Raw genomic sequence first — 48,554 nt, forward strand, 5'->3', positions numbered from 1 at the left:
GGGTGGGTCAATTTTAAATGCAATTGGTGGGTCAGTTATTAATGCAATTCAACACTATTAGCAATCAATTTCTCTTAAATGTTGTGGATGCCACCTTCAATTTTCCAGAATAGTGTTCATGGAACACAATTTACTATTTCATTTTACTGAATAATTAACTGTTATTTAGTCTTTCAAAACCATACTCTAGGTAATAATTTTGTTACCTGTAGATCAGGTAAGTAAAAGCTGTGATGGCTTAGATAATGCATTTTCAGATGAAGTGGCAAGCTAATTTATAAGTGCCAAACATATAGAAAACTGATATTGGATCGTTACGTTATTAAGCATGAGTCTACGCATTTCCTAAACATATTTTTGATTGATGTGTAAGAAATGAATGACTGGCACGACTAACGATTGCTTAGTGCAATTTCCCAATTTTGGGATTTAACTTTTAAATAATCAAATCAGGAGATTTTCATGACTTTTCAACACACAAAATTAGCTTTAATTGTCGGAGCACTTCTTTCAACAGTAGTTTTTTCTAATTTTGCATCTGCGGATGCGATGGTAGGCACAGGTGGTTACAACCGTGAGATGCACACGATGGGCATGATGAAAATGATTGATGCCAATGGTGACCATATGGTTTCACAAGACGAGTTCACTGAATTCTACGGCTCTCTTTTTGACATGTTAGATGCCAATAAAGACGGTGCTCTTGACGCTAAAGAATGGGTCGGTGTTAAAGGGCATACTGCGTTAAGCATCACTACTGGGGGTTATGCAAATCAACTACGCACCATGAAAATGATGGGTAAGATGGATACTGATGGCGACCATAATGTTACCAAAGAGGAGTTCCTAAGTTTCCATGAAGCCGCCTTCAAAACCATGGACAAAAAAGGTAATGGCATCATTGATGCACAGAATTGGTTAAGTAAACATGCTGGTTAAGTTATGACCAACACCACATACAAGGTCGGCTTTTAATGGACCTGTATGTGGCTTTAAGAAAACTAAGCATTATTTTTTAATAAATAATTAAAATTAGTTGTAAGTAAATGATTCACAGCACGACCAACGATACAGAAACCTAAATTAGATTTTCTAACTTTTGAGAAGAATTAGTTTATAACTTAAGAGAGGCTAATATTTTATGCAAATATCTCTTCATCCGCGCTATGTAAGAATATGCCATTGGGTCAATGCATTAGCTATATTTTTGATGGTCACAAGTGGCTGGCGAATTTACAACGCTTCACCTATTTTTAACTTTCTATTTCCTAAATCCATAACAATCGGTGGTTGGCTTGGAGGTGGAATACTATGGCATTTTGCAGCGATGTGGATGTTAGTAATAAATGCATTGATTTATTTGATGGTAAATATTTTATCTGGTCGAATGCAATCCAAATTCCTTCCGCTTTACCCCAAACAGTTGTTCACTGATTTACGTAATGCACTTTTATTAAAACTTCAACATTCTGATATTACCCATTACAACGCTGTTCAAAAAGCAGCTTACTTATCTGTAATGCTTGGGATTTTCATAGCTATTATTTCTGGTTTAGCCGTATGGAAGTCTGTGCAATTTCCACTTTTAAGAGAGTTAATGGGTGGATATGACAATGCTCGAGTGGTGCATTTTTTTGCAATGACATTCATTGTTTCTTTTGTAATGATTCATTTACTAATGGTGGCATTAGTACCAGCAACACTTAAAACCATGTTGTTCAGCCGTAAACAGGTCATTCAACAAGGAGCGGACAAATGAGCAAACGTTCACCTAATGATTTAATAGATACAAAATATCTTATCAAGCAAGTCGAGAAAGAACTAGAGAGCTCTAGCCGAAGATTGTTTGGTAAACAAATACTCAGCCTTGGTAGTTTATCTCTCCTTAGCGGTTGTGCGCTAACTGATGGAGATTCAGCCGAGAAAATGCTTGTGTCTGTATCGCGCTGGAATGACAGAGTACAAGCTTTTCTTTTTGATCCAAATAAATTGGCCCCAACTTATCCAGAAAGCATGATTACAAAGCCATTTCCATTCAATGCTTATTACGGTGAAGATGAAATACGGGATGTTGATGGCACTAGATATAAATTGGAACTTGGTGGCTTAATTCGAGAGCGTAAGCCTTGGACCCTGAGTCAGCTTGCCATGTTGCCGCAAACGAGCCAGGTTACTCGCCATATATGTGTTGAAGGATGGAGTGCTATTGGCAAATGGGGTGGAGTTCGATTTTCCGACTTCCTTAAAATGGTGGGGGCAGATACTACTGCAAAGTATGTCGGTTTTAAGTGTGCTGATGACTACTACACAAGCATCGATATGCCAACAGCGCTCCATCAACAAACCTTACTTACGCTGACCTTTGCTGACCGGATTTTACCTCGTGAATATGGCTTTCCAATGAAATTACGAATCCCTACAAAACTAGGTTTTAAGAACCCAAAACATATTACAGAGATATACGTAACAAATGATTATCCCGGTGGTTACTGGGAAGATCAAGGATATAACTGGTTCGGCGGTGCCTGAGCTTGTTTTTTGGCAATTTTGCCTATTTTAAAAGTGGAGTAATAAATCATGTCTAAATTATTAAGTGTTTTACTAGCAGCAACTTTAACATTCTGTATTTCAAGCTCATTCGCAGACGAAATGAAAAAAGATGAAATGGCAAAAGAATCTATGTCAAAAGATAATATGGCTAAAGACGGTATGAAGAAAGATGAAATGAAAAAAGACAAAATGATGAAAAAAGATCACATGTCTAAAGATTCAATGAAAAAAGATGGTATGAAGAAAGATGAAATGGCTGGTGACGACATGAAAAAAGAGGAAATGAAACACGAGTAATTCTAAGTAACTTAAAACAGGCTCATTTATTCATTTGTGAGTCTGTTTTCTGGCTATAAGTATGACACCTAGTTCAATGCTGGGTCAGCACGAAGTCGTTCAATTGCCATATCTAGAAAAGTTCGTGCTTTTCTAGTTGCATGTCTACCTTCGTGATGCACTACATGTACAGGTAGTGCTGGCGGTTCAAATTCACTCAATACAACTTTAAGTTTCCCATCACGCAATTGATCCGATACCTGATAAGACATAAGTCGAACAAGGCCGAAACCACTTTCTACAGCCGCTACAGCTGAATCGTTAGTAGATGTTGTTAGTCGTGGTTGAAGTTTTATGATACTTGGAACTCCATTTACCATTAGTCGCCATTCCTGTGTTGGTGTCACTGCACTTGCCGATATAATCACATGTGATTGAAGTTCATCAGGAGCTTTTGGAATGCCGTGTTTTTCAAGATACTTAGGAGAGGCACAAATTATTCGACGCACATGACCTACAAGTACAGCCTGCAATGATGAGTCTGGCAACTCACCAATTCGCACAGCCACATCCATTCCCTCATCTATCATGTTAACCACTCGATCCAAGAATAAACAAGAAGCGCTCATTTCTGGGTAACGTTGTAGATAATCAGTAATAATGGGGGTAATAAATTTAGCTCCAAAAAGTACGGGGGCTGTCAGCGATAGTCGGCCGCGGGGACTGCTATTTATACCGCCAACCGACTCATCAGCTTCGGTGACTTCAGCTAAAATTCGGCGGCAATCTGTGACATAACGCAGTCCTGCATCAGTTACGCGAACGACCCTTGTAGTTCGAGTTAATAAGCGGACACCAAGGTGGGATTCCAGCTCGTTAATTGCTCGAGTTACTGCTGGGGGGGATATGCTGAGTTTGCGTGCAGCACCAGCAAATCCATTGGTATCTACCACAGCTACAAAGATGTTAATTAAATGTAGTTTATCCAAGACTTTTTTCCGGCCTTAATTTTGTGTCATTTCGCAATGACGGTTTAAATGTAGTATGCGTATACTGATCTGAATCAAGCTGATATAAACATTCCAAACTATCCATCGTATTTCACTTTAAGTCGGACAAATGCTTTTATAGCATTAAGTCGATCTTGCATAATTGTTTGAACATGTGGACGTGATTCCATAAGTTGCATGTAGCTGCTTATATCTGGTAAAACTTGTTCAAGTATATTTTCATTGTAGATTTTCTTGGTTGCTAATTGGATCATTGTAAAGTGTACAAAAGCTACACAATCGGCGGCTGTGAACGTAGCCCCCAAAATATAGGGTGAAAACTTTGATATTTTAGTTACTGCTTCAAGCCCCTTAGTGAGTCTATATTTAACGTCCAGTTTAGTTTCATTCGAAACACTACCCCCAAAAAAAGACTCTTTATACAAACGGCGAGCTACCCATTCACAATTTAATTCTAAATGTTGAATAAGCTCTCTACATTTAGCTCTCTGGAATAGATCAAGAGGAAACATAGGTAATTCTGGATAAAGGTCTTCTAAATAATCCAAAATAACTTGGGACTCAGACAAACTACCGTTTCCTGTCTCGATATACGGTATCTTTCCTAGCGGTGAGGATTGACCTAATAGCTCTTGTTGCCAGGGATAAACCAACTTCTCTTCAAACGATATGTCTTTCTCGAGCATTATCAATTTGAGTTTATTGTAGTAATTGCTAACCCCGAAACCGCACAAAGTAATCATCCGAATATCCCTGCTACTTTAGAAAAATGCTGTGTTTATCTAGTATCTGAAAGTGTCTCATACTTTATAGGATTACGATAAATTGTGACAATAATGTCCCCCATTTAGCTGTGATTAAATATTTGGATAGAACAGTCTATTTGGACTAAGACTGTTTCTGGAGATGTCTAAATCTGTTGCAGTACAAATAACTCAATCTTTTCTCATTCGAAAAATATAACTTCATTATTCCACCTCACGCAACTATGAATTACATATAACGTATATTCCGAATTTTAGTGGGTTCAATGATACTGCTGTTAGCCCGGCGCAAATTGCAATGGTCAAATCCTCAGGCTCCATGAGAAACCAACATGAACCGTATTAGTATTATTGATCATAAAAATGCCAATGCCGAACAAAGGAAAATGCTTAACAGCATTCAATCAAGTCAGGGAATCGTGCCAAACCTTCTCAAGGTATTTGTTAACTCTCCAGTTGCATTAAAAGCATTCCTTGGCCTGCAAGGAGTATCAAATGCGGGATCACTTTCTCCCCAGACTAGGGTACGTATTGCATTAGCTATAGCAGAACAGTACTCAAGTGAATACTGTTTATCTTTATATACAGTTTCAGGACGAAGAGTCGGTCTTACAGGAAATGAGATGACCTCGAATCGTAGTGGATCAAGTGAGGATGCACGGGCTTCAATAGCCATTCGATTAGCATTGAGTATCTCAAAAAATATGGGGGATATTTCAACTTTTGAGCTAATCGAGGCTCGCGAAGCTGGATATAGGGATGCTGATATTGTCGAAATTATTACTCATGTTGGCATGCATCTACTAGCAAGCATGTTGAGCAAGGCTAGCAATATCGATATTGACTCACAAGATGTGCAGCCGATCTACACAAGTCCAACTATAACAAAATCGGAACCTTCACCATGAATCTTGCTTATTCTAAGACAAGTTTAACTCCAGTTACACACTCCTTACATGCAATATTGGCTAGCAAGTTAAGCTCTAATGATTATGTGCGTGATATTCAACTACAGGATTTATCGAGTAGTCTAAATTTTAATATCATTAACGATGCAACAATTACACATATACACCAAATTGAACCAAATAAAGTCAATCATGAATTTGTCGAACTAATAGTCGCAATGCGGCCTATGCTGGAAAGAGTGGCTAGACTCAAGCTTCGCAATAGTGCATGGGCGGAAGATGCTGTTTCGGACACCATAGTTGCTGCGTTGGAAAGGCCAAGTGCATATTCAGGTCGTTCGATGATGCGTACTTGGTTAGTGGGAATCCTAAAAAACAAAATTGTTGATCAAATTCGTCGCCACACACGTGAATGCCAGAGCATTTCTTTCGAAGATGATGTGGATATTAGTGACTTTATGCCTACTAATGAAAGTATTGAGGACGACTTGCAAGCCAAATGGAGCAATCCAGAAGAAAGTTTAAGTAAACTACAATTCATTGCTAAACTGAATCTATGTCTTAAAGAAATACCCGTGCAGCAAGCAAATGCGTTCATTTTGAAATATGCACTAGATAAAGACACAGATGAAATATGCGATGAACTTAGTATTACTACAAACAACTTAAATGTAATGCTACATCGAACTAAAGTTCAGCTACGCATATCGATGCAAGTTCAGTACTTATGAGCTAAAGCTATATTAATAATTATTCCATTTAAAGGAATTATATATTGCAATAAAAGGATATTCTTCTAATTTATGTAATTGGCTATAGTAGATCCATTCGCTAGAACTAACGTGAATAAACTAAACTTTAAACATATAAATGGAGAATTATCATGGCTAGACTTGTTATACCATCTGTAGAGAAATCACCAGAAGCTTCTAAACCTTTGTTAGATGCTGTAAATAAACAATTAGGAATTGTGCCAAATCTGATGAAACTTGTCAGCAACAGCCCCGCTGCCCTTGAGGGGTATTTATCATTGAATGCTGCTTTAGGTAAAGGCGTATTGCCAGTAACTTTACGCGAAAGAATTGCACTTACAGTTGCAGAGTTTAATGAATGTGAGTACTGCTTAGCTGCGCATACATATATTGCCCAAAATATTGCTAAAATTGATGTAAATGAAATTGAAGCAGCCCGCAGCGGAACATCTAGTGATCCAAAAACTGAGGCCGCTTTGCATTTTGCATATCGTGTTGCATCACAACGCGGTAAAGTTATTGATCAAGATTTAAGAACATTACGTGATGCTGGTTTTGATGACGCAGGCATTGTTGAAATTGTGTTGAACGTAGCCCTAAATGTACTAACTAACTACATAAATAATGTGGCTCTAACGGATGTAGATTTCCCTAAAGTCCAACTTAAAAAAGTAGCTTAATTAGAAGTATACGCTTGCTAGTGCACATAGATTACCAGCAAGCGTTGAACGCAACTCATGAAAATATTGGCTATTTCAGGTAGTCTTAGATCTAAATCACATAATACTGCCTTATTGCAAACTGCGATGCGCGTTGCGCCAGTAGATATTACTATAGAGGTTTATACTGACCTCGGTCACCTGCCACTAATTAATCCTGATTTAGAAACTATACTCCCTCCAATAGTAGCTATATTACGTAGTAAATTAATGGAATCGGATGCTGTGTTAATAGCGACTCCAGAATACGCTCATGGTATTACGGGATCTTTAAAAAATCTTCTGGACTGGATGGTTAGCTGCGAGGCTTTTGTAAACAAACCAGTTGGACTGTTTAATACATCGCCTCGGGCAGTTCATGCTCAAGCATCACTAAGAGAAGTTATTTCAGTAATGTCAGCTTTAATTGTCACAGAAGCATCTGTAACTTTGCCAATACTAGGCTCAAAATTGAATGAAAAAGAGATGATTTACGACCCAACCATTACGACAATGCTAATTAAGGCACTTAGTGCATTACAGTTATTTACTATTCAGCAAAATTTAGAAATAAAAATCTAACTAAAGTCGTTTAAAACTTAATATGGCAATTATAGGCTGACTTTATGTCAGCCTATAATTCGATCCACTGAGGAAAACCGTTATTTACAAACCTAGATCACTCAACCCAGGGTGATCATCTGGACGACGCCCAAGAGGCCAGTGAAACTTACGCTCTGACTCATTGATTGGTAAGTCATTGATACTTGCAAAACGCTTTTGCATTAATCCGTTTTCATCAAACTCCCAGTTCTCATTTCCGTATGATCGGAACCAATTGCCATTTTGATCGCACCATTCATACGCGAAACGAACTGCAATTCTGTTGTTTTCGAATGCCCATAATTCCTTGATTAAGCGATACTCGACTTCATTTGCCCATTTACGAGTTAAAAATGCTTCAATTTCCTCTCTTCCGTGTGGAAATTCAGAACGGTTGCGCCAAACACTATTTAATGTGTAGGCAAGAGCAACACGTTTGGGGTCACGACTATTCCATCCATCCTCAGCCATTCTTGCTTTCTGAATAGCTGTTTCACGAGTAAAAGGGGGTAGAGGTGGGCGAGTTTCATTAATAGTATTCATAGCATTTCTCCTATTCAATAAATTATGTTGATTAACATTATTATTTCTGTTGCATGAGCTCTCGAAGCCGTTTGTTTTCATCTATTAAAGGTTTTAAAACGTGTTCTAACTCAGCTTCGGTATAACGTCTAGTGATATGCTGTGGGCAGTTCCATTCGAAGGCTTCAACTTTAATTAAAATCCCTCTTTCTACACGCGCTCGATAGCCTGGAACTTCAAGGCGAGCAATTAATTCAGGCTCATTCTCCTTATGGATAATATGTGTTTTACCCCATACCTTAAGACGCCTTCGATTGGGATAATCCATTAAAATAAGTGAAATACAGTTGTTAAAATTTAAGTTTCCAACACTAATGTACTGCCTATTCCCCGTGAAGTCAGCATAACCAATCGTGCTGGAATCTAACACTCGTAAAAATCCTAAGGGGCCGCCTCGATGCTGCACATATGGCCACCCAGACTCGGAAACAGTAGCTTGATAGAAGCTATCGCGTGACTCGATAAACGTAAGCTCACGTTCATCCAACTCACTGCTTAGTTCTTCCATTTGTTCATAGCCTCTATTACGCTCTCGACTGCCGTATCGACTCTGAGCAGCTTTAACGCTATCAGTAAAGCAAATATTGGAAAATGCATTGGACATTGTAAAACCTTATCTTTTTCCACGGAAAACTGAAGCTACCTCGGGAATTTTCATTTATTCTTTCAACTTAAATATATATCAAAGTAGAAACGTCTACGACAATTCTGACAGATAATACTAATGATAAGAATATCTATAAATTGCAATATACAATTCCAAATAATGGAATTGTATAAATGGATATTTTCGCTTTAATTATTAAATAAAATGAAATGGTATAAGGTAGTTTATATTTTATTGGTCGAGCAAATTGCTATTGAACTTCAACAGATCGGATTTGAGTGGATAATGCAGACTGACGATTTAGGAAAAAATCGTGAAGTAATTCAGAATAGTTTGAAACCACAGCGCTCTTGACTGAAGGACGATCAGCTAATCTTCGCCTCCAAGCAGATACCTTGGGAAGGTTATTAAAAAAGCCAAAATCTTTGATTACTTCAAGCGTATCAAAGTATCGAAAAACTGGACCAAAGACGGCATCTACGATAGAAAATTGGATTCCATTAAAGTAAGGCTGATCGTTAAGGACTGCCTCAATATGCTCAAACTTTGCTCTAATTTCAACGACTTTAGCTTCTAGCAACAAATTATCAGTTGCATTATAAAAGCCACCAATGGAGTTTAATATTGATGATCCAAATTCCATCCATGCACGATTTTCCGCACGTTTTAGCGCATCTTCTGGGTGCATAAAAGGATAATGCGAGTCTTCAAGATATTCACATATAACGGATGATTCAAATATTGGACTTTCATTTACAAGCAAGACTGGAGTCTTGCCAAGAGGTGAAATCTTTAAAAACCAATCAGGCTTATTTGCAAGATCAATATCTTTTCTCTCAAATGAAATGCCTTTTTCATTAAGTACAATTGCCACACGTTGAACATATGGACAAAGTTTGTGACTAATTAGTGTTAGATGTTGTGACATAACTTTCTCATAACTTTAAAAATACCTTAACCATCCAAGATATTAATTTAATATCATTTAACTTTCGTTTTTACGCAATTCTTACAAGACTACGTTACTTAGTTTTACGGGATGATCAAGATAATATTTCGGAAATAGATGCTTTAAGTTTTCTACTTTAGGTAAGTCATTTATTACAATGTAGGAATAGTTTGGATTGTTAATTAAAAAGTCCTGATGATAATCCTCAGCCGCATAAAAACCTTTAAAAGGATCAACTCGAGTAGCAATAGCATGTGGATATACTTTAGATTTGTTTAACTGTGCAATATAAGACTCAGCAATATTCTTCTGAGACTCATTACTGTAGAAAATTTCCGATCGATACTGAGTACCTGAATCTGGGCCTTGCCTGTTCAGTAAGGTTGGATCATGAGCTACTGAAAAGAAAATGTGCAGTAGCTGACCATATGTCACTTCGGCAGGATCAAAGGTAATCCGAACTGACTCGGCATGCCCAGTTGCTCCTGTACTTACTCTATTATAATCAGCACTACTCTTGTCTCCTCCAGCGTATCCTGCCACCACCTTACGTACACCTTTAACATGCTCAAAAACACCTTGAACGCCCCAAAAGCAGCCACCAGCTAAAACTGTAGTTTGAAGAGTTCCTGTGGCCTTTTGATTATCAATTGTAGGAGGAGCAATAATCGTTGGTGCCTCACCTGCCTTTAAATGCGGTTGCCATAAAGTGTAAATTGCGCCGATTACTATTATAGAAATTAGTTTTTTATTCCAACCATTTTTAGTGAATAACATTGATTACTCCTTAAATCATATAAGTGTTAAATTGACGTCAGCCGTTAAGTTCTTGGAATGAAATTCAACGCCACAGAATTCATGCAATAACGCAAGCCTGTGGGTTGCGGCCCATCGTTAAATACATGTCCAAGATGAGCGTCGCATCGGTGGCACGATATTGCATCGCGTTGCATACCAAGGCTATTATCTAAGCTCTGTATTACATTAATTGATGATATGGGCTTCCAGAAACTAGGCCAGCCTGTACCAGATTCGAATTTCGTTTTTGAGTCAAAAAGAGCAGTATTACAACAAATACAGCGGTAAACTCCATCAGCGTGATTGTTCCAATACTTACCAGTGTATGGTGCTTCTGTACCGGCACGACGAGTTACTTGATAAGTTAATAGCGGCAATTGAACACGCCAATCAGCATCACTTTTAACCACTTGCGGCAAACGAACGACACCTTCACTTTTCCCATTTGTCGAGAAATTCTCTATTGATAGCTCTTGTCCAGGTTTAAGGTTAGAACTACTATCTGCAAAAGCATTAGCTATCAATGTGTTGGCCACTGTTGAAACCAAAACATACTTGAGTAAATTTCGACGGGTAATAAATTTCTTTTCAAGCGACTGATCTATGGTTTTGCTAATTGGTTTCGACATCATTTTTCATCCTAAGGTAACAATAGGTAATTCTTGATTACCTTCCTTTGTCGGCGGATGCGGTTAAAACTTACAGATGCTTAGGAATATTTTTTATAGATAAGATTGTGAGTAGTTAATTGAATGTAATTTTCTTTTACGCAATTGCATTCAAAAAGTATCAGAAAATGTCCCTAAATAGCCATAGCACTGATTTTGAATGTCAGCTATTCTACGTTTGCCTGCTTCGGCATACGACGAAATCCACCAGCCATGCGGTTCCAAAAATTGGCCAATGATATGGATATACTTAATTCAACAATTTCTAAATCTGAAAAGAATTGTTTCATCGTACTGTATTCAGTTTCTCCCGCGTGGGTTTGCGCAATGTTCGTCAGTGATTCAGCCCATGCTAACGCTGCTTTTTCACGCTCATCAAAGAAAGGTGACTCTTTCCAGACAGGCAAACTGTCAAGGCGTTGTTGTAATTCACCAAGTTTTCTAGACTCTCTAAGATGTAAATCTACACAATAAACGCATCCGTTGACTTGCGAGACACGCGTTTCAACTAAGGCCCGTAGCTTTCCATCAATAGTGAACTGCTCAAGCCCTTGAGTAATATTGCGCATTTTTGTAATAAGTTCTGGCGAATGTAAAAAGTAATCAATACGTGACATATATGTTTAGATTTAGTAATTTTATGAAATGAGTTTAACTAAAGAATTTGCTGCTCAATTTCATCTAAGTAAATAAAGTTAGGCGCTTTGACGCCAGCTTTCTGTCTTATTTGAATTAACTCAGGTGATTCAAAAAATCGCCGAGCGTTTTCTAACGTAGACCACTTGGAAAAATGCACAATATTATTTGCATCACTTTCATAACGTAGTAATTGGTAGCTTATTTCACCAGCTTGTTTTCTCATTACTGCAGCTTGATCAAAAATGGCCTTCCAAGCAGGGTATGACTCCACCTCATGAATAATTAGTACGTGATGCACATTAGCCTCTACTGTTCATTTTTAATTTACTAGATGCCAATCTAGCTAGGACTCCTTCGGTAGCACCCTGGCCTGGCTGAACGGTGACGTTTTCATAAGTAATGGCTAACAAACTCTGCTTGTCAGTGAGTATAGGTTCTAGCAATTTGCCAGTTAGGCGATCGGCTAATTGAACATAAGCACCATTAGGCGCCAAATGCTGATTCCCCCATTTGGTTAGCGTAACCAGTACTGGAAAAAAATCACGACCCTTCTCAGTCAAGATGTATTCATATCTTTTTGGCCGCTCTATGTAGATGCGTCTTTCCAGCAAGCCATTTTCTGTTAAGTGCTTAAGTCGCCGTGTCAGACTGTTAGTTGCAATTCCCAAACTGTTCTGGAATTCATCAAACCTTGAAAGTCCGAGAAATGCATCGCGCAAAATTAAAATACTCCACCATTCTCCTACACATTCTAGGGCTTGCGCTGCCGAACAATCCATTCCTTTGAAGCTGGTATGTTTCATATTGAAAATAACTTTATCTTATTAACTTTCATTATGCAAGTTACAAATTAAATGTCTTCCTAGAAACAAGTGAAACTCATCAACAGGAATGTCTCTAATGGGCTCTGATCGAATTTTATGACCGTCTACTGTCGGGCTTTATAATCGCATTTCTTCAAAGCCGCCACTGAAAATCTTCACTGCCGACCCAAACCGGAAGTTCATTTATCAAGCTTAACCGGCAGGAGGATGGGACTAAGGTTTCAGTAATTTTGATTAAGAAAGAGAGTTTGCTAATGTGTAGAATTAAGGCTTGAAGGTCTGGGAATTTGAACTCAAGGCCGAAGATACGTGCTCGACAAACGCCCTTACCTTGGCAGAATGTTTGCGTTCGGGTGGACTTACGAGATGTATTGGAGATTGGGGTGACTCCCAGTCTGGCATAAGTCGCACAACTTCCCCACTTGCCAACTCAGCGTCGAATAACCAAGTGGGCGCAAAGCCAATGCCCATTCCTGATAACACGGCTGAGCGTTGCACCTCGCTGCTGTTGGTTTGAATGTGCCCCTCAACACGAATACTCTTGTTGGTTCCCTTCGCCACCGACGCACCTATTCCAGCTGTGAATGTCCATAAATTGCTACTAGAGGACCCTATGTAAACTATACATTCGTGCTTATATAGGTCTTCCGGATTAACGGGGAGTCGAACACCTTCGGGAAGAGATAGTAGGTAGTCGTGGTGGGCGAGTAGCATGCGATGCGAGGTGCCAATTCGCCTTGCGATGAGCCCACTGTCGGGCAAATCCCCAATTCGAACTGAAACATCAACCCCCTGTTCAACCAAGTCGATAAATCCATCATGCAGGCGCAGGTCGATTTTTACATCGGGGTGCGCCAATAGAAATGACTTCACCAAAGGCATTAACTTCAAACGGCCAAAACCGACCGAGGCAGCAATACGTATCCAGCCCCGTAGTTGCTCTTCTCCTTTAATTAGAGCAGATTCGGCCTCCGCAATTTCAGCGACCAATCTTCGGGCCTGCTCGAAATAGCGCTTACCCTCTTCGGTCAAGGCAAGAGACCTAGTCGTTCTGACAAGCAGTTTTGTCCCCAACTCTCTCTCCAATGCGGCCACCTGCTTGCTTATTGCGCTTTGTGTGGCACGCAATTCGTCTGCCACGGCGGAAAAACTACCCGACTCGACCACTCTCACAAAAGTTTGCATAGCAGAAAGTTTATCCATAACCGCCCTATATATTCTTTTTACTACTAATTGATAGTATAAAAACTAGTATATATCAACCAAATGGAATCTGTCAAAGTAGCGTCTTCGATCAACTAGGAGGTGAGATTAATTTCTTCTGGTATCGGAGGTGTAATTATATACATTTAAATTTTATTAATACCAACTATTAAAGATAGGAAATAAAAATGGCAAAGTTCGCGTTTTTTGTTGATTTGAAGGCTATACCTGGAAAGGAATCTGAAGTTGAAACGTTTCTAGAGAAGGAGGCTTCGCTGGTGAGAAAGGAGTCTGGAACGCTGAGTTGGCATGCAGCTAAAGTGGAAGGTGAGCCTGGAGTATATAGAGTCTTTGACACTTTCGATACTGAAGCTGCACGTGAGGCTCATATGAATGGTGAGGCTGGGCAGGAGTTCGTGGCGAATGCGGAGAAATACTTCGTGGAAGCAAAGATTCAAAAGCTTACGATCGTAGCTCAGAAGTAAGATATTTGGGCAGCGCTTCGAAGTGAGACAAGTGCTATTGGATCGCGAATCTCGATAGATTTTTGCCCTCAGCGATGGCCTCATGCAGGCGTTGCCCAAGTTTTTTGATAAGTACAATTAACACAGAAAATCCACGACATCACAGTGATGGTCATTCAACTTGGTTATTGGACGAATGCTTTCGCAGTCCTATCAGCGAATTGCCCATCAAAACAAAGTCACAAAGGAGATATTTTATGCAACTCGAACAAACGCTTGCCGAACTAAAAGATAAGTTCGCGAGAATCCTTCCGGAGAGCGCTTCCGCTACAATGGAGGGTCATATGGAATTCCTGCGCGAAAGCGGAGCGGTTGACAGGATCCTCAAGCCTGATGCGAAGGCACCCGAATTCATTTTGAGAAACCAACACGGCGAGGACATCTCGTCTATTAACCTAATCAAGAAGGGTCCGCTTGTAGTAAGCTTCACCCGCGGAAGCTGGTGCCCATTTTGCTCAGCAGAAGTTCGCGCGCTTAATGAAGTGTATGACCAGTTTCAGCAGGCTGGCATCGAGCTCGTCGTACTTTCTCCACAAAGCTTTGATAGAACTCAAAAGCAGGCGACGACCGAGAAGCTGAAATTCAATTTGCTCGTGGATAAGGATAATGTGATCGGCAAGGCCTTTGGATTAGTTTACACGTTCCCTGAGGACCTGAAAAATGTATACCTCAACGTATTGAAGTTGGACATTCAGGCTGCGAATGAATCGAGTGGCTGGCAACTCCCTATCCCAGCCCGCTTTGTCATCGACCACAGCGGCGTTATTCGCGATTCGAAAGCGAACCCAGATTATCGTTATCGTCCTGAGCCTTCGGAAGTGTTAGACATCGCAAAGCAAGTCATTAAATGTTCTGCATTTTCAAACTTACTTTAATTGGAACTTACTATGACCACACTTTTTGATTCAATTTCTATTGGTGATTTGACCCTTTCTAATCGGGTGTTTATGGCGCCACTTACACGTAATCGGGCAGGACCCGATGGTGTTTCTGGAAATTTAGCGGCGACGTATTACGCCCAACGCGCCACGGCTGGGTTAATTATCACTGAAGCAACTCAGATTTCTCCTATGGGTAAAGGTTATAAAGATACTCCAGGCATATATACAGAAGAGCAAGTGTTAGCTTGGTCGCGGGTGGTTGAATCGGTCCATGCTGTTGGTGGAAAGATATTTCTCCAGTTGTGGCATGTCGGTCGAATATCTCACTCAAGCCTCTTACCGGATGGTACACAACCGGTTGCGCCTTCAGCGATTCGAGCACGTAGTCAAACTATAACAAATGAAGGTTTCGTCGATGTATCTGAACCGAGGGCACTGACTCTTTTAGAGATAAAACAAACAATTGACGATTATGCCGTTGCAGCCTCAAATGCAAAGAAGGCAGGGTTTGACGGCGTAGAGATTCATGCTGCGAATGGTTATTTGATAGATCAGTTTCTTGAATCGACAACCAATCACCGCCTTGATCTCTACGGTGGCAATGCCGAGAATCGTACACGATTTCTTTGCGAAGTGGTGGAAGCTGTCCTTAGCGTTTGGGATGCATCTAGAGTGGGTGTTCGCCTCTCACCATTCGGCACATTCAATGACATGTCAGATGCGAAACCTGAAGAAACTTACCTCCGCGCAGTAGATGACCTCAATCAGCTTGGATTGGGTTATTTGCATATCGTTGAACCCGACCCTAAGTATGTCACAACGACGGACACACAGAAATTTCTTTTTCAGAAGTTACGCAAACACTGGAAATCCGTGTATGTCGTAAATGGGGGGTATGACTTGGCTCGTGCAGAGAGCGCCTTGTCCAGCGGCTACGCAGACGCGGTATCGTTTGGCCGGCTTTTCATCGCGAATCCCGATCTGCCTGTGCGCCTAAGTCTCCATGGACCCTTGAACGTCCCAGATACTGAGACCTTTTATGGCGGTGGAAATCGTGGCTATATCGACTATCCGAATTGGGTTAACGATAATCCATCTAATCTCTAATAACGCGAAGAGTATAACTTGATTATTAAGTGTTTAATTTCAATTCAAATGATTAGCTATCATTAAATAGTTCATGAAATTTGTACTTTTTAAGTAAGTTAATAGCCTGCAGTATAATGGTACCTATGATTCAGTTTGTTCACCCGAATTTAGAAGATATAAGCCTTGCTAGCGTGCTTGGCGCGCTAGCCGACCCTTTGCGCCTGCGTATTGTGGGCAATTTACTTAATAAAAATGACTGTATGTCTTGCTCTGAAGCATTGCCTTGCCCAAATATGGAAAAATCTACACTAATGCACCATTTTCGTATTATGCGTGAGACGGGTCTAATTCCCACTGAAAAAGTTGGTTTAGAAAATCGCATTGTTTTGCGCACTTTTGATATTAAGATGCGCTTTCCGGGCTTGCTGAATGAAATGATGAAGTATGCCATATCCTAGCGCTCCTTCTTTAATTGCCTTCTGTGGCAGCCTCTTAGTCAAAATGGTACAAAAATGATCTCAGACCACACTAATGCCATCGCTATCGCGGGGCTAAATAAAACATACGAAACCGGCTTTCATGCACTCGATAACATTAATTTGGAAATCAAACGCGGCGAGATTTTTGCACTGCTCGGCCCTAACGGTGCTGGGAAAACGACTCTGATCAATGCGGTATGCGGTATTGTGCGACCAACCAGTGGCACAATCACAGTGGCGGGCTACGATATCATTACACAGTATCGTCAAGCGCGCTCGACATTAGGCTTGGTACCACAGGAACTGACGACCGATGCGTTTGAATCGGTTTGGAACACGGTTACGTTTAGTCGGGGTCTATTTGGAAAGCCACGCAGTCCGGCTTACGTTGAAGATGTTTTGAAACGCATGTCACTATGGGATAAAAAAGACGAGCAGATTCGCCGGCTTTCCGGCGGCATGAAACGGCGCGTGATGATTGCCAAGGCGCTATCACACGAGCCAGAGATTTTATTTCTAGATGAGCCATCAGCCGGGGTAGATGTTGAGCTGCGTAAATCAATGTGGGCGCAGGTGCGCTCTTTAAGCGAAACAGGCGTAACCATCATTCTTACCACGCATTACATCGAGGAAGCACAGGAAATGGCGAATCGTGTCGGCGTCATTAACAAAGGCAAGTTGATACTCACCGAAGATAAAAACACGCTCTTGCGAAAAATGGGTAAACGCCATATGGTGTTCGCACTGCGCGATCCGGTTTCGGTCATTCCTATGGAATTGTCAGCCTATCCGCTAACACTTGAAGATGACGGTAGCAAACTGGTACTTGCCTATAATGATCAAGATGACAACGACATTTCGGAAGTGCTGGATCACCTGAAATCCAGCGGCATTCGACCACGAGATATCTATAGCCGTCAGAGCAGCCTCGAAGATATTTTTATTCAATTGGTGGAGGCTTAAATGAATTATCGTGGCATCCTCGCGATCTACAAATTCGAAATGGGGCGCACCCTGCGCACCGTAGGCCAAAGCATAGCTTCGCCGGTGATTTCTACCGTGCTTTATTTCATCGTGTTTGGCTCGGCGATTGGCTCACGAATGCAAGCAATAGATGGCGTGCCATATGGCGCATTCATCGTGCCGGGATTGGTAATGCTTACAGTATTGGGGCAAAGTGTATCTAACGCATCGTTTGGTATTTACTTCCCGCGTTTCACCGGCACTATTTACGAAATCCTCTCAGCGCCACTTTCCTTTATCGAAATCGTGCTGGGCTATGTGGGCGCTGCGGCCACGAAGTCAGTGATTATCGGCACCATTGTCTTGGCTACTGCAGGATTTTTCGTGCCATTGCATATCACTCATCCATTATGGATGGTGTTTTTCTTGGTGATGACTTGCATCACATTTAGTATGCTCGGTTTTATCATCGGAATTTGGGCGGATGGATTCGAGAAACTACAGCTCATCCCGCTACTGGTAATCACGCCGCTGACCTTCCTTGGTGGTAGTTTTTATTCGATCAATATGCTGCCTCCTTTCTGGCATCAGGTATCACTGGCCAACCCTGTCGTTTATTTAGTGAGTGGGTTCCGCTGGAGCTTTTTTGAGAAGGGCGATGTGAGTTTAGAAACTAGTGTCATCATGCTTCTTACATTCAACGCACTCGCGCTGGCTATCATAGGCTGGATATTTAAAACCGGCTACCGCTTAAGAAAATAACGCGTGTTTAACTGTCAAAGCCCTAACGCAAAAAATGCTGATAAGATTCTAGACGAGTCTTTATGGCTTATTTTCGACGTCAATAGTTAGCAATCATCAGCAAAGCCTTTCCTATGACGTAAACGTTGGCTAGGGGCCCAAAGGCTCTCAAATCTAAAGTCCGTTATTTGGAAGCTTGAAAGCTGACTGAACTAACTTATGAAATCGACCAATGCAATCAGTGATGTTTGAATTATTAAAAACTACTACTTTTCAGGCCTAATTTATGAAACGGTGAATTGCCTCGTTGGCGTTATCTTGAAATAAAGTATTTTTCAAATCAGTAAAAAAAGTGCTTTGGTCAACCACGTCACCTGATAACTTACCCTGTTTGCTGGCATAAAAAACGCCACTTTTATAGCGTTCATCCGAAATGGCATCTACAAAGCGTTTTGCTCCTACTTCCAGCGTATGCACCATTCCGCCCATCAAAGGAAATACAATAGGCATCATCAAATACTTCAACATAAACCGCATTGGCGGGGGAAGACTATTTGGCGCCTGAGTTCCTTTTGTATTGCCTGGGCTCACAACAATAAACTTGAGCTTAGGATATTTTCTTGCCATTGATAACGCCCACATGGTTGCTGCATATTTGACATATGCGTATGCCTGCAATGCATCGAACTTCTTACCAAAATATGATCCATCAAGAACAGAAGCAAACTCATCTACAGAAGAAGTCCTCATCGAAACTGGTTTTATTCCAAGCATCTTTACTCCTGGAACAGCTTCCGCACTAACTATTAGAACTGCTTTTCTTAACTTATCACGTTTAATTAATTCCTCCACTAAAATTACATTACCTAAAATATTCGTAGCAGCTAATTCATTCATACCGGAAGACGTAAAATTCGCAGCCGTTTTCCCAATTACTCCACCAGCATTTAAAATTATTGCATCGATAGGTTCCTTTATTTCTTCTACTGCTTTCCTTACAGAATTTGCATCAGTAACATCCCCAATAATAATTTCAAAAATCTTTTTCCCAGTTTTCTCCTCAAGGTCTTTTTTTGCTAACTCTGCTCTCGCTTGATTTCTACAAAAAAGAAATACCTTTTTTGTTTCCTTTTTCAATGCCAACTGTCGGGCAGTCTCTTTCCCAAGCCCAATATTTGCTCCAGTTATTAATATACTTTCGTTCATGTTTTCTATCCTTTTTAGGTTATTAATGAGCGGTCGTTTCCTTTAACCGAGCCAAACTGCGCCCGGTGACGATGGACTGGCAGTAGACCTTAGCGGCGAGCAGGCTGGCTGCCGCATAACCGACTACGGAGGTGGCGCCAGTGACGAGAGCGATAGAATGGTTCATAATTTGTTCCGTGGTTAGGGTTAAGCTCGAACCAAGCCCGCCTGTGAAGTCAGGGCCGCCTTGCTAATTTCGAACTATTTAGTTAGAATATATTGGTGCACCGAGCGCTGTCAAGGAGTTTCTAACTAAATGTTTCAAAATACTGTTAAACCTTGTGGGAGACCACGTAGCTTCGACGAGGGGCGTGCGCTAGAAATGGCGACTCAGGTGTTCTGGTTGAAAGGCTACGACGGAGCGACGATCGACGATCTCGTTGCTGGGATGGGTGTGGGTCGGCCAAGCCTGTATGCCATCTTTGGGAATAAACAGACATTATTCTTGCGCGTTCTTCAGGCGTATACGGAAAAAAAGGGCGCGCGCGTTACGCAAGCACTCCTCTCGCCGCAGACCCTTCGCGACTCCCTCGCCAGTTTCCTGAGATCCGCCGTCGAAAGTGCGACCGAAGAAGGCTCCGCCCAGGGATGTCTCGCATTATGCGTTGCCCCGCTCGTGAACGATGTTAAGGTCCAAGAGATCCTACAGAACGCAATGGCTGGCGTCACGGCGCTAGTAGAACATCGCTTCCGGGACGGGGTCAGCACGGGAGAAATCCCGCCTGACTTTCCTGTGGCCGTTCGCGCAAGCCAGCTCATTGATTTTGTTCGTGGCCTGACCATGCGTGCATTGCTAGGCATCCCGCGCAAGACTCTTCTCAAAGATGCCGAGGAAGCGGTCGACTTAGTGCTCCTGCCACGGGGTGGAAATGCGGCTCCTAAAGGGATGTTTAACGAAAGATGTTAAATTGCATCGATTATTGACCCACGTAACGATACTAGTCTACTCACAACCTGTGCAGGAGACAAGGAGTAATACTTTACAGAGCGTCCGCAAATGCCTAACTGCCGATGCTGATAGCGGGAAGAGAATCACAAACAAAAAAATATCGACCGCATAAATCCTTCTAAGCTATGGGTGATTGTGAACATAACGAATGAATTAAGGAATCTGTACAAAAAGAATATTCATATGCGCATTATTCCGTTTTTTGATGTGAACGGCAAGTCGAAGGTCTCTTATGGGCCCAAAGCTGACACCCAATGGTTGTCAGCTTTTATAATATTCAAATACATTTGAAATATTTAAATTGTGTTCTTTCAGCCAGGAAACATTATGAATAGTTTGAGCAGGGTAATTTCTTTAGTATCAAATATATGCTCTTGTAGTTGTTTAACGATCTTCATTAAACTAGAGCCAACTAACTCGTCCCGAACGTTATTGAAAGCACTTCAAGATCATGGTATCAATCCAACAAATCTATAAGTCTCGATGGCGGTATCGTATATAGATATATCATTGCGTCCACGGGATACTAGCTGAGCACCCTGTACCGCAGCGAATATTGCCAAGGCCTGTTGGTTTATTAGTGCTTTAGTCGTTGTAGCGTTTTTACCCAACGTCAATAACAACACCTGACGAATCCAGTCCACATTCATTTCCGTAAACCTAATAACCTCTGTCCTGACTTCTACTGGCAATTCCTGATGCTCCGCAGACATGATTCCCCCAAGGCACATCCGGTTCTCATTTAGTAAAGTATCTCGAAATACATTGGTATAGCGTTGAAGGCATTCTACCGGAGTTAAATCTTCTTCTAGGACGCCATCGAGATAATCCTTGAAGTCGGACGTGTACTGGGCAGCAAGTGCCCCTCCCAAATCCCCTTTTGTTGGGAAATAATAATGGATGCTTGAGCTTTTGACGCCCACATCCTTAGCCAACTCTTTAAAACTTAAACCACTGTAACCCTTGGCTTGCACGGTCGTGCGGCCATGTGCCATGATCTTTTGCTTCACATTTTGCTCGGTCATATTGCCCTCTTTCACCTCTCTACCTACAAATAGATAGACACATTTATAAAATCTAGTATATCATGGACTTTCTTGTCTACCTACTGGTAGGTAGACAAACTAACTAAACATGATTGGAAGAACTAAAATGACTACAGAAAACAGCAATCTAGGCAATCCGATTCACTATATGGATGCCACCACCCTGGCTCGTCTAATTAAGACTAAAGAGATTACCTCACGCGAAGTTGTACAAGCGCATCTGGATCGCATCGCTGCAGTGAATCCTAAGGTCAATGCCATTGTTACATTACTGGGCGAGCAAGCATTGGATGCTGCAGATGAAGCCCAAAAAGCAGTGATGAGCGGTGCAAAGCTTGGGCCACTTCATGGAGTACCATTCACAGCAAAGGACGCCCTAGACACCGTCGGCGTCCCGACTAAACGGGGCTCCAAGCTGTTTGAGAATTATGTACCGGAAAAAGATGCGACATCGGTAGCTAGGTTTAAGGCGGCCGGAGGCATCCTGCTAGCAAAAACCAATTTACCTGAATTCTCAGCCTGGACAGAGACAGATAATCTGGTGACAGGGCGTACCAATAATCCCTGGAACCTTGACAGGACACCCGGCGGATCATCTGGCGGTGAATCAGCTGCCATTGCTGCAGGCATGTCACCCATCGGCATTGGCAGTGATGTAGCCATCTCCGTACGCGGTCCTGCGGCATTCACAGGTATTGCTGCTCTGAAAGCAACCCATGGACGTGTTCCTTACACAGGTCATTATCCTGCTAATATTCAACGTTGGTGGCATGTTGGCGCAATGGCTAGAACAATTGGGGATGTGGCTCTTGGTTACTCCATCATCAAAGGAACCGATGGCGTCGATGGGTATGCTGTGCATGCCAGGGAAGCCAGCCCGGGATTAACGAGGATTTCAGGACAACCACTTCGCGTGGGCTGGGCAACAGAATTGGCATTTGGACCAGTCGATCCAGAAATCACCGTGGCCGTAAAGAATGCCGCCGCGCAACTGGCTAATCTAGGTTGTATTGTTGAGGAAGTTACCCTTCCTTTCCTGAATGACCCATTATCCGCTCTAGCGACAATGATTTATGCTGAGTTGGTACCCTCCATAAAGGCACTTGCCGCAGGTCGCGAATCAGAATTACATTTTATTGGCAAAGGTATCGTGGATATGGCAGACCCTTCTTTTTCGGATTACCTAGCGGCAGAAGCCAATGGTGAAGCTCTTAAATCAGCATTTGCAAAATATTTCGAAAAATATGATGTGCTACTTTGCCCAGTGAATCCAATGACTGCTACGCCTCATGGAGCACAAGAACTGATCGTAAATGGCCAAAAAGTTTCTTGGATGCATGTTATGAGTTCAACATCTGCTTTTAACTTAACTGGGTTACCGGCCCTGTCAGTTCCGTTTGCAATAAGTTCTGAAAATCTGCCAATTGGTATACAGCTGGTTTCCAAATGGCTTGATGAAGACACAATCCTCCGTATAGGTTCATTGTTAGAACGTAAAGGGGGCTTGGGCGATTTAAGGCCACCTTTGTAAGATTTGGAGACTCTTATACAGTTGTGTAAGAGTCTATTTGGACTTCACCCGTTTCAATAGATATATCATAATGTCCAAGTTCACATTTGAGCGAATAGAGCATAACAAACTGCCCTAAACTAAGAAATTGAAAAGCGAATTGCCTATATTTGACGATTGGCTTGAAGTCCCTGTCGAACTTCCCTGTGTATTTTGCTGTGAATATAGCTTAACCAATGCATTAGCTTGGGTGGTCAGTGCTTTCTCAAGACTGGTTTTTTTCGTATTAAGTGTCGTAATGTCTTGGTTTACAGTCGCTACTTTCTTGCTAAGCTCACTAACTGGACTTAACATTCCTTGAATTTGACTGACCAGATGATCAGCAATACCTGAACCACTATTGGTGAATAGCTTTGCTACACTGGCAGGATCCGAACTAATAGCCTCTTGTAACTTACTAGCATCGATTGTCAAGCTACCATTTTTCTCTGAAGTAACTCCTATCTTTGTCAGTGCCTGTGCAGTTGTGCTATTTGAGCCAAGGGCACTGGAAGCTAAAATACCTTTGAGCTGACTTTGCGTGCGCAAAGCCGATCCGTCAGCTTTCAGTTCACCTTGCTGCAAACTGCTCAGTTTTGTATTCAATGTATTGTAAGCATTGACTAGATCCGTCACGTTTTTAGCAACTTGCGTAGAACCTTGAGCAACAACCAGTTCGCTTGTCCCTTTTGAAGTGAGGTTCAAAGTTGTACCGGGTAAAGCTTTAGTTAGTGTATTGCTTGGGCTGCTTATCGCCGTGCCATTGATAGTTAATGTGGCATCTTGCGATGCTGCTGTTTGGTTTAAGTTTTTAACGCCTGCAGGATTGTATGTTAATAAATTCTGCAATGCTGAATCACCGCTGACATTGATACGCATACTACTGGAGGCGCCTGTAGGTGAATTTAATTCAAGGGCATAACCAGTGCCACTAGAGATCACTTTGGCAGACACGCCGATATTGGCTTCATTAATGGCGGAAGCGATGCCTTGCAAGGTATTACTGCCGCTTGGAATAACAACTGTTTTTGCGGGAGTTATAGCTGCATTTTTTGTAAAAGTATTGCCTGAGGTAGTGCCAAACTCGAAGACAATCTTGCTTGATACCGCAGAGCCAATTGCCAAATCTGGGCTTGCGATTTTATTGGACTGCAACACATGTCCTTGTGCGAGTTGATTCACTTGGATTGCATAAGTACCTGTAACAGAGCTATTTGAGGTGGCTGCGGATAACACATTTGCTGCAGAAGATGATGCCGATAGATTGAGGCCATTACCAGAAAGTGATTGTGCAACCCCCTGAAATGATGCCAATGCACTTTGTAGTTGCCCTAGTCCAGAAAGCACTGTTTTATCGGCGGTCAATGCTGCATTTAACTTTGGGGCTATTGTATTTTGCGATTGCATAATTTTACTAACTTTTGCATATACATCGACAGAAGCATTGCCAGTGGTGTTGGTACTAAATTTAGTAAAATATGCCGACAGATTGATAGTGCTCATATTGTGACTCCTTGTTTAGAACATGTCATCTCAAACATGTATTTAGGAGCGAATTGGAAATAAGCACGATCCATAAGACATGATTAGAACACTATTTTTTGAGGGGTCATTTTCTAATATGACGACATAAGTTCCACCAATTCCTCATATTGCTTTTTAGAGCCCGTAGATTAGCCACGCCACTGCAAGTAGGCAAAATAATGTGTGATGTGTCTTTTTATGACACATCCTTAACGTTTATTTGTTTAATCCTGCCCACTCGGCTGGAGGTATGCCAATTTCACGTGCAAAAGCTCGCGTAAAGGCCGCCTGAGAGCTGTATCCAGTCGAAGATGCAATCACCTTTAATTGAATACCCTCTAAGAGCATATCTTTTGCAACCTTGATTCTCCAAGCAGTTAAATATCCAATTGGTGATATGCCTACCGTTTTTAAGAAATAAGTTGCAAATTTAGTTCTGGACATATAGACAATATCTGCAAGTTGCTCAAGCTTCCAATTCTCCTCTGGATGTTCATGGATGGCTCGTAATGCCGCACCTAAATGAGTGTCTAGCATGGCATACAGCACACCTTTAGTGATTTGTTGTTTGCTCACTGCCATTCTAACCAATAAGACTAGAATGTATTCAAACAGGGTGTTGAGTGCTTTAAATCTGCCAATTTCATCACCATTAAACTCCTCGATTAGAGCGGAAATCGCAGGCATCCCTTTTTTAATTTCACTAAATGGGAAAATGATGGTTTCGGTAATGCCAAGTGGAAATGTCTGCCCCATATGTACACCAAAATCAAAGGATGCGCAGATGATGTTGCTACCCGATAGACTTCTTGATCTTAATTTATATTGGCAGGTCGTCGGACAGAGTAACAAACTAGGCTCATGGACCGGAATAGTAGTGCATCCTGGCCTGATAAGATCTATACCTCCCTGATCCAATATGTGAATAAAAGCAGTGCCAGGTGGCTTATCCAATTCGAGTGTGCCGATGACCTTCCCTCCAAAAAATAATCTTCCACTTAAATGGATTTGGTCAAAGAATTCGGATAAAACATCCATTTAGGTATCCCCAGTTAAAAATTCCGTACGTTGAGTAAAAGGTCTTTGTAACTAAAAAAATATAATCTGTTCACTCATCTAGTTAGCCATTTGCACCTGGTGAGTACATTTTAATAATTAGGAGCTTGTAAATGAGTAGTCATCAGGAAATTAAACATGTAAATCCATTATACGCAGATCCGAAAAATCCAGTCTTGCCCAAACCTGGCATGGAGTTAGATTTATCTAGAACAGCCTTAGTAGTTATAGATCCGCAAATCGACTTTCTAAGTCCAGCGGGTGTTACATGGCCCTTTTTTGGGGAAAGTATTACCGAGAATAATACAGTTGAAAATATTGGTAATCTCTTTGCAGGCGCAAAGAAAGCTGGCATCACGGTAGCTGTTTCTCCTCATTACTATTATCCAACTGACCATGATTGGGACTTTGGTGGTGCGTTGGAAAAGTTAATGCATAGTATTGGAATGTTTGATCGCAAAGGACCATTAACACTTGAAGGTTTTGAAAACTCAGGTGCTGATTTCTTACCCGAATATAAGCAGTACATATTGGATGGTAAAACTATTATTGCATCTCCCCATAAGATTTATGGCCCTGAAACTAACGATTTAGCATTACAGCTTAGAAAGAAAGGTGTATCTCAAATTATTCTTGCTGGGATGGCGGCAAATCTATGCGTGGAATCTCATTTGCGAGAACTATTAGAACAAGGATTTGAAGTTGCTGTAGTTAGAGATGCAACAGCAGGTCCACGGGCACCTGAGGGAGATGGTTATTTAGCCGCTATAATCAATTATCGTTTTATTGCAAATGCGTTATGGACAACTCAAGAGACTTTGGCTAAATTAGGTTGAGTATAGTAGTTTCAATTATAGAAAATCTTGATGGATTAATGACATAAGACTTTGCCCAACTAACGTAATCGTCTTATGTCATTATTATTTAATAGCATCTAGCTTTAGATGTTAAATAAATTTACTAATTCATTAGCTATATCGGTAATACTATCCCCTGATTTGAACACCGCAGCGACACCATGACTATGTAGCGTTTTAATATGCTCTTCTGGGATTACGCCTCCTATAACGATATGAAATTTCTTTTGATATTTTTTGAGGACTGATGTTAATACTGGCAATAACTCTAGGTGAGTTCCGACTAAACTTGAAACACCAATAACATCAACATTACGTTGAACTGCTTCGCTTACAGTTTGTTCTATAGACTGAAACATAGGTAGTTGGTGGACTTCGAACCCCACATCAGTTAACGCAGCAGCGATTACATTTGCGCCTCTATCGTGTCCATCCTGCCCCAATTTTGCAATAAGTATTGCAGGCTTTCTTTTGAGTTTGATTGCTAAATCGTTTACTCTGATACAGCAACTTTCCCAGCCTTCGTTACTCTTCATGCAATCTTTATATATGCCGGAAACATAAGACGGTGCTTTAGAATGTCTTTGCCACACCTTTTCTAATGCCTCAATACATTCGCCAATCGTTGCACGCGCTTTAATTGCATGAATAGTTGCGTCGAGCAAGTTCCCGCTTGAGGTTTTAGCAATATTAGTTAAGCTGTTTAGTGCCCTTTTAACGGCAAGTTGGTCGCGATTTGATTTTAATTGAATCAGGTTGTCAATTTGTTGACTACGTATTCTCGAGCTATCTATATTTAAATACTCGGTGGATTGATGGCTCGCAACGCTGTTATGCTGATTTAACCCAACTATTACATGCTTACCATTATCTACATTTGCTTGGGTCGTGGCAGCAGTGGTTTGAATATGTCTGTTTATCCAACCTGACTCCAAAGCTTTAACAACACCGCCTTCTTCATCGATTTCAGTAATAATAGATTTAACTTTTTCTACAACATTTGCGGTTAATGATTCCATCATGTAAGAACCAGCCCAAGGGTCGATTACATCGCATATGCCAGTTTCATGTTGAATAATTAGTTGGGTATTGCGGGCTATCCTAGACGAACCCTCTGAAGGCAATGAAATGGCTTCATCGTAAGAGTTAGTATGCAAAGACTGTGTACCACCAAAAATAGCAGCTAGAGATTGTAGCGTCGTTCTCGCAATATTGTTCATGGGCTCTTGAGCAGTCAATGACCAACCAGAAGTTTGGCAATGCATACGTAAAGCTTTGGCTTTAGCTGATGTGCCTCCAACACTCTCAACTATTTCACACCATAAAACTCTTGCAGCTCTGAGTTTTGCTACTTCTAGATAAAAATCGGAACCAACTCCAAAAAAGAAACTTAGTTTTTCACAAAACTGATCTACATTTAGTCCGCGCTGTACGGCGTGTTTTACATATTCACGGCCATTTGCAAGAGTTAGTGCAAGCTCTAGTATTGGATCTGCACCTGCCTCTTGAAAGTGATAGCCAGAAATCGACATTGCATTGAAGCGCGGCATATTTTTCGCTACATACTCCACCACATCTGCCGCGACTCTCATTGATGGCTGAGGTGCGAATATATAGGTATTTCTTACCATAAACTCTTTGAGAATATCATTTTGAATAGTGCCAGAAAGCCTTTCAGCTGAAACTCCCGACTCTTCCGCAGCCACTATAAATGCTGCTAAAATTGGTAACACAGCACCACTCATTGTCATTGAGACGGAGATTTTATCAAGTGGAATGTTAGCCAAAAGTCGCTTCATATCCTCAACACTATCAATTGCAACTCCCGACATACCAACATCTGCACCTGCTAATGTATGGTCAGAATCGTAACCCCGATGGGTTGGCAAATCAAACGCGATGGATAGCCCCTGACTGCCTTCTGCCAATGCTTGTTGAAACAAGCGGTTGGTGTCGTTTGCATCCGCAAAACCTGCATATTGTCTAATCGTCCAAGGCTTTTCTGTATACATGGATTTATAGGGACCACGTAGAAAAGGGACCTCGCCAGGCTGGCTATTTAAATGAGGTAAATCGCTAGTATCCTCAGCCGTGTATAGCGATTTAATTTCGATTTTGCTTGAAAGTGATTTAGATTGATTAATCTCAAGGTACACAGAGTGGTCGTTTGCGGATGCGACTAAGTTGTTTTGATTTTTCATTTGGTTTAAATTCTTTGTTTTCTGGTGAATACATCTGCTATTTTTAAACCATTTCCGTATATTTCGCACCAGTGTGTAATAAATTTGGCATTATTATTTATTGCACATAGTCTTATCTTTAACTTGTCGCCGACGTTTATATTTCCATAGAAAAACATATGTCGGTCTGAAATTGATGGTAAATCCTTAGCGTTAAACCACGCCCATTCGGCCCTATCAATAAATGCTTGGAAACTAGCAAAGTACAAGAAATTAGCGCCATTAAAATCATTGTTCGGGCATGGTGAGAATTCAATTTCTTTGAGTGTGCTTTTTGAGCTACGTAGAACTCCTAAATACTTATCCCATACCTCAGTACGAATTATCTTTACTTGCTGCATTAATTCGCTTGCTTCTGATTCTGGTTCGCTAATATTGGGGTTTATGAAATTAGCACGGCTTACGGTTTGATTATTGCCAGCCTCACGTCTGAAAACAAAGGTTGATAGCATTTCAATGTGGGATACATCACTGCCAGATATGAGTTGATGCGAGCTGTAATATCTGGCCTGACCTGCTTTAGATACTTGGCTAGAAATACTAAATCTTTGATTTTCTACAACCTCATGAAGCTTTGCTGATGTGATTCGAACTGCTGTAAAAGCAGCGTAAGACTTGTTGCCATTCAAATCACAGAAGTCTGGCTGGCGCTTTCCACTCAAGCTTGCCAGCCCCATCCAATGCCTGTGCCCACACTCTTTTAGCAACCAGTTCTCGGATAGGCCCTGATAAGCAAGCTGAGGCATTCCAGCGAAATAAACCCCAGTCTGACTATCAACAGACAAATTTTTTACGTTCATCAAGGTTGCGTTATACATTAGACGGCAACCATTGTTTTTGGAGTTGCGGATTGCATTTGACGTGCTTTAATGTGTTCAGCTAGATAATGCGCATCTCGGCTAATCCCTGAAAATCTCCCCGAACCCCATGTATGTAACCATGGAAGACCAATAAAATACAGTCCTGAATGCGGAGTGACTCCACGCGTATGCTCAGGATTTCCTCTACCATTGAACACTGGGGCATCCACCCAGCTAAAATCTGGCTTAAAGCCTATGCACCAAATTATAGTTGTAATACCTTCAGCAACAACATCTAGGTTTGTACGCTCTGCTGATGGCTTCCAAACGGCCTCATAGGCACTGCTTGGCGGTGCATCTATATTATTTTCCAATATAAACTTATCGATACCCGCGTTGATTCGGTTATACACATGGTCCGCCTCGTCTAACTTTTCAACTAAGTCAGGTGCGAATTTAAGTACTCCAGCCTCTAAGCCATCCAAACGGCCGTATAACTCCATACCTTCATTAGCAAACTTTCTAAGGTCTATGTCACGACCTCCATCTCGACCAGTTAAGTAATGATTTGAATTATCTCGCACACCTTCACGGAGTGGATGTTCATTCACAGGCATGTCGTAGTAATTCATATCGCACAGCCAGTCAACGACATCTTTACCACGATAGAAACGTGCGCAACGAGGTGAGTCACCAACAGCTAAAAAGACTTTTCTACCAGTCAAATGCAAGTCTTCAGCTATTTGCGCACCAGACTGGCCTGAACCAACAACCAACACATTACCTTCTGGCAATGCTTGTGGATTTTTATATTGCTCAGAATGAATTTGTTTAATTCCATTGGGTAAACGCTCAGCAAGTCTAGGAATGATAGGGGTATGGTAACCACCAGATGCAACTACGACTTGATCTGCGGTGTAAGATCCAGTTGAAGTAACCACATCGAATCCATTATTAACGCCACTATATTTTTTTGGTTTAATCGACTTAACCTCAACACCTTCAAGTACTGGCGCATTAACCATCTTTATAAAACCATCTAAATATTCAATGATTTCATCTTTAACCATGAATCCATTCGGGTCATCCCCTTGGTATGGATAACCAGGCAGGTCGCATTGCCAGTTTGGCGTTACTAAACAGAAAGTGTCCCATCGCTGGGTACGCCAAGTGTGCGTAACTGTGTTTTTTTCTACAACTAAATGGTCAATATTATTTTGCTGTAAATAATAGCTCATTGATAAACCTGCTTGCCCACCACCAACGATAATCACACTGAAGTGTTGGGGTTTTGATTGATGTGCTGCATTGATTTGGGTAATTTCTGACATATTAAATTCCTTATAATCTTAAGTATTGATGTCTATAGATATATTTCAACTAAACTTGATGACTTGAACTTTGGCATCAGTCATATCTTTAAATTTAATCGAATCGTGTTCGAGAATCTCCAACTGATCCTGAGCGGAAGAGCAGGCATAGCCATAAACGGCCCGTACACGTTCAGATGCAGCATTTAAACCATCTCTAGCTAGATTCATAAACTCCTCTAAGGGGTAGGTTTTGCCTTCCGAGAGGTACTCTTTAATAGTAGAAGATGGGGAGTAACATTTCGCTTCGGTTTGGTCTGGCCAAACAATATGAAAATTAACAACTGGCATAATTGGATCCTTAATATTCTTAATTTAAAAATGACTTCGCAACTGTTTTTGTTTTTAACTTTAACTCAGGCGGCAAAATGAATGCTGAGTCGAGAAAGTTCCAAAGCACTGCGTCATCTTCACCGTCGCTGGTAAGTGTTACGTTATTAGTGTTGTTTACATCGCCTATGCTTACGCATGTGAGGTTTCGTTCGTGAAATTTTTCACAAACTTTAGCTTCATTTTCTGGCCTGACGGAGAGTAAAAAACCGTAACTAGGAAATGCAGATAGCCAACGAAGAATAGGTACACTTGGTGGTGTAGGCAGACTGTTCATATTGATGACTGCACCTACTTTTGAGCATTCAAGCAACATGAGTGCAGTTCCTAATACACCTGCCATGCTAATGTCCTTGGCTGCATCACATAGCCCAGACTCAGCCAACTGCGGCAATATTTCCAAGTCCGCTCTCAGTCGCTCAGGCGCGGCCCTAGCAGAGGCATTCCAATACGGATAGATGCCTTCAAACTTTCCACGCATATCAACAGCCATTAGCAGTCTATCGCCAGGTTTTGCATTGAAACTGGAAAGTAATTTATTTGCTCGACCTAATATCGATACAGCTAACTGCCCTTGATTTGCACGTGTATTGGTATGCCCACCTACAATTGGAACACCATATATTTTCGAGGCAGTCGCCATGCCTTTTAATACTTGTTCGGCATTAACTGTGCCATCACTCCATAAAGCATTGACCACTGCGGTTGGTCGACCGCCCATTGCATAAATGTCGCTGATATTGACCATGACGCCGCTATAACCAGCAAACCAAGGCATTTCACGAACAAACTCACTGACTAAGCCTTCAATGGCTAGCAATAGATAACCGTCTCCATCTTTGATGGCAGCAGTATCATCCCCAACAGCGATTGCCTGCGACATATCATCCATACCACCTGGTAGCGTGTTGCCTAAGGTTGCGAGTACTCCAGCTATATCTGTTTTATGCTGAAAATAGCGGCTAGTTCTCAGGGCTCTAACTATATCTACGAGTGCCATAACTAGTGCTTAGACTGAATAACAAAACCACTTTGCGGCGTAAGGCAAGGCGGATATTTATCAAGGTTTGCCTGCATTAAATGATGAGAGCGGCCGAGTATGGTTTCCTCTTTTAAAATACTCCAATGCAAACGTCTAAAAAGCGGTACATTTTGACTTTGTACGTGCGCTAAAAACGTATGGCAACCTATTGCATTAGCGCTAGTAACCGCAAGCTTAATTAATGTTGCTCCTAGCTTTCCTTGATTCCTAAAATCTTCATGTACTGCTAATCTTGAGCCATACCAAAGACCAGGCGCATCTTCATGTATTCTCACTGTACCAACCACCTGATCTGGCATGCCTGCAATGCAGGCTAAAGCAATAATCAATTGCGCTCTATCATCTGTAGCATCCCTGTCATCTTCAGCAAAAATTCCCTGCTCTTCACAAAACACATCACGCCGCAATTGATACGCTTCAGACTCCTCCCAAGGCAAAGTGGCCCACTTAACTAAATACTCGACTGGAGTGTAAGTAGCGAAAGGAACTTCTTGCTTAAAGGTTAAATATTCGCTTAATGAAGATGCAAAACCATTATCTAAAATGGCAGTACATAAGTTTGATTCCATCAGCATTTTCATGACTCCTAAACGGTAACTTCGTAGGAAGAGAGCGTTGAACACGCTCCGCATTTGCCACAACCAGCTTTAATATCAACTGATCGCATGTCGTTTTTAATGAGCATTTCACCGAGTGGCTTAAGTATCGATGCCATAAACTCTTTGCTTGGTGCAGGGTGGTCTTCTAAAGGTGTGCCGCTAATTGGCACAAAGGGCACAACAAATGGATAAACTCCAATTTCTATGAGCTTGCTAGACATGTTAAGAATATCTTCAGCACTATCACCCAGACCAGCTAAGATATAGGTGTTTACTTGAGCACGACCAAACACTTTAACAGCGTGCTGGAATGACTCCATGTAATACTCAAGGGATACGCTGGCCTTGCCTGGCATAATCTTTTCGCGCACTGCTGGAGTCACGGCCTCCAAATGCATGCCTAATGAGTCCACTCCAACAGCTTTCATTTTTTCAAACCATTCATGAGAGTCTGGTGGCTCACACTGCACTTGGATTGGTATATCTACGGCTGCTTTAATCGCAGCAACGCTGTCGCATAAAATTTGAGCACCACGATCTTTTGTAGCAGGCGTGCCTGTTGTAAGTATCATGTGTTTGATACCATCGAGCTTAACGGCTGCAAATGCAACTTCTGCTAGCTGTTGTGGTGTTTTGTGAGCAATTGTTCTGCCTGCCGCAAGTGATTGTCCAATTGAACAGAACTGACAAGCTTTTTTGCGATTTTCATAACGTATGCAAGTTTGTAAAACAGTGGTTGCTAGTACATCATCACTATGCAACGTAGCAATATGAGAGTAAGGGATACCGTCTGTGGTTGCTAAAGCATAAAATTTAGGTGTTTTTGGGAAACTGATACTAGTAATCGGTATCGCACCGCGTTTAAGCGTGCTTTTTCCATCAGTTGTTTCAACCAAAAACGGCGAGTTCCAAGCGGTATTGGTATGTACTGGCACCATGATGGTCACGCCATCAATCGTCACGGCTTTATGATCTGACGGTCCAGCGCCTCCGCGACGGCTTTTTACGCCAACATCAGTTTGAATTAATCGTAAACCGACTGACTGTAATTCAGTACGAAGTTGCTGACTATTTGATACTGCATTATTTAGCGCTAGTTGAGCATTACTCGACATCATTCACTCCTTCTTTGGTTGAGAATGGGCTACTTGTAGCTTGAGCATTAAAGGGCGGCATTTGTGCATGCATTTCGTTGGTATAAGTTGCTGGCCTGTCGTTAATCGCTAAGCTAAGCAACTCAGGTCTAGCGTAATGACCTACGGAGTCCATCATTCTCTTACGTTTGGTAATCAGTGCCATGTCCAAGTCGGCAATGACCATGCCCTCACCTTCAGTTAATGGTGGTGCCAAATGAACCCCTTCAGGCGAAATGATTGCAGTATTACAGCCGCCACGTAATGACTTCTGTAATTTTGGGTCGGTGGTGATCGCATTAATTTGATCCTCAGTTAGCCAGCCAGTGGCGTTCACCACAAAACAACCAGACTCCAAGGCGTGGTGACGAATGCTGACATCCATCTGGTCAGCAAAAATTTGACCTACTAAAGAACCTGGAAATTGACTACAGTGGATTTCTTCATGCTGTGTCATTAATGCGTAGCGTGCTAAAGGGTTGTAATGCTCCCAACAAGCAAGTGCTCCAACACGAGCAATTTTAGTTTGAGCAACTTTAAGACCAGACGCATCACCTTGCCCCCAAATCATCCGTTCATGATAGGTCGGTGTGATTTTTCTTCGCTTGAGTATTAGCTCTCCATCAGTATCAAAAATGAGTTGAGTATTGTATAAGCTACCAAAGTCACGTTCATTCACACCCAGTACCACTACCATTTTGTGCATACGCGCGCGCTCAGAAACAGCATAAGTCACGGGGCCAGGCACAACTACAGCTTGCTCATATAGCTTTAAATGATCAGCGCCTTGCGCCATCGGTGGCTGTATGAAAGAAAAGTAAGGATAGTAAGGTACAAAGGTTTCAGGAAACACAATCAGTTGAACACCTTTGCTTGCTGCCTCATCAATTGCATCACAAACTTTTTTGAGAGTGCCATCTGCACGTTCAAAATCAGGTGAAATTTGTACAGCAGCAGCGCGAATTACTCTTTTTTCTGGCATATCAATACCCAACCCTTTAAATCAAAAATACAAATTAAAAAATTAAACAGTCCACGTGTCGATAATTACGGCATTGTCTTGAATCATCAGTAATTTCAAATCCAAAACATCTTGTGGAGCAATTGGGCGGATACCTGGGATTAATGAAGGTTCGCCATGGCCGTAAAGCGCCTGTAATGCAAATCGACATGCGTACACTTTGCCCCCTTCGCTCATGAACTTTGTTAATTGGTTGTTGAAGTTTAGGTGACCTGGGAATGCTTCATCACCAAGAGTAGGGAAACCACGCTGAAGGCCAAGCGTCACGCCTGGGCCGTACAAAAGAATTGATGTTTCAAAGCCTTTACGCAGCAGTCGGGTGGCTTGCAACATGTTGACGAAGCCGATTGAACCTTCGAATGCAACTGTATGGAATGTAACGAGTGCTTTTTGTCCTGGCTGAGCCTTAACATCCTCGAATACTTTTTCTTCGTAATCTACAAAAAAATCACCTTTTTGATGAGCTGGTTTAGTGACTGCTGGCATAGTATTTCTCCGTTTAAATTGACTGAAAATATAGAATTAGGTATTTTATGAAAGCTCAAATTCAAGCATTTCTGATGAATACAAAGTAAATACTAGCAATCAATATGCCACCATTAGATTATTAATATGCAATCAATGTGCAATCAAAATGTATTAATATGGTTTTTTAGACGCTAAATATTTTTTTAAAAGCAAAATTCACATAAATTTATAGATTTAAAAATGAACTCATTACGCACTTTAATGGCGCAAAATAAGCGTTTATGCACTTTAATAGGGATTTAATAAGTTGAATGCGAGCATATGCATCCAGGTAACTTTAAAATGCAATCACTTGTATTTTATTATGCGATAAAGTATCTTGGCATAACATTTATGCCATTAAGAATAGGCTTATGGGCGAGATGACGGAAAGATTGCTGATATGAAATATAGGCGCAAATACACTTGGAATTTGCGCCAACATCATTACTTGTTAAGCGGATGGTAATTAAAATTGCAACTGCACACCGATAGTGAATTTATCAGTACTGGTATTGCTTGCTACGGCACCATCAAACTTGTTTTTAGTGTATGTTGCGCTTAAGCGCGCATTATGTCCGTCAATAATGTAGTTCGTGCCTAGGTCGTATTGCTTGCTATCACTTGATGAAGCATTTAAAGAACTCACACCGTCACCTTGCGTTGAATCAGCATCAAACTTCATAAAGCGCGCATAAGGTTGAAACTTACCCCAACCAATTTTCTGAGGGAACAGCAAAGCAACACTCGCCAAGTAAGCTTTACCAGCTGCAATACCACCTACATTAGCCGTTGAACCCGCTCCACCAAAGCTTGAAGCAACATCCGACTTACCATCAGTATCAAATTTATAGATAGCCCCCTCCAGATCGAGTGAGCCAATACCGATGTCATGTTCAATTAGAGCATCAATGTTGTAACCTAGGTAATCTCCTTTTGCGGTATTGCTACCCACTCCATCTTTTTGATAGTTTGCAGCCACTGCTATAGATAAAATCTCCTTGCCATACAAGGTGCTTGCTGTGAAATAAGCTGGCACAGGATTAGCATCCCAAAAATCATATTGCAGGCGTGTGGCATATAGCAAATTGCTATCTTCGCTTGATGCACCACTTACGTTGTTATGTCCATCAAAGGCGCCAGCCGAGTATGTAAAATGCGCCTCGTTCAGCTTACCCCAAACCGTAACACCCGTATCGCGGCCGTTGGTCTGGCTAGGGTATCTTGCTACGAGAGCTGGGTAGAGCCATGTACTTAAATAATATGGACCGTCCATATTCCCACGATCATTAGGCACAAGCATACGACCAGCCCAAATATTAAATTCTGGCGAAAACTCAAACTGAGCAATTGCATCGAATACTTGAAACTTATCACCCACTCCTTTTCTAGCACTGCCGAAGCTACTTTCAGCGCCTGCTGTGGCATCAAGATTGAGTGTGCCTTTGATATATTTACTTAGACTTGCACTGGTAAATACACGGGCACTATAGACATCAAAATCACTCGATCTTGATTTTCCGCTAGGCGATCCATCTTCAGCATTTGTATAAGCCGCACGAAGCCCTAGCCCTAAGGTAAGCGACTTATCATCTCCGAAATTAATTGTTGGTCCTGCCTGCGCAGTAAGCGTGGATAAGCTTAATGAGGTAGCCAATGTTGAGATTACCGCAAGGGATAGTGCTTTACTTCTATATAGTGGCAAAGAGCGACCATATTTTTTTGATGGTGACATAATTTTCTCCGATGGTTAAGTTTGATGCCTAACGCAAATAAGCTAATGAGCTTTATGTCTGCGTAGCAAATGCACTTAGCAATCAATATGCCATCAAAAAAATATTAAAATGCAATCAATATACAATCATAATTTGGTAATATGCTTTTGTGAGAGAGAAAATAATTTAGGAATTTCATGCGAATTATTTTAGTGCTTAAAAAAGTAAAGTTTAATGCACTAAATGAGCGCTAAAGCGCAAGCAAAGCACTACTATGTTGCTACTGTCAGTGATGAATTTACATCTCACATTGCATCAATTTTACGAAAAAATGACTGAATCTAATATTTTAAAAAGCAAAGAGCACTGAAAATAATAATGTCTTCATTAACTAGCCACTGGCTTAAAAAGCTATCTGAAAGCAAAAAACCTGCTTACTTACTCATCGCTGATTTAATTGAGGAGGATATTAGTAATGATAGGCTACGCGCTCGCGATCGTTTACCCGCTTTACGAGATTTAGCTGATGAGCTTCAGCTAAATTACACTACAATTGCTCGCGGCTACAGTGAAGCAAAAAAGCGTGGCTTGATAGACTCCCAAGCAGGTACGGGTACATTTGTACGTGGACGTCCACCTGCCATTTTGTTGCGAGATGGTAGTAGTGCTGAAATGACAATGAACATGCCACCTGAACCGGCAGGATTGGCTGCGAAACTGCAATCTGATGCTGCACGCCTCATTGAAAATGCTGATATATACAATCTTATGAGATACCAGGATTTTGGTGGCTCAGCCGAAGACCGCGAGATTGCTGCACAATGGCTAAGCCCCTATGTACCCGACTGTAGCGCGGAAAGAGTGCTGGTCAGTTCTGGCATTCATAGCATTTTGCTGGCATTAATGTCACAGTTAGCACGTCCAGGGCAGGTTGTTTGCGTTGAAGACTTGGTTTACCCCGGAATTAAAGCAATTGCAGCTCAACTAGGTATTCGACTTCATTCAATTCCAAGTGATGCAGATGGTCCAATTGTGAGTGCGCTTGAGGATGCATGTAAGACTCAGCAGCCAAAAGCATTTTATTGTAATCCTACACTGCAAAACCCTAATACTAAAACAATGCCTCTTAGTCGACGCCAAGCTTTGGCAGACATAGCTCTTCGTTACAATGTTCCAATTATCGAGGATGATGCATATGGGATGCTTCCAGTAGAAACGCCAGTTAGCATTGCAAGACTTGCACCTGATTTAACTTGGTATATCAGCGGATTTTCGAAATGTTTAGGCGCAGGGCTAAGAATAGGATATGTATGCGCCCCCTCAGCTCGTCAAGCACAACGTTTAGCTGGTGCATTGCGAGCAACTACCGTCATGGTAAATCCCATATCGGCTTTACTCGCCACTAACTGGGTAAAGAATGGTATCGCGAATGAAATGTTGAAAGCGGTTAGATTAGAGTCTGGTGCACGTCAAGCTATTGCACAAAGAGTACTAAAGGCATGGCCTTTCTTATCTAATCCAGATGGATTTCACATTTGGTTGCCTATCCCCCTAACTGCTGGTTGGCGTGCGTCTGAGTTTGCCTTGCAATTACGTACTCAAGGAGTTGGAGCAGTTTCAAGTGTTGCTTTTAGTACAGACAACAATCCTTTAGAAGCTGTGCGAATTTGTTTAGGAGGTCCTAATTCTAGGGACGAATGTGAACTCGGCCTGAAGCTTGTTTCTGAAACACTTGAATACCCTCATCACCTTCACATTCCAATGATGTAGGCACGAGACTTCTGTTCGAAATGGCTTATTTTAAAATCATGAATTTTTCTATACGACTCATCAGGCTTAATTAAAATATCCATGAAACTATACGAACAGCTTGCCAATACAATTGCAGAGTCAATTCAGCAGGGTGTACTTTGTCGTGGTGACAAACTACCTTCTATCAGACATACCAGCCACTCTAGGAATATTAGCCCTTCTACTGTTTTCCAAGCATATTATCTGCTTGAAGCTAGAGGGCTAATAAGCGCGCATGAGCGTTCTGGATACTTTGTAACTGGAGGGGCTATCGGTATTTCTCCTTCGCCGGAACCTAAATCAGAAGTGAATGAGAAATCCACACAAGTAGATGTCAGCGAACTTGTATTTGAGGTGCTTGAATCAATACGAGCCAGAAACATTGTACCTTTAGGCTCAGCTTTCCCTAGCCCATTATTATTCCCAATGGCTAGTTTAGCCCGAACAATGGCCTCAAGCGTTCAAGTAATGGATGCTTGGCAAAGTGTAGACAATTTGAGCCCTGGCGATCCAAACCTTCGGCGTCAAATCGCTCTTCGGTACATGATAGATGGATTAAATATCCCTACAGATGAAATTGTTGTTACTAATGGTGCGTTAGAGGCTCTAAATCTTTGTCTAATGGCTGTCACTAGGCCTGGTGACGCCGTGCTTATTGAATCACCGACTTTTTATGCTGCATTGCAATCTATTGAGCGTCTGGGACTGCGAGCCGTCGAAGTACCAAGTCATCCAAGAGATGGTATTGATCTTAAGGCAATGGAATGGGCTTTAGATCATCACAAACCTAAAGCTTGCTGGTTGATGACTAACTTCCAAAATCCATTAGGTAGCTTGCTTTCAGATGAGAAAAAGCAAGCTTTGGTTGCTCAGCTGAGCAAATACCAAGTGCCTTTGATTGAAGATGATGTTTATGGTGAGTTATATTTTGGAGAAAAAAGGCCCGCTCCGGCTAAAGCTTTTGATAAAGAAGGTTTAGTCATGCACTGCTCGTCATTTTCTAAGTGCCTTGCTCCAGGTTACCGCGTTGGTTGGGTCGCGACTGGACGATACTCTAAATTGATAGAGCGTTTAAAACTAACAACAACGCTGAGTGCGTCTGTTCCAGCACAAGTAGCATTGGCTCAATACTTACAGAAAGGTGGTTACGATAAACATTTACGTAACTTACGCCACACGCTCTTAGTTAACCAAATTAAATTTATTGAATCCATAGAGCGGTATTTTCCTAAAGGAACAAGGCTAACACCACCGCAAGGAGGCTATTTCTTATGGATGAAACTACCTGATGGTGTAAATGCGCTCGAGCTTCACCGCATAGCGCTTGCCAACGGAATAAGTGTAGCGCCTGGACCTATATTTTCTGCTCAAAAGGGTTTTACTGATTATATTAGATTGAACTATGGGCATATATGGGATGCTCGCACCGAAGCGTCCTTGGCCACGCTTGGGGCAATAGTGGCGGATCTAACTCCATAACTTTTAAACCTAAATTCAAAACTGATATGGTTTTATTGTAACAATCTGATTCTGTTTTTTTATTCAGCAAAATACTATTCTTCGTCATTCTTAAAACATATTTGGCAATTCTAATTTGTCAAAAATTAAGGCGACAGAATGTACATCTATGATGAAATAGATCAGCAACTTGTTGAGCAACGTGTTGCTCAATTTAAAGATCAAACAGCACGCTTCCTAACTGGAAAGTTGAGTGAAGAAGAGTTCAGGGTTTTAAGACTACAAAACGGCCTATACATTCAGCGCCATGCACCTATGTTACGGGTTGCAATTCCTTACGGCATGCTAGTTTCAAAACAGCTCAGAATGCTCGCTTATGTAGCACGCAGATGGGATAAGGGCTATGGCCATTTCAGCACAAGACAAAATATACAGTTTAACTGGCCACGCCTTGAGGATGTTCCTGAGATATTAGCCAAGCTTGCCACAGTGCAAATGCATGCTATTCAAACAAGTGGAAATTGCATCCGCAATACAACTACCGATCATTTTGCAGGATTAGCGCCAGATGAAATTATCAACCCATTAGTATGGTGCGAAATTATTAGGCAATGGTCTATGCTGCATCCTGAATTCGCTTTCCTACCCAGAAAATTCAAAATTGCAGTCAGTGGTGCTCTCACAGATCGAGCTGCCGTCGGAGTACACGATATTGGGCTTCAGGCAGTAAAAGTTGACGGTGTCTTAGGCTTTAGAGTCTGGGTAGGTGGTGGGCTGGGAAGAACACCAATTGTTGGTAAACTCATCAAACCATTCGTGGCTTGGAGTGATTTATTAACATACTTGCAGGCTACGCTTAGGGTTTACAACCTTCACGGTCGACGTGATAACAAATACAAAGCACGAATAAAAATACTCGTTAAGGATTTAACGCCAGAAGTATTTGGACAGCAAGTTGATGAGCAGTGGCAACTCATTAAAGATGGTCCAGATAAAGTGAGCGAAGAATATGTCAATGAAGTATCAAGCAGATTTGTATGGCCAAAATACGACACAACATTGATTGAAAATGATGACTCAATCACTTTGCAAGCTGCTGGTAATCTTAAGTTTGAAAGATGGCTTCGGACAAATGTGCATGATCACAAAGTCACAGGTTATGCATCCGTAACTGTTTCATTAAAAGCTACTGGCGTACCGCCAGGTGACATTACCGCAGATCAGATGGAAGCGATTGCCGACATCTCTGAAAAATACGGTTTCGGAGAGTTACGAGTATCTCACGAACAAAATTTAATCCTAGCTGATGTAAGAAGGCAAAGTCTTTATTCATTGTGGTTGGAACTCGATATACTCAAGCTGGCCACACCTAATATTGGCTATATCACTAATATCATTGCTTGCCCTGGTGGTGATTATTGCAGCTTAGCGAATGCTGTATCTATTCCAGTAGCCGCCGCCATACAAGAACGTTTTGACGACTTGGATTTTGTCTATGAAATTGGTGAGCTTGATTTAAATTTATCGGGTTGTATTAACTCTTGCGGGCATCACCACGTTGGCCATATTGGAATTTTAGGTGTAGATAAAGCTGGTGAAGAGTGGTACCAAATTACAATTGGCGGCAGACAAAATGGTGGCGTCAACATAGATACCAACCAAACTCAAATTAGGGGTGGTGGCGCGGCTATTGGGCGCGTGATTGGCCCGTCATTTGCTAGAGAGCAAATTCCAGATGTCATCTATTGCTTAATTCAAACCTATTTAAGACTGCGTGATAGCGACGCAGAACGCTTCATCGATGTTGTTGAGAGGCTAGGTATCGGTCCGTTCAAAGAAGATGTGTATTCGGATCCTATCCTTTTAAAAGCGCCACTAAATACCGAGGTGGTCGATGTCTAATAGTCCAAGATTAATTCGACATGGTGAGCTAGAAGATGACCTCTGGCGCCTCCATGACATAACCTTAACAACACTCCCGCCAGATGAAGCGTATTGGATGGTTACCTTAGATTGTTGGAAGGTTAATCAAGACTCAATGAGTCAGCGTATTCATTCAGTTGCGATATTAGTCCCTGCGCATGCCGACTCCAAAGACTTCTTGCCTATAGGCGTAAGTAGTATTAACGCATTGGCAATTACGTTTATTGCTATTGATTTCCCAAACTACAAGGATGGTAGAGGCTTCTCCTTGGCTCAAATTCTAAGAACTCAATTAGGATGGCTTGGAGAGCTTAGGGCAGTCGGTGATGTACTCATAGACACCATTCATTACTTGGCAAGATGCGGGTTCGACAGTTTTTTAGTTAAAGAAGGACATGACCCAGAGCTAGCATTGAAGTCATTTGAAACATTCACTGTGCATTATCAGAAGTCATATCCCAAACCAGTAAAAATAAATTCATCACAAGTATCAGATTTTTGAGTATTAATTAAGGACTAAATTTATGAGTACTAACGATACAGTACAAACATTTTACGATGATTACGCCGCGAGGAACTTCACCTTGATGGCAGTAGTATGGGGCGTAGTTGGTATGCTGGTTGGATTAATTATTGCATCTCAGCTCGCATTTCCAGAACTCAACCTTGGGTTACCTTGGACGAGTTTTGGAAGGCTGCGTCCACTACATACAAATTTAGTGGTGTTTGCCTTTGCAGGTTGTACTTTATTAGGTACATCTTTTTATATTGTTCAACGCACAGGACAAACACGCTTACAGTTTCCGTTGCTGTCTCGTATTGTATTTTGGGGTTATCAAGCGTTCATTGTTGCAATCTTTATCTCCTTACCTTTGGGTTATACCTCAGGTAAAGAATATGCTGAATTTGAATGGCCGATTGATGCGTTCTTATTAATCATTTGGATACTCTATGCAATCGTTTTCTTTTCAACAGTCTCAGCTAGAACAATAAAACATATTTACGTTGCAAACTGGTTTTATGGCTCATTTATTATAGTTGTGGCCATTCTACATTTTGTAAATAGTATGGAAGTTCCAGTTGAGTGGATGAAATCATATTCAGCTTACGCAGGCGTGCAAGATGCCATGATTCAATGGTGGTACGGTCACAATATTGTAGGTTTCTACTTAACGGCTGGCTTCTTAGGAATGATGTATTACTTTGTTCCTAAGCAATCTGGCCGACCCATATATTCATATCGTTTGTCTATTGTGCATTTCTGGGGTTTGATTTTCACTTACATGTGGGCAGGCTCACATCACTTGCACTACACAGCATTGCCTGACTGGACTCAATCGGTTGGCATGGTGTTATCTCTGATTTTATTAGCACCAAGTTGGGGTGGCATGATCAACGGCATTATGACGATGTCAGGCGCATGGCACAAATTGCGTACAGACCCTATCTTACGCTTCATGATCGTATCGTTGTCCTTCTACGGCATGAGCACTTTTGAAGGTCCAATGATGGCAATTAAAACTATCAATGCGCTTTCACATTACACCGACTGGACCATAGGCCACGTACATTCAGGTGCATTGGGTTGGGTTGGCTTCATTGCTATGGGGGGGATTTACTACCTAGTACCTCGCTTGTATAACCAAACAAAAATGTTCAGCACTAAAGCTATTGAATTTCACTTCTGGCTTGCGACTATCGGAGTAGTGCTTTATATATCGGCCATGTGGATTGCAGGTGTCGCAGAGGGCTTGATGTGGCGTGCGATGACAGACGAAGGCACTTTAACCTACACATTTGTTGAGGTGGTGAAAGCTACCCACCCCTACTACGTTATCCGTGTGATTGGCGGCGGCTTATATCTAAGCGGCATGATTATTATGCTGTGGAATGTATTTAAAACAGTCGCTAATGGTCAGCAGGTACTTGTGCAAATCCCTTCAAAACTTGTTGATGCTTAAGAGAACAAAATGAGCTCAGATAAAAACAAAAAAACCTTCACGCATGAAAATATTGAAACTAACAATTTCTTGATGATTGTGTTGATATTGTGCGTCATTTCATTTGGAGGATTAGTGGAAATTGTTCCACTGTTCTTCCAAAAATCAACCACAGAACCTATTAAAGGGTTAAAGCCTTATACGCCACTACAGCTCGCAGGTCGTGACATATATACGCGTGAGGGATGTTACAACTGCCATTCGCAGATGATACGTCCATTTAAGTCAGAAACTTTGCGTTACGGCCACTATTCTGTAGCGGGTGAGTCAGTGTACGACCATCCATTTCAGTGGGGAAGTAAGCGCACAGGGCCAGATCTTGCTCGTGTGGGCAATAAATACAGCGATGAATGGCATCGTATCCACTTGAATAATCCACGTGATTTGATTCCAGAGTCAGTAATGCCGAGCTATCCATGGCTGAGTGAAAACACAGTAGATGCAGTACATCTGCCAGCACATATGCGTGGGCTAAGAACTGTAGGTGTTCCATATACTGACGCGGAAATTGCTAAATCTTTCGATGAAGTAAACGGCAAAACTGAGATGGATGCTTTGGTAGCCTATCTACAAATATTGGGCACCTCACTTAAGTAAAGGATAGGGACAGATGAATATTATAGATTTACGCATCATATCAACTGTCGCATCCTTAATTCTGTTTGTTGGAATTTGGGTGTGGGCTTGGTCTAAACAGAATAAAAAAGATTTTGATGAAGCGGCAAACTTACCGTTTGGGGACGAATAAATGAGTGATTTTACTAGTAGTTTTTGGCCATATTTAATTTCCTTCATCACCGTCGGTGGAATTATTGGTTGCTTAGCCTTATTGTTTAGTGCAAGCAAAATGGAGCAAGTGAATGAAAGTGGTGATGTAACTGGCCATGTATACGATGGAGATATTGTTGAGTTGAACAATCCCTTACCAAAATGGTGGATGTATCTTTTCGTTTTTACTTGTATTTTCGGGTTTATCTATTTAGCTGCTTACCCAGGTTTAGGTACATACAAAGGATTATTCGGTTGGACTGCACTTGGACAATATGAGCAAGAGGAAGCTGCTATCAGCAAACGTACTGCACCAATCTATGCAAGGTTTAGCTCAATGAAGACAGAAGATCTTGCTCGGGATGCTAAAGCCATGAACATTGGCGAGCGCATATTTATGAGCAACTGCGCTCAGTGTCATGGTTCAGATGCTAAAGGTAGCCGCGGCTTTCCAAATCTAACTGACAACGACTGGTTACACGGTGGTAGTCCAGCTAAGATTGAAGAAACCATCACTGGTGGCCGTATCGGTATGATGCCACCAATGGCAGCAGCTGTAGGCACACCAGAAGATGTTAAAAACGTTGCTAACTATGTACTTAGCCTATCTGGCAGTATTTATGATTCTGGTCTCGCAGGTTTGGGTAAAGAGAAGTTTGCCACTTGTGCAGCTTGTCATGGCCCTGAAGGTAAAGGTAATACTGATATTGGATCGGCCAACCTCACTGACAACATTTGGTTGCATGGCGCAGGTGAAGCCGCCATTATCAAACGTATCAATGAAGGTAAAGTCAACCAAATGCCAGCATGGAAAGAAAAGTTCACACCAGCTCAGATTCATGTTTTAGCGGCGTATGTTTGGGGACTATCTAATGCCCCTGATACTAAATAATAGCTGCAAAATCTCAAATTGATGATTAACTCTGAAAGGACTAATTGTTTGGCGACTGGCAGCAACGAGCCAAGGCTCTCAATTGAACAGTCTGCAATCAGGAAGCCTGAAATCCGTCAGAATAAACTAGTACTGGACTTCACCCGCTTTGCTAGACGACTATTAGTTCCTGTTTGCAGCGCTTTAAACGCTATCGGACTCAGTTGATAAAGATAACTGTACTAACGTTACCTATTGTAAAACACTTCGATGTATTCAAATATCTCTGATTTAGCTTCTTCTCTTGTTAAGTAGGTTTTTCGTTTGATACGTTCTTTCTTCAAATTGCTGAAGAAGGACTCAGCGATTGCAGTATCATAATAATTCCCAAGTCGACTCAATCTATCAATCGATATATTTAATCAGAGAATAAATTTTAAATATCGCCACCTTTATTGTCTAGCATCAAATATTTTTCAAGTTTTATCATTATAGTCACTGCCTATTGGTGAAGAAAAATGATAGTTCTTACAATTCATTGAGTTTGGCACTAGGTAAATATATTATTAATAATTGGTCCTCATAAATAGCTTGCTATTATATAGCACGCTATGTAATAATGGTAATTATGACAACGCAAAATAAAACTTTATTAGAAGATCAAAATTCATTGTTGGTGCTAGATGATCAGCTTTGCTTTGCACTTTATTCGACGATGTTGGGAATGAACAAGGTCTATCGTAACTTACTAAAGAAGTTGGGAATTACTTATTCACAGTTTCTTGTAATGATGACTTTGTGGGAACATGATTCGCTGTCAGTTTCGGAAATTGGGGGGCGTCTATTTTTGGATTCAGCAACGCTCACCCCTCTGTTAAAGCGGATGGAGTCTCAGGGACTGTTATTACGTATTCGAGCTATAAATGATGAACGAAACGTCATCATTAGCCTCACAGAACAGGGCCGAGATCTCAAGCAGCGGGCAATAGAAGTTCGTGACAGAGTCTTCTGTGCCACTGAATGCACACCGCAAGAGCTCACAAATATGCGCGACAGCCTGATTTTGTTAAGAAACAATTTGTTTAAAAACTCTATATAAAAGAAGAAAAGTTTCGGATGCAGAATAGTATCTTGCCATTTAAATAGCGCACTATTAAATAGCAAGCTATTTAAATGGCAATTAAAATTTAGGTGGTTAGTTTTTTTAACTTTAAATAGGAGATTTATCATGACAATAGAAAAAGTATTATATCGAGGGCATGCCCGTGCTACAGGCGGGCGCGAAGGTCAAGTAATCGTGCCAGAATGCAAGCTAACTCTAAATTTAACAACGCCCAAAGAACTTGGAGGTTTGGGAGGTGAGGGAGCGAATCCGGAACAGTTATTTGCGGCTGGCTACAGTGCCTGTTTTCTCAGCACGCTGAAATTAGTGGCCGGACAGGATAAAGTTATCATACCTAGTGACGCATCTATTGAGAGCACTGTAGGTATTGGAGTTATCCCTAATGGTTTCGGTATTGAAGTTGATTTAAAAATCTCATTGCCTGGTATGTCGCGCTATGTAGCAGAGGCATTAGTAAATAAGGCTCACATTGTTTGCCCATATTCAAATGCAACACATGGAAATATTGATGTCCGTTTGACCGTTATCTGAATTTTATAGTATCAACTTTGATCGTTTATAAAGGAATTAAATTATGCAATCAAGTAAAAGATTATTGCTAACTCAAGCATTTTCACTCAGCTTTCTAGTATCAGGCATTACAAATGTCTACGCCGCCGATGCAGTCACAGCCGAAGGCGAAAAGCCTGTAGTAGAGCAACTCGTTAACACACTGAACAAGTTAGCTGGCGGTCCACATGATGGATATCGTGCAAGTCATGCAAAGGGAATTGTCGTAGATGGAGAGTTTATTCCAGCAAATAAAGCTGCCAGCTTGAGTAAAGCAGTGCATTTGCAGGGCAAATCAACCCCAGTAATTGTTCGATTCTCAGACGCAACAGGGTTGCCAACAATTTCAGACGCTGATGTTAACGCTTTGCCTCTAGGGATTGCCATTCGTTTCAAATTAACAGGTGGTGGCTATACAGATATCGTAAGTATTTCTACTAATGGATTTCCCACCGCGAAACCAGAAGATTTTCTGGGACTATTAAATTCAATTGCTGGTAGTGGCCCTGATGTTGCAAAACCAAGCTGTTGAATTGCATTAATAACTGACCCACCAATTGCATTTAAAATTGACCCACCC

The 48,554-nt window shown here is 41.5% G+C and carries 53 protein-coding genes and 1 pseudogene; 28 read left to right on the plus strand and 26 right to left on the minus strand.

The annotated features are described in order from the left end of the window. Positions 1-462: 462 nt before the first annotated feature. From PSU72_RS00400 to PSU72_RS00415, 4 genes are all read left to right on the plus strand, one after another. Positions 463-939: an EF-hand domain-containing protein gene (locus PSU72_RS00400; protein ID WP_300429516.1), complete on the plus strand. Its 477-nt coding sequence runs from the start codon at positions 463-465 to the stop codon at positions 937-939. Positions 940-1,141: 202 nt separating this feature from the next. Then, positions 1,142-1,759: a cytochrome b/b6 domain-containing protein gene (locus tag PSU72_RS00405; protein ID WP_300429517.1), complete on the plus strand. Its 618-nt coding sequence runs from the start codon at positions 1,142-1,144 to the stop codon at positions 1,757-1,759. Further along, positions 1,756-2,529 (plus strand): molybdopterin-dependent oxidoreductase, encoded by a 774-nt coding sequence (locus PSU72_RS00410; RefSeq protein ID WP_300429519.1) that lies wholly within the window; start codon positions 1,756-1,758, stop codon positions 2,527-2,529. The genes PSU72_RS00405 and PSU72_RS00410 overlap by 4 nt, the downstream gene beginning before the upstream one ends. 48 nt (positions 2,530-2,577) lie before the next feature. After that, entirely contained in the window at positions 2,578-2,847 is a 270-nt protein-coding gene (locus tag PSU72_RS00415) for a pentapeptide MXKDX repeat protein (protein WP_300429520.1), read from the plus strand. A 68-nt stretch (positions 2,848-2,915) separates the two neighbouring features. Here PSU72_RS00415 and PSU72_RS00420 read toward each other — a convergent pair whose 3' ends face one another. Together PSU72_RS00420 and PSU72_RS00425 are read right to left on the minus strand one after the other, a co-directional pair. After that, positions 2,916-3,815: a LysR family transcriptional regulator gene (locus PSU72_RS00420; RefSeq protein WP_300429522.1), complete on the minus strand. Its 900-nt coding sequence runs from the start codon at positions 3,813-3,815 to the stop codon at positions 2,916-2,918. Positions 3,816-3,913: 98 nt separating this feature from the next. After that, the gene (locus PSU72_RS00425; protein WP_300429524.1) at positions 3,914-4,579 is read right to left on the minus strand and encodes a glutathione S-transferase; all 666 of its coding nucleotides are present in this window, start codon (positions 4,577-4,579) and stop codon (positions 3,914-3,916) included. Positions 4,580-4,932: 353 nt separating this feature from the next. On the opposite strand from PSU72_RS00425, the gene PSU72_RS00430 reads away from it, so the two are divergent. The 4 genes from PSU72_RS00430 to PSU72_RS00445 all read left to right on the plus strand — a co-directional run bounded on the left by PSU72_RS00430 (position 4,933) and on the right by PSU72_RS00445 (position 7,540). Further along, positions 4,933-5,508, plus strand: coding sequence for a carboxymuconolactone decarboxylase family protein (locus tag PSU72_RS00430; protein ID WP_300429526.1), 576 nt, complete (start codon positions 4,933-4,935; stop codon positions 5,506-5,508). Continuing rightward, positions 5,505-6,239: a sigma-70 family RNA polymerase sigma factor gene (locus tag PSU72_RS00435; protein ID WP_300429529.1), complete on the plus strand. Its 735-nt coding sequence runs from the start codon at positions 5,505-5,507 to the stop codon at positions 6,237-6,239. Before PSU72_RS00430 ends, PSU72_RS00435 begins: the two co-directional genes overlap by 4 nt. A 152-nt stretch (positions 6,240-6,391) precedes the next feature. After that, positions 6,392-6,940, plus strand: a complete 549-nt coding sequence (locus PSU72_RS00440; protein ID WP_300429531.1) for a carboxymuconolactone decarboxylase family protein — start codon at positions 6,392-6,394, stop codon at positions 6,938-6,940. Positions 6,941-6,997: 57 nt separating this feature from the next. Next, entirely contained in the window at positions 6,998-7,540 is a 543-nt protein-coding gene (locus PSU72_RS00445) for an NADPH-dependent FMN reductase (protein WP_300429533.1), read from the plus strand. Positions 7,541-7,624: 84 nt separating this feature from the next. Here PSU72_RS00445 and PSU72_RS00450 read toward each other — a convergent pair whose 3' ends face one another. The 9 genes from PSU72_RS00450 to PSU72_RS00490 form a co-directional block, all read right to left on the minus strand. After that, the gene (locus PSU72_RS00450; RefSeq protein ID WP_300429535.1) at positions 7,625-8,104 is read right to left on the minus strand and encodes a nuclear transport factor 2 family protein; all 480 of its coding nucleotides are present in this window, start codon (positions 8,102-8,104) and stop codon (positions 7,625-7,627) included. A gap of 40 nt (positions 8,105-8,144) precedes the next feature. Then, a complete protein-coding gene (locus tag PSU72_RS00455) occupies positions 8,145-8,747 on the minus strand; it encodes a pyridoxamine 5'-phosphate oxidase family protein (RefSeq protein ID WP_300429538.1) in 603 nt (200 codons plus the stop codon). Positions 8,748-9,000: 253 nt separating this feature from the next. Then, a complete protein-coding gene (locus PSU72_RS00460) occupies positions 9,001-9,678 on the minus strand; it encodes a glutathione S-transferase family protein (RefSeq protein WP_300429541.1) in 678 nt (225 codons plus the stop codon). An 81-nt stretch (positions 9,679-9,759) separates the two neighbouring features. After that, positions 9,760-10,476, minus strand: a complete 717-nt coding sequence (gene msrA / locus PSU72_RS00465; protein WP_300429543.1) for a peptide-methionine (S)-S-oxide reductase MsrA — start codon at positions 10,474-10,476, stop codon at positions 9,760-9,762. A gap of 44 nt (positions 10,477-10,520) precedes the next feature. Beyond that, on the minus strand, positions 10,521-11,129 hold the full coding sequence (gene msrB / locus PSU72_RS00470) for a peptide-methionine (R)-S-oxide reductase MsrB (protein ID WP_300429545.1): 609 nt from the start codon (positions 11,127-11,129) through the stop codon (positions 10,521-10,523). A gap of 203 nt (positions 11,130-11,332) precedes the next feature. After that, positions 11,333-11,782 (minus strand): carboxymuconolactone decarboxylase family protein, encoded by a 450-nt coding sequence (locus PSU72_RS00475; protein ID WP_300429547.1) that lies wholly within the window; start codon positions 11,780-11,782, stop codon positions 11,333-11,335. A 38-nt stretch (positions 11,783-11,820) separates the two neighbouring features. Further along, positions 11,821-12,102 (minus strand): antibiotic biosynthesis monooxygenase, encoded by a 282-nt coding sequence (locus PSU72_RS00480; protein WP_300429549.1) that lies wholly within the window; start codon positions 12,100-12,102, stop codon positions 11,821-11,823. A gap of 1 nt (position 12,103) precedes the next feature. Next, on the minus strand, positions 12,104-12,607 hold the full coding sequence (locus PSU72_RS00485) for a helix-turn-helix domain-containing protein (protein ID WP_300429551.1): 504 nt from the start codon (positions 12,605-12,607) through the stop codon (positions 12,104-12,106). A 285-nt stretch (positions 12,608-12,892) separates the two neighbouring features. After that, entirely contained in the window at positions 12,893-13,831 is a 939-nt protein-coding gene (locus PSU72_RS00490; protein ID WP_300429553.1) for a LysR family transcriptional regulator, read from the minus strand. A 188-nt stretch (positions 13,832-14,019) separates the two neighbouring features. On the opposite strand from PSU72_RS00490, the gene PSU72_RS00495 reads away from it, so the two are divergent. The 6 genes from PSU72_RS00495 (at position 14,020) to PSU72_RS00520 (ending at position 18,529) form a co-directional block, all read left to right on the plus strand. Beyond that, on the plus strand, positions 14,020-14,316 hold the full coding sequence (locus tag PSU72_RS00495) for an antibiotic biosynthesis monooxygenase (protein ID WP_300429555.1): 297 nt from the start codon (positions 14,020-14,022) through the stop codon (positions 14,314-14,316). A gap of 236 nt (positions 14,317-14,552) precedes the next feature. After that, positions 14,553-15,230 carry a peroxiredoxin-like family protein gene (locus PSU72_RS00500; protein WP_300429557.1) on the plus strand — a complete coding sequence of 226 codons (678 nt, stop codon included), beginning with the start codon at positions 14,553-14,555 and terminating at the stop codon, positions 15,228-15,230. 12 nt (positions 15,231-15,242) lie between these two features. Beyond that, positions 15,243-16,343 (plus strand): alkene reductase, encoded by a 1,101-nt coding sequence (locus PSU72_RS00505; protein WP_300429560.1) that lies wholly within the window; start codon positions 15,243-15,245, stop codon positions 16,341-16,343. A 125-nt stretch (positions 16,344-16,468) separates the two neighbouring features. Continuing rightward, positions 16,469-16,783 carry a helix-turn-helix domain-containing protein gene (locus PSU72_RS00510; protein ID WP_300429561.1) on the plus strand — a complete coding sequence of 105 codons (315 nt, stop codon included), beginning with the start codon at positions 16,469-16,471 and terminating at the stop codon, positions 16,781-16,783. Positions 16,784-16,837: 54 nt separating this feature from the next. Further along, positions 16,838-17,767, plus strand: coding sequence for an ABC transporter ATP-binding protein (locus tag PSU72_RS00515; protein WP_300429563.1), 930 nt, complete (start codon positions 16,838-16,840; stop codon positions 17,765-17,767). Next, positions 17,768-18,529, plus strand: coding sequence for an ABC transporter permease (locus PSU72_RS00520; RefSeq protein WP_300429565.1), 762 nt, complete (start codon positions 17,768-17,770; stop codon positions 18,527-18,529). Between the two features lie 258 nt (positions 18,530-18,787). Here the strand turns inward: PSU72_RS00520 and PSU72_RS00525 are convergent, their stop codons facing one another. After that, positions 18,788-19,714 carry an SDR family NAD(P)-dependent oxidoreductase gene (locus PSU72_RS00525; protein ID WP_300429567.1) on the minus strand — a complete coding sequence of 309 codons (927 nt, stop codon included), beginning with the start codon at positions 19,712-19,714 and terminating at the stop codon, positions 18,788-18,790. A 295-nt stretch (positions 19,715-20,009) separates the two neighbouring features. Between PSU72_RS00525 and PSU72_RS00530 the strand changes: the two genes are divergently transcribed. After that, positions 20,010-20,660 (plus strand): TetR/AcrR family transcriptional regulator, encoded by a 651-nt coding sequence (locus tag PSU72_RS00530; protein ID WP_300429570.1) that lies wholly within the window; start codon positions 20,010-20,012, stop codon positions 20,658-20,660. A gap of 491 nt (positions 20,661-21,151) precedes the next feature. On the opposite strand, the gene PSU72_RS00535 is transcribed toward PSU72_RS00530, so the two are convergent. Beyond that, positions 21,152-21,727, minus strand: coding sequence for a TetR/AcrR family transcriptional regulator (locus PSU72_RS00535; protein ID WP_300429572.1), 576 nt, complete (start codon positions 21,725-21,727; stop codon positions 21,152-21,154). A gap of 127 nt (positions 21,728-21,854) precedes the next feature. On the opposite strand from PSU72_RS00535, the gene PSU72_RS00540 reads away from it, so the two are divergent. Continuing rightward, entirely contained in the window at positions 21,855-23,279 is a 1,425-nt protein-coding gene (locus PSU72_RS00540) for an amidase (RefSeq protein ID WP_300429574.1), read from the plus strand. A 114-nt stretch (positions 23,280-23,393) separates the two neighbouring features. Here the strand turns inward: PSU72_RS00540 and fliD are convergent, their stop codons facing one another. After that, complete coding sequence (gene fliD / locus PSU72_RS00545) at positions 23,394-24,800, minus strand: flagellar filament capping protein FliD (RefSeq protein ID WP_300429576.1); 1,407 nt, start codon at positions 24,798-24,800, stop codon at positions 23,394-23,396. A gap of 237 nt (positions 24,801-25,037) precedes the next feature. Beyond that, a complete protein-coding gene (locus PSU72_RS00550; RefSeq protein WP_300429578.1) occupies positions 25,038-25,859 on the minus strand; it encodes an AraC family transcriptional regulator in 822 nt (273 codons plus the stop codon). A 131-nt stretch (positions 25,860-25,990) separates the two neighbouring features. Between PSU72_RS00550 and PSU72_RS00555 the strand changes: the two genes are divergently transcribed. Further along, positions 25,991-26,713, plus strand: coding sequence for a cysteine hydrolase (locus PSU72_RS00555; protein ID WP_300429580.1), 723 nt, complete (start codon positions 25,991-25,993; stop codon positions 26,711-26,713). 104 nt (positions 26,714-26,817) lie between these two features. Here the strand turns inward: PSU72_RS00555 and scpA are convergent, their stop codons facing one another. The 10 genes from scpA to PSU72_RS00605 form a co-directional block, all read right to left on the minus strand. Further along, complete coding sequence (gene scpA / locus PSU72_RS00560) at positions 26,818-28,935, minus strand: methylmalonyl-CoA mutase (protein WP_300429581.1); 2,118 nt, start codon at positions 28,933-28,935, stop codon at positions 26,818-26,820. A 5-nt stretch (positions 28,936-28,940) separates the two neighbouring features. After that, positions 28,941-29,774 (minus strand): Pnap_2097 family protein, encoded by an 834-nt coding sequence (locus tag PSU72_RS00565; protein WP_300429625.1) that lies wholly within the window; start codon positions 29,772-29,774, stop codon positions 28,941-28,943. A 17-nt stretch (positions 29,775-29,791) separates the two neighbouring features. Next, positions 29,792-31,105: an MSMEG_0569 family flavin-dependent oxidoreductase gene (locus PSU72_RS00570; protein ID WP_300429584.1), complete on the minus strand. Its 1,314-nt coding sequence runs from the start codon at positions 31,103-31,105 to the stop codon at positions 29,792-29,794. Positions 31,106-31,150: 45 nt separating this feature from the next. Then, complete coding sequence (locus tag PSU72_RS00575) at positions 31,151-31,435, minus strand: MSMEG_0570 family nitrogen starvation response protein (RefSeq protein ID WP_300429587.1); 285 nt, start codon at positions 31,433-31,435, stop codon at positions 31,151-31,153. A gap of 19 nt (positions 31,436-31,454) precedes the next feature. Beyond that, on the minus strand, positions 31,455-32,474 hold the full coding sequence (locus PSU72_RS00580; RefSeq protein WP_300429589.1) for a sll0787 family AIR synthase-like protein: 1,020 nt from the start codon (positions 32,472-32,474) through the stop codon (positions 31,455-31,457). A gap of 2 nt (positions 32,475-32,476) precedes the next feature. Further along, positions 32,477-33,097: an MSMEG_0567/Sll0786 family nitrogen starvation N-acetyltransferase gene (locus PSU72_RS00585; protein ID WP_300429592.1), complete on the minus strand. Its 621-nt coding sequence runs from the start codon at positions 33,095-33,097 to the stop codon at positions 32,477-32,479. 5 nt (positions 33,098-33,102) lie between these two features. Then, entirely contained in the window at positions 33,103-34,233 is a 1,131-nt protein-coding gene (locus PSU72_RS00590) for an MSMEG_0568 family radical SAM protein (protein ID WP_300429594.1), read from the minus strand. Further along, positions 34,220-35,230, minus strand: a complete 1,011-nt coding sequence (locus PSU72_RS00595; protein WP_300429596.1) for a Nit6803 family nitrilase — start codon at positions 35,228-35,230, stop codon at positions 34,220-34,222. The genes PSU72_RS00590 and PSU72_RS00595 overlap by 14 nt, the downstream gene beginning before the upstream one ends. Positions 35,231-35,272: 42 nt before the next feature. Further along, positions 35,273-35,755 (minus strand): MSMEG_0572/Sll0783 family nitrogen starvation response protein, encoded by a 483-nt coding sequence (locus PSU72_RS00600; protein ID WP_300429598.1) that lies wholly within the window; start codon positions 35,753-35,755, stop codon positions 35,273-35,275. A 490-nt stretch (positions 35,756-36,245) separates the two neighbouring features. Beyond that, positions 36,246-37,511, minus strand: a complete 1,266-nt coding sequence (locus PSU72_RS00605; protein ID WP_300429600.1) for a porin — start codon at positions 37,509-37,511, stop codon at positions 36,246-36,248. Positions 37,512-37,869: 358 nt separating this feature from the next. Here PSU72_RS00605 and PSU72_RS00610 point away from each other — a divergent pair, with 358 nt between their 5' ends. The 8 genes from PSU72_RS00610 (at position 37,870) to ccoP (ending at position 46,323) form a co-directional block, all read left to right on the plus strand. Further along, positions 37,870-39,261, plus strand: coding sequence for a PLP-dependent aminotransferase family protein (locus PSU72_RS00610; RefSeq protein WP_300429601.1), 1,392 nt, complete (start codon positions 37,870-37,872; stop codon positions 39,259-39,261). 81 nt (positions 39,262-39,342) lie between these two features. Then, positions 39,343-40,761 carry a PLP-dependent aminotransferase family protein gene (locus PSU72_RS00615; protein WP_300429604.1) on the plus strand — a complete coding sequence of 473 codons (1,419 nt, stop codon included), beginning with the start codon at positions 39,343-39,345 and terminating at the stop codon, positions 40,759-40,761. Positions 40,762-40,899: 138 nt separating this feature from the next. Then, positions 40,900-42,642 carry a nitrite/sulfite reductase gene (locus tag PSU72_RS00620; protein WP_300429607.1) on the plus strand — a complete coding sequence of 581 codons (1,743 nt, stop codon included), beginning with the start codon at positions 40,900-40,902 and terminating at the stop codon, positions 42,640-42,642. Positions 42,643-42,778: 136 nt separating this feature from the next. Next, positions 42,779-43,165, plus strand: a complete 387-nt coding sequence (locus tag PSU72_RS00625) for a DUF934 domain-containing protein (RefSeq protein ID WP_300429608.1) — start codon at positions 42,779-42,781, stop codon at positions 43,163-43,165. Positions 43,166-43,187: 22 nt separating this feature from the next. Beyond that, a complete protein-coding gene (gene ccoN, locus PSU72_RS00630; RefSeq protein WP_300429610.1) occupies positions 43,188-44,624 on the plus strand; it encodes a cytochrome-c oxidase, cbb3-type subunit I in 1,437 nt (478 codons plus the stop codon). A 9-nt stretch (positions 44,625-44,633) separates the two neighbouring features. Further along, a complete protein-coding gene (gene ccoO / locus PSU72_RS00635) occupies positions 44,634-45,260 on the plus strand; it encodes a cytochrome-c oxidase, cbb3-type subunit II (RefSeq protein WP_300429612.1) in 627 nt (208 codons plus the stop codon). A 13-nt stretch (positions 45,261-45,273) separates the two neighbouring features. Further along, entirely contained in the window at positions 45,274-45,411 is a 138-nt protein-coding gene (locus tag PSU72_RS00640; protein WP_300429614.1) for a cbb3-type cytochrome c oxidase subunit 3, read from the plus strand. Continuing rightward, positions 45,412-46,323, plus strand: coding sequence for a cytochrome-c oxidase, cbb3-type subunit III (ccoP, locus tag PSU72_RS00645; protein WP_300429616.1), 912 nt, complete (start codon positions 45,412-45,414; stop codon positions 46,321-46,323). Between the two features lie 227 nt (positions 46,324-46,550). Here ccoP and PSU72_RS00650 read toward each other — a convergent pair. Further along, a pseudogene (locus PSU72_RS00650) lies at positions 46,551-46,703 on the minus strand (IS3 family transposase); the annotation flags it as partial. A gap of 227 nt (positions 46,704-46,930) precedes the next feature. On the opposite strand from PSU72_RS00650, the gene PSU72_RS00655 reads away from it, so the two are divergent. The 3 genes from PSU72_RS00655 to PSU72_RS00665 all read left to right on the plus strand — a co-directional run bounded on the left by PSU72_RS00655 (position 46,931) and on the right by PSU72_RS00665 (position 48,506). Further along, a complete protein-coding gene (locus PSU72_RS00655; protein WP_367186074.1) occupies positions 46,931-47,401 on the plus strand; it encodes a MarR family winged helix-turn-helix transcriptional regulator in 471 nt (156 codons plus the stop codon). 129 nt (positions 47,402-47,530) lie between these two features. Continuing rightward, a complete protein-coding gene (locus tag PSU72_RS00660) occupies positions 47,531-47,956 on the plus strand; it encodes an organic hydroperoxide resistance protein (protein WP_300429621.1) in 426 nt (141 codons plus the stop codon). 43 nt (positions 47,957-47,999) lie between these two features. Beyond that, positions 48,000-48,506, plus strand: coding sequence for a catalase (locus tag PSU72_RS00665; RefSeq protein WP_300429623.1), 507 nt, complete (start codon positions 48,000-48,002; stop codon positions 48,504-48,506). The last annotated feature ends 48 nt before the right edge of the window (positions 48,507-48,554 follow it).

The sequence above is a fragment of the Methylotenera sp. genome (assembly GCF_029945535.1).
Taxonomy (GTDB): Bacteria; Pseudomonadota; Gammaproteobacteria; order Burkholderiales; family Methylophilaceae; genus Methylotenera.

Excerpts from the sequence above, each read along its gene's own strand:
- PSU72_RS00540 (WP_300429574.1), top strand. The coding sequence starts at position 21,855 with ATGACTACAGAAAACAGCAATCTAGGCAATCCGATTCACTATATGGAT.
- PSU72_RS00415 (WP_300429520.1), top strand. The coding sequence starts at position 2,578 with ATGTCTAAATTATTAAGTGTTTTACTAGCAGCAACTTTAACATTCTGT.
- PSU72_RS00435 (WP_300429529.1), top strand. The coding sequence starts at position 5,505 with ATGAATCTTGCTTATTCTAAGACAAGTTTAACTCCAGTTACACACTCC.
- PSU72_RS00500 (WP_300429557.1), top strand. The coding sequence starts at position 14,553 with ATGCAACTCGAACAAACGCTTGCCGAACTAAAAGATAAGTTCGCGAGA.
- PSU72_RS00575 (WP_300429587.1), bottom strand. The coding sequence starts at position 31,435 with ATGCCAGTTGTTAATTTTCATATTGTTTGGCCAGACCAAACCGAAGCG.
- PSU72_RS00530 (WP_300429570.1), top strand. The coding sequence starts at position 20,010 with ATGTTTCAAAATACTGTTAAACCTTGTGGGAGACCACGTAGCTTCGAC.
- PSU72_RS00410 (WP_300429519.1), top strand. The coding sequence starts at position 1,756 with ATGAGCAAACGTTCACCTAATGATTTAATAGATACAAAATATCTTATC.
- PSU72_RS00425 (WP_300429524.1), bottom strand. The coding sequence starts at position 4,579 with ATGATTACTTTGTGCGGTTTCGGGGTTAGCAATTACTACAATAAACTC.
- PSU72_RS00490 (WP_300429553.1), bottom strand. The coding sequence starts at position 13,831 with ATGGATAAACTTTCTGCTATGCAAACTTTTGTGAGAGTGGTCGAGTCG.
- fliD (WP_300429576.1), bottom strand. The coding sequence starts at position 24,800 with ATGAGCACTATCAATCTGTCGGCATATTTTACTAAATTTAGTACCAAC.
- PSU72_RS00620 (WP_300429607.1), top strand. The coding sequence starts at position 40,900 with ATGTACATCTATGATGAAATAGATCAGCAACTTGTTGAGCAACGTGTT.
- PSU72_RS00605 (WP_300429600.1), bottom strand. The coding sequence starts at position 37,511 with ATGTCACCATCAAAAAAATATGGTCGCTCTTTGCCACTATATAGAAGT.
- PSU72_RS00590 (WP_300429594.1), bottom strand. The coding sequence starts at position 34,233 with ATGATGTCGAGTAATGCTCAACTAGCGCTAAATAATGCAGTATCAAAT.
- PSU72_RS00440 (WP_300429531.1), top strand. The coding sequence starts at position 6,392 with ATGGCTAGACTTGTTATACCATCTGTAGAGAAATCACCAGAAGCTTCT.
- ccoO (WP_300429612.1), top strand. The coding sequence starts at position 44,634 with ATGAGCTCAGATAAAAACAAAAAAACCTTCACGCATGAAAATATTGAA.
- msrA (WP_300429543.1), bottom strand. The coding sequence starts at position 10,476 with ATGTTATTCACTAAAAATGGTTGGAATAAAAAACTAATTTCTATAATA.
- ccoN (WP_300429610.1), top strand. The coding sequence starts at position 43,188 with ATGAGTACTAACGATACAGTACAAACATTTTACGATGATTACGCCGCG.
- PSU72_RS00665 (WP_300429623.1), top strand. The coding sequence starts at position 48,000 with ATGCAATCAAGTAAAAGATTATTGCTAACTCAAGCATTTTCACTCAGC.
- ccoP (WP_300429616.1), top strand. The coding sequence starts at position 45,412 with ATGAGTGATTTTACTAGTAGTTTTTGGCCATATTTAATTTCCTTCATC.
- PSU72_RS00475 (WP_300429547.1), bottom strand. The coding sequence starts at position 11,782 with ATGTCACGTATTGATTACTTTTTACATTCGCCAGAACTTATTACAAAA.
- PSU72_RS00405 (WP_300429517.1), top strand. The coding sequence starts at position 1,142 with ATGCAAATATCTCTTCATCCGCGCTATGTAAGAATATGCCATTGGGTC.
- PSU72_RS00455 (WP_300429538.1), bottom strand. The coding sequence starts at position 8,747 with ATGTCCAATGCATTTTCCAATATTTGCTTTACTGATAGCGTTAAAGCT.
- PSU72_RS00485 (WP_300429551.1), bottom strand. The coding sequence starts at position 12,607 with ATGAAACATACCAGCTTCAAAGGAATGGATTGTTCGGCAGCGCAAGCC.
- PSU72_RS00460 (WP_300429541.1), bottom strand. The coding sequence starts at position 9,678 with ATGTCACAACATCTAACACTAATTAGTCACAAACTTTGTCCATATGTT.
- PSU72_RS00400 (WP_300429516.1), top strand. The coding sequence starts at position 463 with ATGACTTTTCAACACACAAAATTAGCTTTAATTGTCGGAGCACTTCTT.
- PSU72_RS00625 (WP_300429608.1), top strand. The coding sequence starts at position 42,779 with ATGAGTCAGCGTATTCATTCAGTTGCGATATTAGTCCCTGCGCATGCC.
- msrB (WP_300429545.1), bottom strand. The coding sequence starts at position 11,129 with ATGATGTCGAAACCAATTAGCAAAACCATAGATCAGTCGCTTGAAAAG.
- scpA (WP_300429581.1), bottom strand. The coding sequence starts at position 28,935 with ATGAAAAATCAAAACAACTTAGTCGCATCCGCAAACGACCACTCTGTG.
- PSU72_RS00565 (WP_300429625.1), bottom strand. The coding sequence starts at position 29,774 with ATGAACGTAAAAAATTTGTCTGTTGATAGTCAGACTGGGGTTTATTTC.
- PSU72_RS00510 (WP_300429561.1), top strand. The coding sequence starts at position 16,469 with ATGATTCAGTTTGTTCACCCGAATTTAGAAGATATAAGCCTTGCTAGC.
- PSU72_RS00595 (WP_300429596.1), bottom strand. The coding sequence starts at position 35,230 with ATGCCAGAAAAAAGAGTAATTCGCGCTGCTGCTGTACAAATTTCACCT.
- PSU72_RS00495 (WP_300429555.1), top strand. The coding sequence starts at position 14,020 with ATGGCAAAGTTCGCGTTTTTTGTTGATTTGAAGGCTATACCTGGAAAG.
- PSU72_RS00515 (WP_300429563.1), top strand. The coding sequence starts at position 16,838 with ATGATCTCAGACCACACTAATGCCATCGCTATCGCGGGGCTAAATAAA.
- PSU72_RS00655 (WP_367186074.1), top strand. The coding sequence starts at position 46,931 with ATGACAACGCAAAATAAAACTTTATTAGAAGATCAAAATTCATTGTTG.
- PSU72_RS00525 (WP_300429567.1), bottom strand. The coding sequence starts at position 19,714 with ATGAACGAAAGTATATTAATAACTGGAGCAAATATTGGGCTTGGGAAA.
- PSU72_RS00640 (WP_300429614.1), top strand. The coding sequence starts at position 45,274 with ATGAATATTATAGATTTACGCATCATATCAACTGTCGCATCCTTAATT.
- PSU72_RS00535 (WP_300429572.1), bottom strand. The coding sequence starts at position 21,727 with ATGACCGAGCAAAATGTGAAGCAAAAGATCATGGCACATGGCCGCACG.
- PSU72_RS00445 (WP_300429533.1), top strand. The coding sequence starts at position 6,998 with ATGAAAATATTGGCTATTTCAGGTAGTCTTAGATCTAAATCACATAAT.
- PSU72_RS00615 (WP_300429604.1), top strand. The coding sequence starts at position 39,343 with ATGAAACTATACGAACAGCTTGCCAATACAATTGCAGAGTCAATTCAG.
- PSU72_RS00585 (WP_300429592.1), bottom strand. The coding sequence starts at position 33,097 with ATGAAAATGCTGATGGAATCAAACTTATGTACTGCCATTTTAGATAAT.
- PSU72_RS00550 (WP_300429578.1), bottom strand. The coding sequence starts at position 25,859 with ATGGATGTTTTATCCGAATTCTTTGACCAAATCCATTTAAGTGGAAGA.
- PSU72_RS00450 (WP_300429535.1), bottom strand. The coding sequence starts at position 8,104 with ATGAATACTATTAATGAAACTCGCCCACCTCTACCCCCTTTTACTCGT.
- PSU72_RS00660 (WP_300429621.1), top strand. The coding sequence starts at position 47,531 with ATGACAATAGAAAAAGTATTATATCGAGGGCATGCCCGTGCTACAGGC.
- PSU72_RS00600 (WP_300429598.1), bottom strand. The coding sequence starts at position 35,755 with ATGCCAGCAGTCACTAAACCAGCTCATCAAAAAGGTGATTTTTTTGTA.
- PSU72_RS00570 (WP_300429584.1), bottom strand. The coding sequence starts at position 31,105 with ATGTCAGAAATTACCCAAATCAATGCAGCACATCAATCAAAACCCCAA.
- PSU72_RS00505 (WP_300429560.1), top strand. The coding sequence starts at position 15,243 with ATGACCACACTTTTTGATTCAATTTCTATTGGTGATTTGACCCTTTCT.
- PSU72_RS00520 (WP_300429565.1), top strand. The coding sequence starts at position 17,768 with ATGAATTATCGTGGCATCCTCGCGATCTACAAATTCGAAATGGGGCGC.
- PSU72_RS00610 (WP_300429601.1), top strand. The coding sequence starts at position 37,870 with ATGTCTTCATTAACTAGCCACTGGCTTAAAAAGCTATCTGAAAGCAAA.
- PSU72_RS00430 (WP_300429526.1), top strand. The coding sequence starts at position 4,933 with ATGAACCGTATTAGTATTATTGATCATAAAAATGCCAATGCCGAACAA.
- PSU72_RS00555 (WP_300429580.1), top strand. The coding sequence starts at position 25,991 with ATGAGTAGTCATCAGGAAATTAAACATGTAAATCCATTATACGCAGAT.
- PSU72_RS00580 (WP_300429589.1), bottom strand. The coding sequence starts at position 32,474 with ATGGCACTCGTAGATATAGTTAGAGCCCTGAGAACTAGCCGCTATTTT.